At 50.7% G+C, this 57,671-nt stretch carries 52 protein-coding genes and 2 tRNA genes (1 of these 54 running past the window's edge); 10 read left to right on the plus strand and 44 right to left on the minus strand.

Annotated features, from left to right (window positions below; genetic code table 11):
• Positions 1-157: 157 nt before the first annotated feature.
• From BZG82_RS06890 to BZG82_RS06900, 3 genes are all read right to left on the minus strand, one after another.
• Complete coding sequence (locus BZG82_RS06890) at positions 158-1,399, minus strand: hypothetical protein (protein ID WP_108742966.1); 1,242 nt, start codon at positions 1,397-1,399, stop codon at positions 158-160.
• A complete protein-coding gene (locus BZG82_RS06895) occupies positions 1,396-2,019 on the minus strand; it encodes a hypothetical protein (RefSeq protein WP_077765467.1) in 624 nt (207 codons plus the stop codon). Before BZG82_RS06895 ends, BZG82_RS06890 begins: the two co-directional genes overlap by 4 nt.
• Positions 2,020-2,240: 221 nt before the next feature.
• Complete coding sequence (locus BZG82_RS06900; RefSeq protein ID WP_077765486.1) at positions 2,241-3,137, minus strand: LysR family transcriptional regulator; 897 nt, start codon at positions 3,135-3,137, stop codon at positions 2,241-2,243.
• A 102-nt stretch (positions 3,138-3,239) separates the two neighbouring features.
• Here BZG82_RS06900 and metE point away from each other — a divergent pair, with 102 nt between their 5' ends.
• Positions 3,240-5,510: a 5-methyltetrahydropteroyltriglutamate--homocysteine S-methyltransferase gene (metE, locus tag BZG82_RS06905; RefSeq protein ID WP_077765468.1), complete on the plus strand. Its 2,271-nt coding sequence runs from the start codon at positions 3,240-3,242 to the stop codon at positions 5,508-5,510.
• Positions 5,511-5,632: 122 nt separating this feature from the next.
• Here metE and rpsO read toward each other — a convergent pair whose 3' ends face one another.
• The 9 genes from rpsO to secG form a co-directional block, all read right to left on the minus strand.
• The gene (gene rpsO, locus BZG82_RS06910) at positions 5,633-5,902 is read right to left on the minus strand and encodes a 30S ribosomal protein S15 (RefSeq protein WP_069589916.1); all 270 of its coding nucleotides are present in this window, start codon (positions 5,900-5,902) and stop codon (positions 5,633-5,635) included.
• 254 nt (positions 5,903-6,156) lie between these two features.
• A complete protein-coding gene (gene truB, locus BZG82_RS06915; protein ID WP_077765469.1) occupies positions 6,157-7,134 on the minus strand; it encodes a tRNA pseudouridine(55) synthase TruB in 978 nt (325 codons plus the stop codon).
• A 3-nt stretch (positions 7,135-7,137) separates the two neighbouring features.
• Entirely contained in the window at positions 7,138-7,530 is a 393-nt protein-coding gene (rbfA, locus tag BZG82_RS06920; RefSeq protein ID WP_069589913.1) for a 30S ribosome-binding factor RbfA, read from the minus strand.
• Between the two features lie 87 nt (positions 7,531-7,617).
• Positions 7,618-10,335, minus strand: coding sequence for a translation initiation factor IF-2 (gene infB / locus BZG82_RS06925; RefSeq protein ID WP_077480629.1), 2,718 nt, complete (start codon positions 10,333-10,335; stop codon positions 7,618-7,620).
• 21 nt (positions 10,336-10,356) lie between these two features.
• On the minus strand, positions 10,357-11,844 hold the full coding sequence (gene nusA / locus BZG82_RS06930; RefSeq protein ID WP_069589911.1) for a transcription termination factor NusA: 1,488 nt from the start codon (positions 11,842-11,844) through the stop codon (positions 10,357-10,359).
• A 15-nt stretch (positions 11,845-11,859) separates the two neighbouring features.
• Positions 11,860-12,321 (minus strand): ribosome maturation factor RimP, encoded by a 462-nt coding sequence (gene rimP / locus BZG82_RS06935; RefSeq protein WP_077765470.1) that lies wholly within the window; start codon positions 12,319-12,321, stop codon positions 11,860-11,862.
• Between the two features lie 420 nt (positions 12,322-12,741).
• Positions 12,742-12,818 (minus strand) — tRNA-Met (locus tag BZG82_RS06940).
• A gap of 65 nt (positions 12,819-12,883) precedes the next feature.
• Positions 12,884-12,970 (minus strand) — tRNA-Leu (locus tag BZG82_RS06945).
• Between the two features lie 7 nt (positions 12,971-12,977).
• Positions 12,978-13,316, minus strand: a complete 339-nt coding sequence (secG, locus tag BZG82_RS06950) for a preprotein translocase subunit SecG (protein ID WP_069589908.1) — start codon at positions 13,314-13,316, stop codon at positions 12,978-12,980.
• A gap of 10 nt (positions 13,317-13,326) precedes the next feature.
• Here secG and BZG82_RS16380 point away from each other — a divergent pair, with 10 nt between their 5' ends.
• Positions 13,327-13,497, plus strand: a complete 171-nt coding sequence (locus BZG82_RS16380; RefSeq protein WP_158074958.1) for a hypothetical protein — start codon at positions 13,327-13,329, stop codon at positions 13,495-13,497.
• On the opposite strand, the gene glmM is transcribed toward BZG82_RS16380, so the two are convergent.
• From glmM to rlmE, 4 genes are all read right to left on the minus strand, one after another.
• The gene (gene glmM, locus BZG82_RS06955) at positions 13,494-14,831 is read right to left on the minus strand and encodes a phosphoglucosamine mutase (RefSeq protein ID WP_077765471.1); all 1,338 of its coding nucleotides are present in this window, start codon (positions 14,829-14,831) and stop codon (positions 13,494-13,496) included. The two genes, BZG82_RS16380 and glmM, sit on opposite strands and share 4 nt — an antisense overlap.
• A gap of 5 nt (positions 14,832-14,836) precedes the next feature.
• Complete coding sequence (folP, locus tag BZG82_RS06960) at positions 14,837-15,679, minus strand: dihydropteroate synthase (protein ID WP_077765472.1); 843 nt, start codon at positions 15,677-15,679, stop codon at positions 14,837-14,839.
• Positions 15,680-15,740: 61 nt separating this feature from the next.
• Positions 15,741-17,675 (minus strand): ATP-dependent zinc metalloprotease FtsH, encoded by a 1,935-nt coding sequence (gene ftsH / locus BZG82_RS06965; RefSeq protein WP_077480637.1) that lies wholly within the window; start codon positions 17,673-17,675, stop codon positions 15,741-15,743.
• Positions 17,676-17,726: 51 nt separating this feature from the next.
• Positions 17,727-18,356 carry a 23S rRNA (uridine(2552)-2'-O)-methyltransferase RlmE gene (rlmE, locus tag BZG82_RS06970; protein WP_069589901.1) on the minus strand — a complete coding sequence of 210 codons (630 nt, stop codon included), beginning with the start codon at positions 18,354-18,356 and terminating at the stop codon, positions 17,727-17,729.
• Positions 18,357-18,562: 206 nt separating this feature from the next.
• Between rlmE and yhbY the strand changes: the two genes are divergently transcribed.
• The gene (gene yhbY / locus BZG82_RS06975; RefSeq protein WP_069589899.1) at positions 18,563-18,859 is read left to right on the plus strand and encodes a ribosome assembly RNA-binding protein YhbY; all 297 of its coding nucleotides are present in this window, start codon (positions 18,563-18,565) and stop codon (positions 18,857-18,859) included.
• A gap of 106 nt (positions 18,860-18,965) precedes the next feature.
• Here yhbY and greA read toward each other — a convergent pair whose 3' ends face one another.
• Entirely contained in the window at positions 18,966-19,439 is a 474-nt protein-coding gene (greA, locus tag BZG82_RS06980; RefSeq protein ID WP_069589897.1) for a transcription elongation factor GreA, read from the minus strand.
• A gap of 276 nt (positions 19,440-19,715) precedes the next feature.
• On the opposite strand from greA, the gene dacB reads away from it, so the two are divergent.
• The gene (gene dacB, locus BZG82_RS06985) at positions 19,716-21,143 is read left to right on the plus strand and encodes a D-alanyl-D-alanine carboxypeptidase/D-alanyl-D-alanine endopeptidase (RefSeq protein ID WP_198928538.1); all 1,428 of its coding nucleotides are present in this window, start codon (positions 19,716-19,718) and stop codon (positions 21,141-21,143) included.
• Positions 21,144-21,208: 65 nt separating this feature from the next.
• Here the strand turns inward: dacB and carB are convergent, their stop codons facing one another.
• The 9 genes from carB to murJ form a co-directional block, all read right to left on the minus strand.
• A complete protein-coding gene (gene carB / locus BZG82_RS06990) occupies positions 21,209-24,433 on the minus strand; it encodes a carbamoyl-phosphate synthase large subunit (protein ID WP_077765473.1) in 3,225 nt (1,074 codons plus the stop codon).
• A 15-nt stretch (positions 24,434-24,448) separates the two neighbouring features.
• Positions 24,449-25,588, minus strand: coding sequence for a glutamine-hydrolyzing carbamoyl-phosphate synthase small subunit (gene carA / locus BZG82_RS06995; RefSeq protein WP_077675103.1), 1,140 nt, complete (start codon positions 25,586-25,588; stop codon positions 24,449-24,451).
• 466 nt (positions 25,589-26,054) lie between these two features.
• Positions 26,055-26,858: a 4-hydroxy-tetrahydrodipicolinate reductase gene (gene dapB, locus BZG82_RS07000; protein WP_077480561.1), complete on the minus strand. Its 804-nt coding sequence runs from the start codon at positions 26,856-26,858 to the stop codon at positions 26,055-26,057.
• Between the two features lie 159 nt (positions 26,859-27,017).
• Complete coding sequence (gene ispH / locus BZG82_RS07005; RefSeq protein WP_069586573.1) at positions 27,018-27,962, minus strand: 4-hydroxy-3-methylbut-2-enyl diphosphate reductase; 945 nt, start codon at positions 27,960-27,962, stop codon at positions 27,018-27,020.
• Positions 27,963-27,971: 9 nt separating this feature from the next.
• A complete protein-coding gene (fkpB, locus tag BZG82_RS07010; protein ID WP_069586572.1) occupies positions 27,972-28,403 on the minus strand; it encodes an FKBP-type peptidyl-prolyl cis-trans isomerase in 432 nt (143 codons plus the stop codon).
• Positions 28,404-28,452: 49 nt separating this feature from the next.
• Entirely contained in the window at positions 28,453-28,956 is a 504-nt protein-coding gene (gene lspA, locus BZG82_RS07015; protein WP_069586571.1) for a signal peptidase II, read from the minus strand.
• Entirely contained in the window at positions 28,956-31,781 is a 2,826-nt protein-coding gene (ileS, locus tag BZG82_RS07020; protein WP_077765474.1) for an isoleucine--tRNA ligase, read from the minus strand. Before ileS ends, lspA begins: the two co-directional genes overlap by 1 nt.
• 30 nt (positions 31,782-31,811) lie before the next feature.
• Positions 31,812-32,753, minus strand: coding sequence for a bifunctional riboflavin kinase/FAD synthetase (gene ribF, locus BZG82_RS07025; protein ID WP_069586569.1), 942 nt, complete (start codon positions 32,751-32,753; stop codon positions 31,812-31,814).
• Between the two features lie 90 nt (positions 32,754-32,843).
• A complete protein-coding gene (murJ, locus tag BZG82_RS07030) occupies positions 32,844-34,415 on the minus strand; it encodes a murein biosynthesis integral membrane protein MurJ (protein WP_077663252.1) in 1,572 nt (523 codons plus the stop codon).
• A 287-nt stretch (positions 34,416-34,702) separates the two neighbouring features.
• Between murJ and rpsT the strand changes: the two genes are divergently transcribed.
• Positions 34,703-34,963 (plus strand): 30S ribosomal protein S20, encoded by a 261-nt coding sequence (rpsT, locus tag BZG82_RS07035; protein WP_069586567.1) that lies wholly within the window; start codon positions 34,703-34,705, stop codon positions 34,961-34,963.
• A 78-nt stretch (positions 34,964-35,041) separates the two neighbouring features.
• On the opposite strand, the gene BZG82_RS07040 is transcribed toward rpsT, so the two are convergent.
• From BZG82_RS07040 to nhaA, 4 genes are all read right to left on the minus strand, one after another.
• Positions 35,042-35,338, minus strand: coding sequence for an ArsR/SmtB family transcription factor (locus BZG82_RS07040; protein WP_077663253.1), 297 nt, complete (start codon positions 35,336-35,338; stop codon positions 35,042-35,044).
• A 65-nt stretch (positions 35,339-35,403) separates the two neighbouring features.
• Complete coding sequence (gene nhaR, locus BZG82_RS07045) at positions 35,404-36,297, minus strand: transcriptional activator NhaR (RefSeq protein ID WP_077765475.1); 894 nt, start codon at positions 36,295-36,297, stop codon at positions 35,404-35,406.
• Between the two features lie 72 nt (positions 36,298-36,369).
• Complete coding sequence (locus BZG82_RS07050) at positions 36,370-36,645, minus strand: hypothetical protein (protein ID WP_077480571.1); 276 nt, start codon at positions 36,643-36,645, stop codon at positions 36,370-36,372.
• Positions 36,614-37,813, minus strand: coding sequence for a Na+/H+ antiporter NhaA (gene nhaA / locus BZG82_RS07055; protein WP_077765476.1), 1,200 nt, complete (start codon positions 37,811-37,813; stop codon positions 36,614-36,616). Before nhaA ends, BZG82_RS07050 begins: the two co-directional genes overlap by 32 nt.
• Positions 37,814-38,233: 420 nt before the next feature.
• Between nhaA and BZG82_RS07060 the strand changes: the two genes are divergently transcribed.
• Positions 38,234-39,382 (plus strand): Na/Pi symporter, encoded by a 1,149-nt coding sequence (locus BZG82_RS07060; RefSeq protein ID WP_077765477.1) that lies wholly within the window; start codon positions 38,234-38,236, stop codon positions 39,380-39,382.
• Between the two features lie 150 nt (positions 39,383-39,532).
• On the opposite strand, the gene BZG82_RS07065 is transcribed toward BZG82_RS07060, so the two are convergent.
• The 5 genes from BZG82_RS07065 to rppH form a co-directional block, all read right to left on the minus strand.
• The gene (locus tag BZG82_RS07065; protein ID WP_077480577.1) at positions 39,533-40,372 is read right to left on the minus strand and encodes a thymidylate synthase; all 840 of its coding nucleotides are present in this window, start codon (positions 40,370-40,372) and stop codon (positions 39,533-39,535) included.
• A gap of 85 nt (positions 40,373-40,457) precedes the next feature.
• Complete coding sequence (lgt, locus tag BZG82_RS07070) at positions 40,458-41,261, minus strand: prolipoprotein diacylglyceryl transferase (RefSeq protein ID WP_077675110.1); 804 nt, start codon at positions 41,259-41,261, stop codon at positions 40,458-40,460.
• A 12-nt stretch (positions 41,262-41,273) separates the two neighbouring features.
• Positions 41,274-42,080, minus strand: a complete 807-nt coding sequence (locus tag BZG82_RS07075) for a sulfite exporter TauE/SafE family protein (protein WP_108742967.1) — start codon at positions 42,078-42,080, stop codon at positions 41,274-41,276.
• Positions 42,080-44,341, minus strand: coding sequence for a phosphoenolpyruvate--protein phosphotransferase (gene ptsP / locus BZG82_RS07080; protein WP_077765479.1), 2,262 nt, complete (start codon positions 44,339-44,341; stop codon positions 42,080-42,082). The genes BZG82_RS07075 and ptsP overlap by 1 nt, the downstream gene beginning before the upstream one ends.
• A gap of 18 nt (positions 44,342-44,359) precedes the next feature.
• Complete coding sequence (gene rppH / locus BZG82_RS07085) at positions 44,360-44,872, minus strand: RNA pyrophosphohydrolase (protein WP_069586557.1); 513 nt, start codon at positions 44,870-44,872, stop codon at positions 44,360-44,362.
• 630 nt (positions 44,873-45,502) lie between these two features.
• Between rppH and mutH the strand changes: the two genes are divergently transcribed.
• Positions 45,503-46,168 carry a DNA mismatch repair endonuclease MutH gene (mutH, locus tag BZG82_RS07090; RefSeq protein ID WP_077765480.1) on the plus strand — a complete coding sequence of 222 codons (666 nt, stop codon included), beginning with the start codon at positions 45,503-45,505 and terminating at the stop codon, positions 46,166-46,168.
• A gap of 9 nt (positions 46,169-46,177) precedes the next feature.
• Here the strand turns inward: mutH and BZG82_RS07095 are convergent, their stop codons facing one another.
• Positions 46,178-46,480: a DUF6482 family protein gene (locus BZG82_RS07095; protein ID WP_077456307.1), complete on the minus strand. Its 303-nt coding sequence runs from the start codon at positions 46,478-46,480 to the stop codon at positions 46,178-46,180.
• A gap of 138 nt (positions 46,481-46,618) precedes the next feature.
• On the opposite strand from BZG82_RS07095, the gene BZG82_RS07100 reads away from it, so the two are divergent.
• Positions 46,619-47,653: an NADP(H)-dependent aldo-keto reductase gene (locus BZG82_RS07100; protein ID WP_077479859.1), complete on the plus strand. Its 1,035-nt coding sequence runs from the start codon at positions 46,619-46,621 to the stop codon at positions 47,651-47,653.
• An 87-nt stretch (positions 47,654-47,740) separates the two neighbouring features.
• On the opposite strand, the gene BZG82_RS07105 is transcribed toward BZG82_RS07100, so the two are convergent.
• Positions 47,741-47,971 carry a hypothetical protein gene (locus BZG82_RS07105; RefSeq protein WP_077765481.1) on the minus strand — a complete coding sequence of 77 codons (231 nt, stop codon included), beginning with the start codon at positions 47,969-47,971 and terminating at the stop codon, positions 47,741-47,743.
• Between the two features lie 434 nt (positions 47,972-48,405).
• A complete protein-coding gene (locus BZG82_RS07110; protein ID WP_077479857.1) occupies positions 48,406-49,302 on the minus strand; it encodes a LysR family transcriptional regulator in 897 nt (298 codons plus the stop codon).
• Between the two features lie 177 nt (positions 49,303-49,479).
• Here BZG82_RS07110 and BZG82_RS07115 point away from each other — a divergent pair, with 177 nt between their 5' ends.
• Positions 49,480-49,908, plus strand: coding sequence for a PACE efflux transporter (locus BZG82_RS07115; RefSeq protein WP_077663262.1), 429 nt, complete (start codon positions 49,480-49,482; stop codon positions 49,906-49,908).
• A gap of 37 nt (positions 49,909-49,945) precedes the next feature.
• Here BZG82_RS07115 and BZG82_RS07120 read toward each other — a convergent pair whose 3' ends face one another.
• The 5 genes from BZG82_RS07120 to xerD form a co-directional block, all read right to left on the minus strand.
• Positions 49,946-51,283, minus strand: coding sequence for a sigma-54-dependent transcriptional regulator (locus BZG82_RS07120; RefSeq protein ID WP_077479855.1), 1,338 nt, complete (start codon positions 51,281-51,283; stop codon positions 49,946-49,948).
• A 230-nt stretch (positions 51,284-51,513) separates the two neighbouring features.
• Positions 51,514-53,022 (minus strand): lysine--tRNA ligase, encoded by a 1,509-nt coding sequence (gene lysS / locus BZG82_RS07125; protein ID WP_069586549.1) that lies wholly within the window; start codon positions 53,020-53,022, stop codon positions 51,514-51,516.
• Between the two features lie 26 nt (positions 53,023-53,048).
• A protein-coding gene (prfB, locus tag BZG82_RS07130; protein ID WP_101494789.1) for a peptide chain release factor 2 occupies positions 53,049-54,147 on the minus strand; the annotation gives its coding sequence in 2 pieces (ribosomal slippage) (positions 53,049-54,071 and positions 54,073-54,147; 1,098 coding nt in all).
• Between the two features lie 91 nt (positions 54,148-54,238).
• Entirely contained in the window at positions 54,239-55,969 is a 1,731-nt protein-coding gene (gene recJ / locus BZG82_RS07135; protein WP_077765482.1) for a single-stranded-DNA-specific exonuclease RecJ, read from the minus strand.
• A 15-nt stretch (positions 55,970-55,984) separates the two neighbouring features.
• Entirely contained in the window at positions 55,985-56,833 is an 849-nt protein-coding gene (xerD, locus tag BZG82_RS07140; protein ID WP_232112119.1) for a site-specific tyrosine recombinase XerD, read from the minus strand.
• Positions 56,834-57,025: 192 nt separating this feature from the next.
• On the opposite strand from xerD, the gene fldB reads away from it, so the two are divergent.
• Complete coding sequence (gene fldB / locus BZG82_RS07145) at positions 57,026-57,553, plus strand: flavodoxin FldB (protein WP_069586546.1); 528 nt, start codon at positions 57,026-57,028, stop codon at positions 57,551-57,553.
• A gap of 62 nt (positions 57,554-57,615) precedes the next feature.
• Here the strand turns inward: fldB and brnQ are convergent, their stop codons facing one another.
• A protein-coding gene (brnQ, locus tag BZG82_RS07150; protein ID WP_077765483.1) for a branched-chain amino acid transport system II carrier protein crosses the window boundary here: on the minus strand, positions 57,616-57,671 show its final stretch. The gene runs 1,249 nt beyond the window's last position; only the last 56 of its 1,305 coding nucleotides appear in the window; its start codon lies beyond the right edge, outside the window; its stop codon occupies positions 57,616-57,618.

Raw genomic sequence — 57,671 nt, forward strand, 5'->3', positions numbered from 1 at the left:
GCCATCCGCATTCAAGGTAACGTCTAACGTCACTGTCGCGTCGTTATCTGCATCGCTATCGCTGATGACCACTTGCGCTGGGCCTGAGCTCACGCCCTCGCCGAAGTTCACCGTGATGGTCGCGGTTTCGTCGCCCGTGATTTCATCATCACCGTCGTCAGCTGTGGCCATCCGCATTCAAGGTAACGTCTAACGTCACTGTCGCGTCGTTATCTGCATCGCTATCGCTGATGACCACTTGCGCTGAGCCTGAGCTCACGCCCTCGCCGAAGTTCACCGTGATGGTCGCGGTTTCGTCGCCCGTGATTTCATCATCACCGTCGTCAGCTGTGCTGTCGGTGATGAGCACGCTTGGTGCCGTGATGGTATCGCCATCATCGTCGCCGTCTTCGCCGTACTCGGTGTCTTTCGCAACCGTGTCGTCTGCGGTCTCTACGTTGCCATCTTGGTCAGTGAACGTCGCGTTCGCCGTTACGGTGCCATTCGACAGGCCGCTGACGTCCACACCTGTGATAGTGTAGTTGCCGCCTGCATCTGCCTCGATCGTGCTGCCGTCATACGTCAGCGTGCCATCCGCATTCAAGGTAAAGTCTAACGTCACTGTCGCGTCGTTATCTGCATCGCTATCGCTGATGACCACTTGCGCTGAGCCTGAGCTCACGCCCTCGCCGAAGTTCACCGTGATGGTCGCGGTTTCGTCGCCCGTGATTTCATCATCATTGTCGTCAGCTGTGCTGTCCGTGATGCTCACACTTGCCGGCGTGATGCCATCGCCATCATCGTCGCCGTCTTCGCCGTACTCGGTGTCCAGCGTAACTACATCCGTCACGCTGCCCTGGTTTCCGGCTTCATCGGTCACCGTCATGGTCACCGTCAGCTCGCCATCGGCCAGGCTGCTCACGTCTTGGCCTATGACGGTCACGTTGCCATCACCATCCACGCTGATGTCGTTCGCATCCACGGTGATGTCGGCCGTGTTGGCGTCGCCGTCGCTGATCACGATGCTGTCTATCGCCGCACCGTCTTCCACCGTGCCGCTGAAGGTCACGGAGGTTTGTTCGCTCTCGTTGATCAGGTCATCGGCATCGTCGAACGCGATGCTGTTGCTGCTATCGCCACCTTCGCCTGGGGCCGCCGTATCCACCGTATGCTCTGATGAGCCAGTGCTTTCTACCGTATTGCCCACGTCATCTGTCGAGCTCACGATCACCTCGAACTCGGTGTCCGCGGCCAGATCGGCACCCGCCACATCCACTGTCCAGTTGCCACTGCCATCCACGGTGGTGGTGTACTCGGTACCATTGATGGTCATGGTCACCACATCGCCTTCGCTGATGTCGCCACCTTTCGCCGTACCGGTCACCGCGATGGTTTGTCCGCTTTCGGCTTTGTTAATCACGTCATCGGCTGTGTGGCGTTGGTGCCCGTTAGATCGATAGATACACGGATACCACCGCCAATTTCTTGGCTGCTAATTACACCATCATTATTTGCATCGTTGAGGATGGTTACACCTGGCGCGTTGGGCGCCGTCGTATCTACCAAGCGCCCAAAGCCATCTTCTTGGTTAGTGCTAATCGCGCCTACGTTATTAGCAATCGAGTCTGAGTCAAATCCAGAGCTTGCGATGGTCTCGCTTCCATCACGCGCAATGTTCACATAGCTCCACGAGCCACTTCCGGTCGCGTCTTGCCCCGCAGCCGTCGCCTGATCTTCTTGAATGGTGATCTCGCCTTCACCGTCAAGGATTTGCTGCTGAATGTCTGCGATTTCGTCTTGGACGTCTTGTGGTAATGCGTCAAAAAGAGAGTCCGACGATTCACTCTGCGGTTCAATCATAAGCCGTGTCCCGTCACTCAAGGTGATAACAGTGTCACTGCTATCCGGCAAGCCAAGCTGGGTTCCCGACGGGAGCGTAGCCCCTTCGCTGAGTGTGGTCAGTTCACCATTGACTAAAACACGGCCACTGCCTTGAATTGTGTCGATTGTAACGTTGCGAGAGAGCGAGATTGATTTCATAGTACAAGACTCTTTAACCGAGAAAAGTGTGAGACGCATTCAAAATATCTATTACCTCAGATTATCTAAGCATATAGACATAGATAAAAGCGATTTTAACCAGAAATGTGCGACCCATACGGCTCAAAAATGAGACAAATAGGCAAGGGAGAACATGTCTTATGAGATCGAGCGAATGTGTTGCTAGATCAGTATGATAATCGACCTTGTATAAAGCTTACTTACTCGCAATGTTCTAGCGATATATCACGCGCCTTGACGATAAAATCATCAATGTAATCATCCCGTTTTTCTTCTCGCATCCCAAGATGAATGGCCTTGTGAATGCCTTGTTCGCCCATGCGAAGAATATGTAGGTTTAAACGCTGTTGATATTCTAAAGCCAGCCATTTGGGCAAAGCCGCAATCCCTCGCCCTGCGGCAACCATTTGCAGCATGATATCTGTGGTTTCAATCGTTTTGTGTTTGCGTGGGGCACAGTGCGCCGGCGCCAAGAACTGGGTAAAGACATCTAAACGCGATTGATCGACTGGGTAGGTGATCAGGACGTCTTGCGTCACTTGATGGGGCTCAACGTAGTCAAACGCTGCCAGAGCACTTTGGCGATGAGTAACCAGCACGAGTTCATAATCGAATACGGATACGTACTCTATACCTGGCTTGAGCAAAGGATCGGGCGTGACGAGTACATCAATCTCATGGCCAAATAATGCGCCCAAACCACCAAATTGGAACTTTTGCTTAACGTCAACATCCACATCCGGCCATTGATGCAAGAAAGGCTCAACCACCTTAAGCAACCACTGATAACAAGGATGACACTCCATACCAATGCGCAGTGTGCCACGCTGGCCTTGTGCAAATTGTTTAAGTTGCTGTTCAGCGTGTTCGAACTGAGGAAGCATACGCTCAGACAGTGTAAGCAAGTACTCACCTGCTTGCGTAAAATGAAGCTGTCGCCCCGACTTTTGCCACAAACGAATCCCGAGCTGGCTTTCCAGTTTTTTCATTGCGTGGCTGATCGCGGATTGAGTGAGGTATAGCCTCTCTGCGGCTGCGGTAAGCGACCCTTGCTCTTTGATGGCACGCAGAATATGAAGGTGGTGACGTTCTAACATGTCTTTTCCATGACCAAAATTCATTGATTGATGAAATAATGCCATTTTAGTTCATAACGAGAAAGCCCTATGCTGATTTCAATCGAAAAGGAGGACGTATAGATGGCTAAAACTCATAATCTCGGCTTTCCACGTATCGGCGCACAGCGTGAACTTAAATTTGCACTCGAGCGTTACTGGCGTGGCGAATCATCACAACAAGACTTAACCGATCTTGCGAAAGATCTGCGCCGCAGTCACTGGCAACAACAAAGTGAACTCGACATCGCTCCCGTTGGCGACTTTTCATTTTATGATCATGTACTCGACACCAGCTTTTTAGTCGGCAATGTGCCTGAACGTGTTGCCTCGCACCAAGACAACGACCTTGACAACTACTTCCGCGTCGCTCGCGGTCGCTCAGCAAACGATAGTGCTTGCCAGTGCGTGCACGCCGGTGAGATGACTAAGTGGTTTGACACTAACTATCACTACATCGTGCCAGAATTTACCGCGCAAACAACGTTTAGTCTTCATGCTGAAAATCTATTGACGCAAATAGAAGAAGCCAAACAAGCTGGTGTTCAGGCCAAACCGGTTTTAGTCGGTCCCGTCACGTATCTGTGGCTAGGTAAGGAAAAAGATGCCTCTAACAAGCTAGATCTGCTCGATAAGCTCTTACCCGTATATCAAACCTTACTGAACAAACTGGCAGAGAAAGGCATTGAGTGGATCCAAATCGATGAGCCGATCTTGGTCACGGAGCTCACGCCTGAATGGCAGACGGCGCTAAAAACCGCGTATCGTGCATTAAGCCAAACGAAGGTCAAGTTATTGCTGGCGAGCTACTTCGGCGAGCAAGCTGAAAATCGTCCATTAGCGCAATCGTTGCCCGTTGACGGCTGGCACTTGGATGCTATTCGTGGCCGAGGGGATGTGGATGCATACCGTGAATCGCTTAGCGATCAACACGTTCTGTCTCTGGGTGTGATTAATGGTCGTAATGTTTGGAAAACTAACCTTGATGCTACGTTAGAGTGGCTCGAACCGATTCATCAATCTTTGGGGGATCGCCTCTGGCTCGCACCCTCTTGCTCTTTGCTGCACGTGCCGGTCGATTTGGCGAGCGAACAAAAGCTCGATCCTGAGGTAAAAAACTGGCTTGCCTTTGCCCATCAAAAACTCGAGGAGCTGGATGTACTCGCTCGCGCCCTTAATCACGGCCGTCAGACCGTTCAGTCAGCGCTGGACAATAATCGTGAAGCAATCGAAAGCCGTCAGCAATCACCGCGCGTACACAACCCTAAGGTGCAAGCCGCATTGGCAGCAATCACACCGCAGTTAGGAACACGGCAACGTCCATTTGCCGAACGTATTCGCGTGCAACACGAGCAGCTTAAACTGCCGCGCTTCCCGACCACCACCATAGGGTCATTTCCACAAACCAGTGCCATTCGCCAAACACGCTTGCAATACAAGAGGGGCGACATTGATGCCGCCACTTATCAAGACATTATGCGCAAAGAGATCGCCCATGCGGTGGAAAAGCAAGAAGCGTTAGGGCTCGATGTCTTGGTTCACGGTGAAGCTGAACGTAACGATATGGTGGAGTACTTTGGCGAACAGCTGGATGGGTATGTGTTCAGTCAGTTTGGCTGGGTACAATCGTATGGTTCTCGCTGTGTGAAGCCGCCGATTTTATTTGGGGATATTGAGCGCCCGAAAGCAATGACAGTGGAGTGGACCCAGTACGCTCAGTCTCTGACTGATAAGCCGCTGAAAGGCATGCTCACTGGACCGGTCACCATTCTTAATTGGTCATTTGTGCGTGATGATCAGCCACGATCTCAGACCTGTAACCAACTGGCACTGGCGATCCGCCAAGAGGTGCAAGATCTTGAGAAAGCCGGCACTAAAATCATTCAAATAGATGAAGCGGCACTCCGTGAAGGGTTACCTCTGCGCCGCAGTGAGTGGCAACACTACCTCGATTGGGCCATCAACGCGTTTAAAATTGCCGCCAATGGCGTGAGTGACGAGACGCAAATCCATACACATATGTGTTATTCCGAGTTTAACGATATCATCGCATCGATTGCTGACATGGACGCCGACGTGATCACCATTGAAACCTCACGCTCGGATATGGAACTGTTGGATGCATTTGATCATTTTGACTATCCCAATGATATTGGTCCTGGTGTGTATGACATTCACTCGCCAAACATTCCCAGTCAGGCACAAATCATTGCGTTAATGAAAAAGGCTGCCGCCCGTATTCCGGAAGAAAGGTTGTGGGTAAACCCAGATTGCGGCCTAAAAACCCGCCAATGGGATGAGGTGATCCCGGCATTAGAAAATATGGTTGCAGCGGCGAAAGTACTTCGTCAGTGATACTGCGTCAGTAGCGCGAAGACCAAAACATCGTCAAACAAAAAACGCGCCACGGATAACTCCGATGGCGCGTTTTTTATCGCAAAAGAAAAGGGAGCCTGAGCTCCCTTTTCTCCAGAATCTTAGCGACGGATGCCTAGACGCTTGATAACGTCCAAGTAACGGTCAACATTGTTCTTTTTCAGGTAGTCCAACAGCTTACGACGACGTGAAACCATGCGTAGCAGGCCACGACGGCTGTGGTGGTCACCTTTGTGCTCAGCGAAGTGCGATTGCAGATCGTTGATAGATGCAGTCAACAGGGCGATTTGAACTTCTGGTGAACCAGTGTCGTTCTCAGTTTTACCAAAATCAGCAACGATTTTAGCTTTTGCTTCTGCAGTCAGAGACATAATGCTCTCCTAATAAGAGTGTGTGATTATCATGCACTAGCCAATCTCTGATTCAGCCAGTGCCCGAAGGCGCGAATTCTACCCGTTTTAGCTGGGTATCGCAATGTTATTGCCGACTATCACGCCAGTTTCTTACCGTCGCTACCTTAGCGATTGAAATACGGTACGTTTATTCGCAGCATAATACTCGCGCTGTTTCGTGCCAGCTGTACTTGGCAAGCGCGCGTTTTAGCTGAGCGTGCCGCCAACGTGATCTAGGCGTTGTCACTGCGCGCGGTTTGCGGCTCAGGTTGACGGCTCGCGACCAAACGGCGCGGCGCAACCAGACCATCAGCATCAATCTCACCCACACCGATAAACTGACGCTCGTCGCCAGCCGTTAAACGCACATACCCTTCGGTCGGAGCGTTAGGCACTTGCACCGCTTGACCTTGTAGCGCATAACTTGCCACGACGGGCAGTAGGTTAATCTCGCGCAGATCTTGTACCGCCGTATCAAGTGACAATAGCAAAGGATCGAGCAGTTGTTTTGGCTGGATCTCTTGCTCGCGCGCTTGGTTAAGCAGACTTTCAAGCTGCTCTAAGGTCACCATGTTACGCGCAGGATAGCCTGACACACCAATACGACGCAGCGCCGTGACATGTGCACCACAGCCAAGCATTTCACCTAAATCGTCAACGATGGTGCGGATGTAGGTGCCTTTTGAGCAATGCACTTCCATCTCGATTTCATGACCTTCAAAGCGCAGCAGTTCAATCTGATAGACCTTAATGGTACGCGCTTCACGTGGTACTTCGATGCCTTGGCGCGCGTATTCATACAAAGGTTTCCCTTGGTATTTCAACGCCGAAAACATCGATGGGATCTGCTGGGTTTCCCCGCGGAATTTTGCAATACAACGCTCAAGCAAACCTAGGTTTACTTTGACGTCACGGGTTTCTACCACTTCACCATCTGCATCTGAAGTATTGGTACGCTCACCCAGCTTGGCGACCACTCGATAACGTTTATCGGAGTCGAGCAGAAACTGAGAGAACTTGGTTGCCTCACCCAAACAGATCGGCAGCATCCCAGTTGCAAGTGGATCCAGTGCTCCCGTGTGGCCTGCTTTCTCCGCAAAGAAGATACGTTTTACTTTTTGTAAAGCATCATTGGACGTCATGCCGGTTGGTTTATCGAGTAGGATAATCCCATCCACCGGACGACCTCGACGACGTTGACGACGCGCCATCAGTTACTCCTCACCTTTTTCATCATCACCGCGACGTTCATCGTCATCGCGTACTGCCTTGCTGACCAAGTTCGAGATACGCATCCCTTCAGTCAGTGACTCGTCAAACACGAAGGTCAGCTCAGGGGTCACACGCAAACGAATCGCTTTGCCAACCAATGAACGGATGTAGCCACTGGCTTCGTTCAGCGCCTTTAGGCTCTCGGTAGGCGCTTGCTCATCGACGGTTAAAAAGGTCACGAAGACTTTGGCATACGCCAGATCACGTGAAATTTGCACATCGGATACGGTGACCATTCCGATGCGAGGGTCTTTGATTTCGCGTTGTAGGATCAGTGCAATCTCTTTTTGCAGCTGATGCGCAACGCGATCAGTACGGCTAAAATCTTTACCCATAATCTTTTCTCTCAACAAAATGGGGGTAAGCGCATGCGCCTCCCCCCACGGTGTATCCAAACAACCTCGTTGTATTGTCGCGTTCAATTAGTCAATTGAACGTTGAATCTCAACGGTTTCATAAACTTCGATTTGGTCACCAACGCGAACATCATTGTAGTTCTTCACGCCAATACCACATTCGTAGCCTTTCTTCACTTCGTTCACATCATCTTTGAAGCGGCGTAGTGATTCCAACTCACCTTCGTAGATAACCACGTTTTCACGTAGGACACGAATTGGGTTGTTACGCTTAATCACACCTTCAGATACCTGACAACCAGCAATGGCGCCCAGTTTTGGTGATTTGAAGACATCACGCACTTCTGCCAAACCGATGATTTCTTGTTTGAATTCAGGCGCAAGCATACCGCTCATCGCTTGTTTCACTTCATCAATCATGGTGTAGATGACAGAGTAGTAACGCAGATCCAAGCTTTCCGCTTCAATGGTCTTACGCGCAGCGGCATCCGCACGCACGTTAAAGCCACAGATAATGGCGTTAGACGCGGCCGCAAGTACTGCGTCAGTTTCAGTGATACCACCAACACCAGAACCCACAACTTTCACTTTTACTTCGTCAGTTGAGAGCTTAACCAGTGCATCGTTGATCGCTTCCACTGAGCCTTGTACGTCAGCCTTAAGCACGATGTTCAGCTCAGCCACTTCACCTTCTTCCATGTTCGAGAACATGTTTTCCAGTTTGGCTTTTTGCTGACGCGCCAGCTTCACGTCACGGAACTTGCCTTGACGATAGAGCGCCACTTCACGCGCTTTCTTCTCGTCACGCACAACTGTGGCTTCATCACCCGCAGCAGGCACGCCAGATAGGCCTAAAATTTCCACAGGAATCGAAGGTCCCGCTTCTTCTACTTCTTGGCCATTTTCATCACGCATCGCACGGACACGGCCATATTCCAGACCACACAGAACGATATCGCCTTTTTTGAGCGTACCTTCTTGAACCAATACGGTAGCAACTGGACCACGGCCTTTGTCGAGGCGAGATTCAACCACAACGCCACGCGCCATACCATCTTTAACCGCTTTCAGCTCAAGGACTTCTGATTGCAGCAAGATAGCTTCTAGAAGCGCATCGATGTTTTGGCCTTGTTTCGCAGACACGTGAACAAACATGTTCTCACCACCCCAGTCTTCTGGGATCACGTCATGCTGTGCCAGTTCGTTCTTCACGTTGTCAGGGTTAGCACCCTCTTTATCCATCTTGTTCACCGCCACGATAAGAGGCACACCGGCCGCTTTTGCGTGTTGGATCGCTTCGATGGTTTGTGGCATTACGCCGTCGTCGGCAGCAACCACCAAGACAACGATATCCGTTGCACCGGCACCACGTGCACGCATCGCGGTAAACGCGGCGTGTCCTGGGGTATCCAGGAATGTGATCATGCCATTGTCGGTTTGTACGTGGTACGCACCAATGTGCTGGGTAATACCGCCCGCTTCGCCCGTGGCAACGTGTGCCTTACGGATGTAGTCAAGCAGCGAGGTTTTACCATGGTCAACGTGACCCATGATGGTAACGACTGGCGCACGTGGCGCAACGGGTGCATTGTTGTCACGATCAGACAGTACCGCTTCTTCCAGCTCGTTTTCTTTACGCAAGATAACCTTGTGACCCATTTCCTCTGCAACAAGCTGTGCAGTCTCTTGGTCAATCACTTGGTTAATGGTCGCCATCGCGCCCATTTTCATCATGGTTTTAACGACTTCAGCGCCTTTTACCGCCATTTTGTTGGCCAACTCGGCAACGGTGATGGTTTCACCGATTTCAACTTCACGGTTTACTTTTTGCGCTGGCTTTTTAAAACCGTGTTGCATCGAGGTTGGCTTAGCCATGCGGCCTTTGCCTTTCCCACCTTTGCCACGACGGCCACGAGGTGATTTATCCTCAGCTTGAGTCGCTTTTTTCTTTTTCTTACGACGCGGTGCAGCACTTTCTTCGCGACGATCCGCTTCGTCTTCCGCTTCGCGGGCATACTGAGAGGTAACTGTATGGTGATCAGCTGCCTCCATGGTGGTTAGCGCTTGATCTTGTTCAGACCAGCGTTCTTGGTTTGCTTCTGCCATTTTGCGTGCCTCTTCTAACTGCCGCTGACTTTCTTCTTCAGCTTTACGCTTGGCTTCCTCTTCCTGGCGACGCTTAAGTTCATCAGCTTCTTTCTTCGCTTGCGCATCGGCAGCACGAGCCGCAGCAGTCTCCGCTGCGTCCTCTTCGGACTGCTCGTTTTGTGGTTGCGCTTGCGGTTTGGCTTCACGCTTAGCTTTCTCTTCGGCTTCGCGTTTGGCTTTCTCTTCAGCTTCGCGTTTGGCTTTTTCTTCAGCTTCACGCTTGGCTTTCGCTTCTGCTTCACGCTTCGCTTGCTCTTCAGCTTCTTGGCGCGCTTTCTCTTCGGCTTCACGTTTGGCACGTTCTTCCGCTTCTTGCGCAACCTTTTGCTCTTCAAGCTCGCTACGTTTCACATAGGTGCGTTTCTTACGCACCTCAACTTGGACATCTTTGTTCTTTCCGCCAGCTCCTGAGACGCTCAGCGTGCTGCGTTTTTTGCGCTGTAGCGTCAGACGCGTCGGAGCATTGCCGTTGTCGCCGTGCTCACGTTTGAGATGCGCCAACAAGGCTTGTTTTTCATCTTGGCTTACCTGATCGTCAGCTGACTTTTGCATACCAGCTTCTTTAAACTGCTTCAGCAGACGATCGACTGGCGTATCAATTTCCTTCGCCAGTGTATGTACTGTAACCTCTGACATTCTGCTCCTCCTTTGCCGTCTTTACGCTTCGTCGCTGAACCAGCAAATATTACGTGCTGCCATAATGAGCTCGCCCGCACTTACTTCGTCCAATCCTTCAATGTCCAACAGATCATCGGTGCCTTGGTCGGCAAGATCTTCCAGCGTTTTCACGCCTTTCGCCGCCAATTTAAAGGCCATTTCGCGAGAAAGACCTTCCAGCGCCAACAGATCGTCAGCAGGCTCAGCGCCTTCCAGCGACTCTTCTTGTGCCAGTGCGATGGTGGTCAACGCTTCTTTGGCACGTGAGCGCAAAATGTCGACAGTGTCTTCATCTAGGCCATCAATTTCGAGCATTTCGCTCGTTGGAACGTAGGCCACTTCTTCTAGAGTGGTGAAACCTTCGTCAACCAAGGTCGCGGCAAAGTCTTCATCGATGTCGAGGTGTTTAACAAACAGCTCCAATGAGGCTTGTGCTTCTTCTTGGTGTTTTTTCTGAAGGTCTTCAACCGTCATGACGTTCAGTTCCCAACCGGTCAGTTGTGACGCTAAACGTACGTTTTGACCATTGCGGCCGATCGCCTGTGCTAGGTTATCTGCCTCAACAGCAATATCCATGGTGTGGGTGTCTTCATCGACGATGATAGAGGCCACATCGGCTGGTGCCATTGCATTGATCACAAATTGCGCTGGGTTATCGTCCCAAAGCACGATGTCAATACGCTCACCGCCTAACTCACCCGAAACGGCTTGGACGCGCGCACCACGCATACCGACACAAGCGCCGACAGGGTCAATGCGTTTGTCGTTGGTCTTCACCGCAATTTTCGCACGTGAGCCTGGATCGCGTGCTGCACCCATCAGCTCAATCATTTCTTCGCCAATTTCCGGCACTTCAATGCGGAACAGTTCGATCAGCATCTCTGGCTTTGAGCGCGTCATGAAGAGCTGGAAACCACGCGCTTCTGGGCGCACAGCATACAGCAAGCCACGGACGCGGTCGCCTGGACGGAAGTTTTCACGCGGTAGTTGATCGTCACGCTGAATCACGGCTTCTGCGTTATTACCCAGATCCACGATGATTACATCACGATTCACTTTTTTCACTACACCGGTAACCAGTTCACCTTCGTTATCCATGAACTGTTCAACCACTTGTGCACGCTCAGCTTCACGTACTTTTTGTACAATCACCTGCTTCGCGGTTTGGGTGGTAATACGGTCAAAAGTGACAGACTCGATTTCGTCTTCGATGTAACCACCAAGTTCAATCGTTTCGTCTTCGTATTGCGCCGCTTCCAATGTTATTTCACGGGTTGGCAATGTGACTTCGTCAACCACGAGCCAACGACGGAAGGTATCGAATTCACCGGTTTTGCGATCAATGGCGATACGTACATCAATGTCGGCTTCGTACTTCTTTTTGGTTGCCGTTGCCAGTGCGGTTTCCAGTGCCTCAAAAATACGCTCACGCGGAACGGCTTTTTCGTTTGAGACCGCTTCGACAACAGCCAAGATTTCTTTATTCATCTACTAATGCCTCATTTACTTTKAAAATGAAGGAACCAGGTTTGCTTTGGCGATATTACTCAAGGCAAACGCCTCATCTTGGCCGTCAACGCGAACCGTGATGGTGTCGCCATCGACAGAAAGGATTTCTCCTTTCCACTTACGGCGGTTTTGCATAGCCATTTTCAGCACGATGTTCACTTCATGCCCGATGAATTGCTGATAATGATCAGCGGTGAACAGTGGGCGATCCACGCCTGGCGATGACACTTCCAGGTTGTACGCCACTGTGATTGGGTCTTCCACATCCAACACTGCGCTAACCTGACGGCTTACATCGGCGCAATCGTCGACAGTAATGCCATTTTCATGGTCAATAAAAATACGCAATGTTGAGTGTTGGCCAGCCCGAACGAACTCTAGTCCAACTAACTCATAGTCCAACGCCTCAACCGGCGCGGTCAAAAGTTCAGTCAGTTGTTTCTCTAATCCTGTCATTCCAAACCCCAGAAATAAAAAAAGGGCTTAAAAGCCCAGTTACTATCCGAATGGTCGTTTTCAGATAACAAAAAACCCCGATAATCGGGGTTTAATGTAACTGGACCCTGATGCTATACCAGTGACGCATGTCTTTGGTATAGCCGTTATCGCTGGTCTCGGAAATATTTCAGCAATAACGAGAGAGTAACTCTCCGTGCCGATAAAAATGGTTTTTATTGGCACTGCCCCGAGGGCAAAACGGCCAGCCGTTGGCTAGCCGAGTTAGCGTAACTTTGTAAAAGAACGCTAACGCGTCTTTCAGTTTAGCAGTTGAGTAAACAGCTAACTAAATGTGGTTGCGGAAGATGGATTTTATCGCGAAGTGCAGCTTCGACAACCTTCTGCTGTGCAGCAGCCTAACCTTCCAAAACCTAAATTTGGTTGCGGGAGCCGGATTTGAACCGACGACCTTCGGGTTATGAGCCCGACGAGCTACCAGACTGCTCCATCCCGCGTCCGAGTGGCAATGATTATATCGCCTTTTCTTTCAAAGGTGCAAGTGATTGCACTTTGAGAACCTTGGTGCCGAGAGCGGGACTTGAACCCGCACGCCCATACAGGCACTACCCCCTCAAGATAGCGTGTCTACCAATTCCACCACCTCGGCAAATTTTTTACTGAGGGATCTCGCTGTTATCAACAGGGATTTCATTCTCAGTTTGTGTCGCTTGCTGTTCTACAGCAGGCTGACTTAAATCTTCAAAACCGCTTTGCGCTTTTGGCTTATGGGCTGTCATGTTACCTAGCACCAAGCTCAGGGCAAAAAATGCAATTGCAAAACCGGTTGTCATTCGGGTTAAAAAGTTTCCAGAGCCGCCAGAGCCAAATACTGTGTTTGATGCTCCAGCCCCGAACGAGGCTCCCATATCTGCGCCTTTACCTTGCTGAACCAGAACCAGGCCAATTACACCGATTGCGGCCAACAGATAAATCACAAGTAGAATTTCGTACATGGTTCCACCTATGCTCCAGGTTGTTGAGCCGGCAGTGTTACTTCTCAGCCAGCGCAGCCCCCTTCGTTGGGAGCGGGTGAATACTAGCGAAAGCCTGATGCCGAAACAAGAGAAAAATGCAAAAAACCCTGATTTCGGCACTGTTTGCGCATTCTATAACCACCCGCTGATGAATTATTAACAGTTTGCTTTGACTGCCTCTGCAATTTCAAGCGCATAAGCCTTTACGGTTTCCGCATCAGGCCCTTCAACCATGATACGGATAAGTGGCTCAGTACCTGATTTGCGCAGCAGTACGCGCCCTTTTTCACCCAGCTTTTCTTCCACGTTGGCTTTCGCGGCGAGCACGGCTTCGCTTTGTAGTGGGTCAACATCACCTTTAAAACGGACATTTTCCAGCACTTGCGGCAGAAGCGTCATACCGTCGGTCAGTGTTTTTAAATCCATGCCGGTCGCTGCAACACTGGCTAGCACTTGTAATGCAGCCACAATGCCGTCTCCGGTAGTCACTTTATCCAGCACAATCACATGGCCGGAATTCTCTGCCCCGATACGCCAACCTTTCTCTTGCAGCATTTCCATCACATAGCGATCACCGACTTTGGCGCGCGCAAAAGGAATACCCAATGATTTAAGCGCCAGTTCCATGCCCATGTTGGTCATCAGGGTACCAACGACACCACCTTTAAGTTCACCGCGACGCAGGCTCTCACGCGCAATGATATAGGCGATTTGATCACCATCGACCTTGTTACCAAGATGATCCACCATGATCACGCGATCGCCGTCCCCGTCAAACGCAACGCCAAGATCCGCTTTTTCTTCCAGAACACGCTGCTGCAACGCACGCACGTCTGTCGCACCAACTTTGTCGTTAATGTTGGTGCCGTTGGGGGCACAACCAATCGTCGTTACCTCTGCCCCCAGCTCTCGGAAGACTGAAGGAGCAATATGGTAGGTTGCACCATGCGCGCAATCGAGCACAATCTTGAGGCCGCTCAGGCTTAGTGCGCTGGGGAAGGTGCCTTTACAGAATTCGATGTAGCGCCCCGCGGCATCATTAATGCGGCTCGCTTTACCCAGCTCGGCGGACTCCACACAGCTCAACGGCTTTTCAAGCTCGGCTTCGATAGCCAGCTCAACCGCATCGGGTAGCTTGGTGCCTTCCGACGAGAAAAATTTAATTCCATTATCGTAGTGCGGATTATGAGAAGCCGAGATCACAATGCCCGCTTCAGCGCGGAAGGTTTGAGTCAGATACGCGATCGCAGGGGTTGGCATCGGACCGGTAAATGCGGCCTCAAGACCAGCGGCAGATAAACCTGACTCGAGGGCCGATTCGAGCATATAGCCTGAAATACGGGTGTCTTTACCAATCAGTACCTTACGAGTACCTTGTTGCGACAAGACACGCCCAGCAGCCCAACCAAGCTTGAGCATAAACTCAGGGGTAATCGGGAATTCACCTACCTTGCCACGTACCCCATCGGTACCGAAATATTTACGTTCTGCCATTGTTTTTATTCTCCTAGTGCGCCTGCACGCTTTGTCATGGCGACCACACGCAGCGCGTCCGCCGTTTCTTTCACATCATGAACGCGAATAATGTGCGCACCTTTCTGCGCTGCCAAGGTCGCGCATGCAATGCTACCACCTAAAATGTCGTGTGGTGTCTTATCGACTAGCTTATAGATCATTGATTTACGCGACATGCCCGCTAACACCGGCAAGCCAAAATCATGGAAGCTGTCTAACTCGGCAAGCAATTGATAATTGTGGGCCAAGCTTTTACCAAACCCATAGCCAGGGTCAAGGATAATCTGCTGTCTTGAAATGCCGGCAGCTTCACACGCTTGGATTCGCTCGGTTAAAAACGCTTTTACGTCACGGGTAACATTGTCATACGCTGGCGCAGCTTGCATGGTACGCGGCTGCCCTTGCATGTGCATAATACACACAGGGACTTGTCGTTCAGCCGCCACCTCGAGTGCGCCAGGCTCTTGCAAGGCGCGTACATCATTAATCAAGTCCGCCCCCGCCTCTATCGCGGCACGCATCACAGCCGCTTTGCTGGTATCAATAGAAATCCAACAGTCCGATTGGGCACGAATGGCTTTTATGACAGGTACAACCCGATCGATTTCTTCTTGTTCTGCCACGTCAGCAGCGCCGGGACGGGTCGATTCACCACCGATATCGAGAATCGTGGCGCCATCAGCAAGCATTTGCATGGCATGTTCAATCGCTTTGTTCGATTGCTGATATTGCCCCCCATCAGAGAAAGAATCTGGGGTGACATTGAGAATGCCCATTACAACAGGGCTATCCAGGGAGAGTTGTTTATTTTTGTGTGTTATTTCCATGAGATGTCCCAACAAGGATCAAAAAAACCCCGATAAAATCGGGGTTTTATATCGCGTGGGCTTAGGCTTCAGATTGGTTTTCTGAGTCTAGCGGTTTTTGCTTTTTATCATCAGACGCTTCAGAGGAAGCCTCTGGTTTTTTCGGTGTGTCATCCGAAGATGAGCCACCACTGCCACCTTCCCAACCAGCTGGCTCGCGAACATCGCGACGTGCCATCAGGTCATCAATTTGGGCAGCATCAATGGTCTCGTACTTCATCAGTGCATCTTTCATCGCGTGCATGATATCCATGTTTTCTTCTAGGATCTCTTTCGCACGGTGATAGTTACGGTCGATGATGTCACGGATCTCGCTATCAATCAGGCGCGCAGTGTCATCAGACACATGCTTGGTCTGCGTCACAGAGCGACCAAGGAAGACTTCACCTTCATCTTCAGCATAAAGCAGTGGGCCTAACTTCTCGGAGAAACCCCATTGCGTCACCATCTTACGGGCGATATCGGTCGCGCGCTCAATATCGTTTGATGCCCCGGTCGACACTTTGTCTTTGCCATAAATAAGCTCTTCGGCCAAGCGACCACCATAAAGGCTCGAAATCATCGACTCGAGGTGCTGACGAGACATGCTGACTCTGTCTTGCTCTGGCAAGTACATGGTGACACCTAGCGCACGGCCACGCGGGATAATCGACACTTTGTACACAGGATCGTGCTCCGGCACTAAACGACCGACAATCGCGTGTCCTGCTTCGTGGTACGCAGTCGACTCTTTGGTTTCTTCCGACATCACCATCGAGCGGCGCTCAGCACCCATCATGATTTTGTCCTTGGCAAGCTCAAACTCGACCATCGACACCACGCGCTTGTTACCACGCGCGGAGAACAACGCAGCTTCGTTCACCAAGTTGGCAAGGTCGGCCCCCGAGAACCCGGGTGTACCCCGCGCAATCAAAGACGCATCGACGTCGTTACCCAACGGCACTTTGCGCATGTGTACTTTCAGAATATGTTCACGACCACGGACGTCAGGCAGGCTGACCACCACTTGACGGTCAAAACGGCCAGGACGCAATAACGCGGGGTCCAGAACGTCTGGGCGGTTAGTCGCGGCAATCACAATCACGCCTTCGTTGCCCTCAAAACCATCCATTTCAACCAGCATTTGGTTCAAAGTTTGCTCACGTTCATCGTGTCCGCCCCCAAGGCCCGCACCACGTTGGCGGCCCACCGCATCAATCTCATCGATAAAGATGATACACGGCGACGCTTTCTTGGCTTGTTCGAACATGTCACGTACGCGTGAGGCACCCACACCCACGAACATTTCTACAAAGTCAGAGCCCGAGATGGTAAAGAAAGGCACTTTCGCTTCACCGGCAATCGCTTTTGCCAGCAAGGTTTTACCGGTACCCGGAGGACCAACCATGAGTACGCCGGTTGGGATCTTACCCCCTAACTTCTGGAAGCGGCTAGGGTCGCGCAAGTAATCCACCAGCTCTTTGACGTCTTCTTTAGCTTCATCACAGCCAGCCACGTCACTGAAGGTGGTTTTAACTTGCTCTTCACTCATCATTTTGGCTTTGGATTTACCAAATGACATGGCGCCTTTGCCGCCGCCACCTTGCATTTGGCGCATGAAGAAAATCCATACCCCAATCAGCAGCAACATGGGGAACCATGAGATGAAGATCGAGGCCAGCATGCTTGGCTCTTCAGGTGGCGTGCCTTTTACGCGCACGTTTTTGTTGAGCAAGTCGTCCAGCAACTTAGGATCGTTATACACAGGCATGAAAGTGACATAGCGTGAGCCGTCACGTCGGGTAATGGTCAGCTCACGATCATCAAACGTTACTTCCTGTATTTGATCGTTACCGATTTCACGTACGAAGGTGGTGTAGTCGACTTGACGACCGGCGCTGTCGCCTGGTCCAAAGCTTTGGAACACAGACATCAAGACAACGGCGATAACCAGCCACAAAATCAAGTTTTTTGCCATGTCACTCAAGGTGTTAGCCTCGCATAACTGAGATAGATAAATGTAAGGGTACTACAGTTTATAACCTGTAGCCACAATGTAGACCTCACGTGAGCGCGCACGTGACGAGTCAGGTTTCCGAATTTTGACCGCTTTAAACATTTTACGCACTTCGGCCAAATACTGATCAAAGCCTTCGCCTTGAAATACTTTTACAATAAAGGCGCCATCAGGCCCCAATACTTCACGACACATTTCGAGCGCAAGCTCGACGAGGTACATCGCACGAGGTTGGTCCGCCGCCTGATTACCACTCATGTTCGGTGCCATATCGGACATTACCACATCAACCATGTCCGGTTGGATACGATCTAACAGTGCATCAAGGACGGATTGTTCGCGAAAGTCCCCTTGTAAGAAACTGACACCGGGCAGCGAGTCCATCGGTAGAATGTCACACGCAATGACTTGGCCCTCGTCGCCGACTTGCGTCGCCGCGTATTGCGACCATCCGCCCGGCGCGGCCCCCAAATCAACCACTGTCATGCCCGGTTTTAGAATACGGTCTTTTTGCTGAATTTCTTCAAGTTTAAAGATAGCGCGTGAGCGATACCCTTTTTTTTGTGCTTCGTTGACGTATTTATCGTCAAAATGTTCTTTTAGCCAGCGTCCGGAGCTAGCAGAGTGCTTTTTTTTACTCATGGTTTTCCTAAAAGTGGCTCTCGCTTTGGGTCGCATTCAGCGGGAATTCAACGCGTTGTTCCTGCTTTCTCACCTTTCTGGCCATGTCGGCAATCGCGCTCAACCGCCAGCAACACGATGAGCACCATTTATACTGTTTCAGTTTGTGGTGAGATGGCGTTAGAATGGCATGTTTTCAACCCCTAGCAAATAGAAATCGAGCCAACATGAAACTCAGCACCAAACAAAAACAGTATCTCAAAGGACTGGCTCATCAGCTCAAGCCCGTTGTATTGATGGGCGCAAATGGCTTAACCGAAGCCGTGGTCGCTGAAATTGAGCTTGCTCTTGACCACCATGAGCTGATTAAGGTGAAAGTGGCCTCTGAAGACCGCGAGACCAAGAACCTGATTGTTGACGCCATTATTCGTGAAACTGGCGCAGAAAAAGTACAGGTTATTGGTAAAACCTTGGTGATCTATCGCCAAAGCGAAGAGCGTAAAATCGAGCTGCCGCGCAAATAACCGAATGGTTCGCGGTAACTTGCCGCATACCTTAACAAAAAGGCCGCATTGCGGCCTTTTTACTGTGTCAAAGTCAGAGAATGTTTACACTCTGTAACACTTTCTCTTAAAGATACTCGACTTTATCGATTTCGAATTCTTTTAACCCACCCGGTGTCGTGATGCTGACTTCGTCACCTTCATCTTTACCAATCAAACCACGGGCAATGGGGGAATTCACTGAGATCAAGTTCGCTTTGATATCCGCCTCATCGTCACCAACGATGCGATACGTCACTTCCTCATCCGTGTTCACGTCAATCAGTGTCACGGTCGCCCCAAAAATCACTTTGCCGTTTTGTGGCATCTTGGTGACATCAATCACTTGTGCCACCGAGAGTTTATATTCGATGTCACGGATTTGCGCTTCGCAGATGCCCTGCTCCTCACGAGCGGCATGGTACTCTGCGTTTTCTTTTAGATCGCCCAGTTCACGCGCCTCAGCAATAGCGTTGGAGATCTCAGGGCGACGCTTGATCAACTTATCCAGCTCTTCACGCAGCAGTTTCTCACCGCGTACGGTCATTGGCACTTTATCCATAAATGACATTACCTCTTTCAATCCGCAGCATAGGGATTTTGGCAAAACAAAGCCACGCCCAAACCAAAGATTCGGGCGCGGCGTAATTCAACTCTTTCATCAGATTGTAAACAAGAATCCGCGCAAAATCACCTTTGATCCAAGCAAAGCGTGAGGCCTATACGGCACCCAACGGTACAAAAGCACGTACAGCCGCAGCCGGCGTGCGTTTGACGCTTGTCTTCAATGCTATACAAGGTAGGATGAGCAAAGACAGAACTGACCGAGCCCGCATTCATGACAGGTTTTATTCGACAAACGATTGTACTGGTTGGCGTTTTATTGATCAGCGCCCTTTCGCCCGCCCTTTCGCAATCACTGCGCGTTGACCAGCTCACTCCAGTCCTCCCCCAAGGTAGCCAACTGGCATTGTGGGTGAGTGATGTCAAAACCAATCATCCTCAAGTTGCCTTGCAAGCGGATGCATTACTGCCGCCAGCCAGCACGCAAAAGCTGGTAACCGGTCTCGCCGCTCGCTTATATCTGCCAGAGACCTTTCGTTTTTCTACTCGGTTAGTCCAAGCAGGTGATGATATTGCACTGGTGTTTAGCGGTGATCCGCTGCTCACACGCAAAGACTTGCGCCAACTACTTCGCCAGCTGCCCGCACGAGGGCTAACCACGATTAATAACGTCTTTTTAGATGGTCATATCTTTAGCGGTAAATCACGCGCCGTTGGCTGGCCGTGGGATATTCTCGCTGTATGTTATAGCGCTCCCTCGACGTCCATTGCGCTCAATCACAATTGTGTGCAAGGCGCGATATACAGTACACCAGACGCCGAGCATACCCGTGTCCATGTTCCTAGCCATCAACCGATCACAGTGACGACTGAAGCTCGAGCGGTCAGTGAAGAGCAAAAAGACGCGGTACACTGTGACTTAGACCTTACCGCAACCCCCCGCAATCATTATCGTTTTTCTGGCTGTTTAGCGCATCGAGAGCGACCGCTGCCGCTCAATTTTGCCTTACAAAACCCGCCCGCTTATGTGAAAGCGATAATTGCAGATGAATTAGCCCGGCTCGGCGTCAAAGTAACAGGCAATATTGTACAGGCGCGCACTCCAAGCCAAGCCCGAGAGCTGGCGCGTCACGACTCCGTCAACTTGGAAGCCTTGCTGACCCGCATGATAAAAGACTCGGATAACTTAATTGCGGATAACCTGCTGAAAACAGTCGGCCAGCGGTATTTTCAGCAACCGGGATCGTACCGAAATGGCGTGGCGGCGGTGAAGGCGATCCTCGCCGAGAAAGGGCTGGATCTTACCCATGCCATCATGGTTGATGGCTCAGGGCTATCGCGGAATAATCGTTTCAGTGCACGGCAGCTTTCTGAAGTGGTGCACTATATTCTCACCCACCCAGAATTAGGCCTCAAAGCGATGCTGCCCATCGCAGGGATTGATGGCACCTTAAAATACCGCCAGAGTGTGCGTCGCGCGCCCATCAAAGGGCGGTTATTTGCGAAAAGCGGTTCACTTTATGGCAGTCATAATTTGGCAGGGTTTATTGAAACTGACGACAATCAGCAGCAAATTGTGGTACAGCTGGTTAGCCACTACCACCCTGATGACGAGGCCTTGCCAGATAACGTGCCAGCCCCCATCACTCAGTTCGAGCGAGAGCTTTATCAGGCGCTAATTCATCGCCGTCTGCTGCCTTAAACGCGCCTTTAGCAAAAAAAACGCCCACCGGATGGTGGGCGCTGTCTGTAAGAACACGTCGTCGTTTACTTATTCAATACGCGCGCATGAAGCGCTTGCACCGAATTGACTTTGCTCATGTCTGCCGCCGTCAATGCCATACAAGTGGCAAAGGCAGCATTGAGTGTGGTGGTATAGTTCACCTTGGCAGCGAGTGCGCCACGACGTAGCACTTTCGAGTCTTCAATCGCTTGGCGTCCTTCGGTGGTATTCACAATGTAGCTGTACTCACCGTTCTTGATCCGGTCAAGAATATGAGGACGTCCTTCGTGAACCTTGTTAACCAATCGAGGATTGATACCCGCTTCGCCCAAAATCACGGCGGTACCGTGAGTGGCATCCAGCTCAAACCCTAATTTCAGCAGCTTAGCGGCCAAGTCGACCACACGTTGCTTGTCATTGTTACGCACCGATAGCAGTGCGCGTCCCCCTTCGCTGTAGGCTTTCCCGCACGCTAAATCCGCTTTAGCGAACGCTTCAGCAAAGGTGTCGCCAACTCCCATCACTTCACCGGTTGAACGCATTTCAGGGCCCAACAATGGGTCAACTCCGGGGAACTTGTTGAAGGGTAACACCACTTCTTTGACTGAGTAGTAAGGCGGGATCACCTCTTGGGTAAAGCCTTGCTCAGTCAATGATTGGCCCGCCATCACACGCGCTGCAATTTTGGCGAGTGGCACACCGGTTGCTTTCGACACAAACGGCACCGTTCGTGCGGCACGCGGGTTCACTTCAATCAGGTAGATCTCATCGTCTTTAACCGCAAACTGCGTATTCATGAGACCACTGACCCCCAGCTCCAACGCTAACTTACGCACTTGCTCGCGCATCCGGTCTTGAATGTCATCGCTGAGGGTGTAAGCCGGCAGTGAGCAGGCCGAGTCACCGGAGTGCACACCCGCTTGCTCGATGTGTTCCATGATGCCACCAATCACCACGGTTTCACCATCACACACCGCATCAATATCCACTTCCGTGGCATCGTCGAGGAAATGGTCGAGCAATACTGGGGATTCGTGCGACACACTTACGGCTTCGTTAAAGTAACGACGCAGATCGGTCTCGTCGTAGACAATTTCCATCGCTCGTCCGCCTAGAACATAGGAAGGACGTACCACCAGTGGATAGCCAATGTCTTTAGCCTTTTCAACCGCTTGCTCTAACGCGGTCACCGTTGCATTCGCCGGCTGCTTGAGCCCTAGGCGCTGCACGGCATCTTGGAAACGCTCACGGTCTTCCGCGCGGTCAATCGCATCTGGGCTAGTACCAATAATCGGTACCCCAGCCGCTTCAAGGTCACGTGCCAATTTCAGCGGCGTTTGCCCCCCGTATTGCACAATCACGCCTTCCGGTTTCTCAACACGTACAATCGCCAGCACATCTTCAAGCGTCACAGGTTCAAAGTAGAGACGGTCGGACGTATCGTAGTCGGTCGAGACGGTTTCAGGGTTACAGTTAACCATGATGGTTTCATAACCATCTTCACGCAGCGCCAGTGACGCGTGCACGCAACAGTAATCGAATTCAATACCTTGACCGATGCGGTTCGGACCACCGCCCAATACCATGATCTTTTTCTTGTCGGTTGGCTGCGACTCACACTCCTCATCATAGCTGGAGTACATGTAGGCAGTATCTGACGCAAACTCCGCGGCGCAGGTATCTACGCGCTTGTACACAGGATGAATGTTGAATTTATCGCGCAACTTGCGGACTTCAATTTCAGACACACCCAATAATTTGGCAAGACGCGCATCGGCAAACCCTTTGCGTTTTAGCTGGCGCAATGCGGTTTCATTAAGCCCCGCAAAGCCATGCTCGCGGACTTGTTGTTCCTGTTTGACGATGTCTTCAATTTGCACCAAGAACCAGCGGTCGATGTTAGTCAGATTAAAGACGCCATCAACTGACATGCCGGCTCGGAACGCATCCGCAATGTACCAAATACGCTCTGCACCTGGCTCTTTGAGCTCATGACGAATGCGAGTCAGAGCATCGTCGTCGTCCAGATTCACCATCTCATCAAAACCTGACGCGCCCACTTCCAAACCACGCAAGGCTTTTTGCAGTGACTCTTGCTGGTTACGGCCGATAGCCATTACCTCGCCCACTGACTTCATTTGCGTGGTCAAACGGTCATTCGCACCGGCAAATTTTTCAAAGTTAAAGCGCGGAATTTTGGTCACGACATAGTCGATGGTGGGTTCAAAAGAAGCCGGAGTCGCACCGCCTGTGATGTCGTTCATCAACTCATCAAGGGTAAAGCCGACAGCAAGCTTAGCCGCCACCTTGGCAATCGGGAAACCGGTGGCTTTTGATGCGAGCGCGGAAGAGCGTGACACACGTGGGTTCATCTCGATGATGACCATGCGTCCAGTTTTAGGATCAATACCAAACTGTACGTTCGAGCCGCCCGTCTCAACACCAATTTCACGCAGCACCGCCAGTGATGCATTTCGCATCAATTGATATTCTTTGTCGGTCAGCGTTTGCGCAGGTGCCACCGTAATGGAGTCGCCGGTGTGGACGCCCATGGCATCGAAGTTTTCAATCGAACAAACAATGATGCAGTTATCATTTTTATCCCGCACCACTTCCATTTCATACTCTTTCCAACCAATCAACGACTCATCAATCAGAAGCTCATTGGTGGGGGACAGGTCGAGACCGCGTTCACAAATTTCCTCGAACTCTTCTTTGTTATAAGCGATCCCGCCTCCGGTTCCTCCCATCGTAAAAGAGGGACGGATGATGCAAGGGAAACCGACTTCATCTAAAACCTTGTAGGCTTCATCCATGCTATGGGCAATCCCTGCACGAGGACACTCAAGGCCAATGCTGCGCATGGCTTCATCGAAACGGTGTCTGTCTTCGGCTTTATCAATTGCATCTGCTGTGGCGCCGATCATCTCCACACCGAATTCGGCGAGTACGCCGTGGCGCTCGAGATCTAGCGCACAGTTGAGTGCGGTTTGTCCACCCATGGTCGGCAAAATTGCATCAGGACGTTCTTTGTCGATGATGTGTTTCACAACCTGCCATTGAATCGGCTCAATGTAGGTCGCGTCGGCCATTTCTGGGTCGGTCATGATGGTGGCAGGGTTCGAGTTCACCAGAATGACACGATACCCTTCTTCACGCAGCGCTTTACACGCTTGCGCCCCTGAATAGTCGAACTCGCAGGCTTGGCCAATAATGATTGGGCCTGCGCCCAGGATAAGAATGCTTTTGATGTCTGTGCGTTTTGGCATGCTCAACGACTCCAATTAGGCGCGGTGTTGTTTGATGAGGTCGATAAAGTGATCGAAAAGGGGCGCAGCATCATGTGGCCCAGGGCTTGCTTCAGGGTGCCCTTGGAAGCTAAAGGCTGGCTTCTCGGTATGATGGATCCCTTGCAAACTGCCATCGAACAAGGACACATGCGTCGCACGTAATGTGTCAGGCAAGCTGTCATTGTCTGCGGCAAAGCCGTGGTTTTGGCTGGTGATCATCACCACCCCACGCTCTAAATCTTTCACCGGATGGTTAGCACCATGGTGGCCAAACTTCATTTTGACCGTTTTCGCGCCGCTCGCCAGTGCCAAGATTTGGTGCCCCAAGCAAATACCAAATAACGGCACGCCTTCCGCTAAGAAGGTTTGGGTGGCCGCAATCGCATAATCACACGGCGCCGGATCGCCAGGACCATTAGATAAGAAGACACCATCGGGATTCATCGCCAGCACTTCGTCTGCCGGGGTGGTTGCCGGTACCACAGTCAAACGGCAGCCGCGGTCAACCAACATGCGCAAGATGTTGCGCTTGGCTCCAAAGTCGTAAGCGACAACATGGTAAGGCAATTCACTGTCCGGCAATGCATCTGGTAGGCCCTGATGCAGCTGCCATGACCCTTGCGTCCAGCTGTAACGCTCCTGCGTCGTCACTTCTTTGGCAAGATCCATCCCTTTCAAGCCTGGGAAATCTTTCGCCTTGGCCAGCGCCAGCGCTTCATCAACGCTCTCTCCGGCCACAATACAGCCATTCTGCGCCCCTTTTTCACGTAACAAACGAGTGAGTTTACGGGTATCAATGTCGGCGATGCCAACAATGTTGTGTTGTTTGAGGTAATCAGAGAGGGATTGTTGATTGCGGAAATTGCTAGCTAACAGGGGAAGATCGCGAATGACGAGGCCTTGGGCGTGGACTTGGGAGGATTCTTCGTCTTCGGTGTTGGTGCCGGTGTTGCCAATATGGGGATAGGTAAGTGTTACGATCTGACGGGAATAAGAGGGGTCGGTTAATATTTCTTGATACCCCGTCATCGAGGTATTGAAAACCACTTCTCCCACCGCGGTGCCATCAGCGCCGATCGGGGTACCGTGGAACACTGTCCCATCTTCTAGGACTAAGAGCGCAGACTTGCTCAAGACAACCTCCAGTTATATAGAAATGCACTTTTTACGACTAACGTTGCATTCACGTATTCCATCTAAGATCAAAACTCACGTCAAGCTGAATTTTGACAAATTGCGCGCATTCTAGAGATGCAAGGTTTGGCTGTCAATAATGCGTGCTACTTTTTATTGTATTTACTAAGCACTCAAGAAAAACAGGCCACCTAAGCAAGATAAAGCACAATCTTGTCTTTATTTTTAAACCAAAGAGCTAGATAAATTGGCAGAGAAATAACTTTTTTACCCAAAACGAGAGAGAAACATAAAACTGGCGTGCGCAAACGTTTACTGCGCAACAAAGATCATAACTGGAAGAGTTATCGCGTCGAAATGCTGTCAACAAGGGGAAAACAAAGCAAAAATTACGACAATATGAAGTGCGTTGCATGAGAAAAAGAAAGGGGGATAAAAAAACATCGCGCCGAAGCGCGATGCATAATTATTTAAGATTAAGTACATCCTGCATGGTATAGAAACCTTGCTGGTGTTGATTGAGCCATACCGCGGCACGGACCGCTCCCTTGGCAAAGGTGGAACGACTTGACGCTTTGTGCGTGATTTCAACACGCTCGCCAATATCCGCAAACATGGCGGTATGCTCACCCACGATATCGCCAGCACGAATGGTGGCAAAGCCAATCTCATTTTTGCTACGCTCGCCGGTGATCCCTTCTCGGGCATACACAGCGACATCACTCAGCTGGTTTCCCATTGCCCCGGCAATCGCTTCTCCCATTCCCAGTGCTGTGCCCGATGGCGCATCCACTTTATGGCGATGATGGGCCTCAACAATCTCAATGTCGCATTCCTCACCCATCACTTTGGCGGCTTGTTCAAGCAGTTTAAATACAAGGTTGACGCCGACACTGTAATTGGGGGCCATCACCACTGCCGTCGCTTCTGAGGCATCTTGGATGGTTTGCTTTTGCGCGTCATCAAACCCAGTTGTTCCAATCACCAACTGCTTGCCTTTTTGTTGGCACAACGCCAAGTTCGCGAGTGTGGCCGCTGGTGCGGTAAAATCAATGATCACATCGAAGTCATCCGCCACCTTGGCCAGATCGTCCACCACTTGTACGCCGAGACGGCCCACACCGGCCAGTTCCCCTGCATCCGTCCCAATCAAGCTTGATTCAGGCCGCTCACTCGCCGCCCCCAATGTTGCGCCTGCGTATTGCGTAACCGCTTGAATAAGATTGCGTCCCATACGGCCGGCTGCACCAGCAATGGCAATACGTACCATGGTTCTCCCCTTTTTTACTTCACCAGCAGCGCTGGCCACCTATCCATTAACCCATCACTGTAGCGCGTTCGTTTCAGCTTGTATATTGCTGAGAGTGGCTCAGAAGAGAGCTAACAAAAAGGGAAGCCTTCGCTTCCCTTTAATTTTGTCGATGGGTGACTAGGTCACCTCACGAATTTGTAACTCTTTCGGCACTTCGAAGAACATGTTTTCTTCACGGCCACTCAGGTTTTCTACCTCGGTGGCGCCCAACGCCTTCACGCGGGCGATGATCAAATCAACCAATTCTTCTGGTGCCGAGGCGCCAGCGGTGATCCCAACCGTGTGCTTACCCTCGAACCACGCTGGATCAATGTCTTCCGCACAGTCGGTCAAATACGCCGGGGTTCCCAGTTTTTCCGATAACTCGCGGAGACGGTTTGAGTTCGAGCTATTCTTCGAGCCCACCACCACCATCACATCACAGCTTTGGGCAAGATCACGCACTGCATCTTGACGGTTTTGGGTCGCGTAGCAGATATCATCTTTGCGTGGGCCTTGAATGTTGGGGAAAACCTGACGCAAGGTATCAATCACATCAGCGGTTTCGTCCACTGACAGCGTGGTTTGACTCACATAATGCAAGTTATCTGGGTCGTTGACTTGAAGCGTGTGCACATCCGCTGGCGTTTCAACCAAGTACATACCGCCAGTTTCACTGGCATATTGACCCATAGTGCCTTCTACCTCGGGGTGTCCAGCATGGCCAATCAGCACTACTTCCATATTTTTACGACTGGCACGTGCCACTTCCATATGTACTTTGGTCACCAAGGGGCAGGTTGCATCAAATACTGTTAGTTGACGGGATTTGGCTTCATTGCGCACCGCTTGCGAGACACCGTGGGCCGAGAAGATCACAATGCTGTCATCAGGCACTTCGCTTAATTGTTCCACAAACACCGCGCCGCGTTGCTTTAGGCCTTCCACCACAAATCGGTTATGCACCACTTCATGGCGCACATAAATGGGAGGCTGATAAATTTCCAGAGCACGTTCAACGATGCTGATCGCGCGATCGACACCAGCACAAAAGCCTCGGGGATTCGCAAGTAGGATCTTCATGACTTTGCCTTATTGCACACTGATTATTTCTACGTCAAAAATCACGGTTTTCCCTGCCAACGGATGATTGAAATCGACCGTCACAGATTCGCCGCTGACCTCGGTCACGATACCGGGAATTTCTTGTCCTTGAGGACCGCTAAACGCAATGATGGCGCCCACTTCAGCAGGCGTATCTCCCCCAAACTGACGGCGGTCCATATAGTGGATATTATCCGGGTTTGGCTGGCCGAATGCATCTTCAGGTGCCAGCGTAAAGCTGCTTTGCTCCCCTTCATGCAGCCCTAACAGACAACGCTCAAAGTTCTCGGTCAAGCTGCCGTCTCCCATCACTAACTTAGCGGGTTTTCCGGCATTGTGGGTGCTGTCGGCGACCGAGCCATCTTCAAGCTTAATGGTAAAGTGCATCAATACTTCGCTGGATGCGCTAATCGCTTTCATGATCTGTCCTTATCGAAAGTCGTGTTGGGCTAATTACTACGAGCGACCCCTAGGTCGCCGATGACTGCTCATGACGAAAACTGTCTAGCACCACTAAAACGGCGCCGACACAAATGGCTGAGTCAGCGAGATTAAATGCCGGCCAATGTGAATTGCCAATGAAAAAGTCGAGAAAATCGATCACATAGCCATGAACGAGGCGATCAAATAAGTTGCCCAATGCGCCGCCGATGATCATGGCATAGGCGATATTGAGCATGCGCTTGCTCGCCGGTGTCACTCGCATCCAGTATGTGAGCAAGCCGCTCACGCCCAACGCGATAACGCTAAAAAGCCAACGCTGCCAACCGCCGGCATCGCTTAAAAAGCTAAATGCCGCACCATGATTATGGACGTAAGTAAGATTAAAAAACGGCAGCAATTCAATGCGGTTTGCGGGACCATAGCCCATGGTGTTCATCACCAGCCACTTACTGCCAATGTCTAAAACGAAAACCAGAGGCGCCAGCCAAAGCCAGCGCCATCCTGATTGCGAGAGTGAGTGAGAGGTCATCACGCAAATTGGCGAGTTTCGCCTTCTCCTGCAATGTTAGTCACACAGCGGCCACAAATTTCTTCGTGTCCTTCGATTGTGCCTACATCAGCAACATGGTGCCAACAGCGGTCACATTTTTTCGCTTCAGACGCCACAACGTCAACAGATAGCCCTTCGACATCCGTTTGCGTCGCAGAAGATGGCGCCTCACCAGCGATCACTGTCGCTTTCGAGGTCAGCAGCACAAAGCGCAATTCATCGCCCATCATTTGCAGCTTTTGCGCAAACTCCGCTGGCGCGTACAATGTGACTTCGGCTTCGAGTGAACCACCAATGACCTTGTCATTACGGGCCTGTTCGAGGGTTTTATTCACCGCGGCACGCACATCCAGCAGTTTTGCCCAGAATGCATTGTTGAGCACCGCATCGTCTTCTAAGCCAAACAAGCCGTCATACCAGACATCGGTGAACACAAACTTGCCGCGTTCGCCAGGCATTTCATTCCAGATCTCATCTGCCGTGAACGACATAATCGGTGCCATCCAACGTACCAGCGCTTCGACAATGTGGAACAGCGCGGTTTGGCAACTACGGTGCGCGTGGCTCCCCGCTTTCGCGGTGTACTGACGATCTTTGATGATATCCAGATAGAAAGAGCCCATCTCAATCGAGCAGAATTGCATCAAGCGTTGGGTGACTTGGTGGAAGTTGCAAGCTTCAAACGCTTCGGTGATCTCTTGTTGTGCTGCTAATGCACGCCCTACCGCCCAGCGGTCAACCGCCACCAGCTCATCGGCTGCGACACTGTCTTGCTTAGGATCAAAACCATGCAGGTTTGCCAGCAGGAAGCGTGCAGTATTACGAATACGGCGATACGCATCAGCGCTACGTTTTAGGATCTCATCCGATACCGTGATCTCACCGGTGTAGTCGGTTGAGGCCACCCACAGACGCAGGATGTCGGCGCCCAGTTTGTTCATCACATCTTGCGGCGAGACAGTATTCCCCAGTGATTTCGACATCTTGCGGCCTTTGCCGTCAACCGTGAAACCATGGGTCAGTACTTTGCGATACGGTGCTTTGCCTTTGATCGCCACCGAGGTCATCAACGAAGACTGGAACCAACCACGATGCTGATCTGACCCTTCGAGGTACATATCTGCTTCTTGGCCGTTAAACTCGTCGCGCTGGTTGACCACCGCGTAGTGCGTCGCACCGGAGTCAAACCAAACATCCAGCGTATCGAGGACTTTCTCATACTGTTCAGCGTCATCACCCAACAGTTCATTCAGATCCAGATCCCACCAGGCTTGAATTCCCGCTTTCTCAACCCGTGCGGCAACTTGTTCAATCAAGTTCAGCGTGTCTGGGTGAAGCTCTGCGGTTTCTTTGTGAACAAATAGCGCAATCGGCACGCCCCAGGTACGTTGACGTGAAATACACCAATCAGGGCGACCATCTACCATCGACTCGATACGGTTTTGGCCCCACTCAGGGATCCAATCAACGTTCTTGATCTCTTGCAACGCTTTATCACGCAGGCCGGCTTTCTCCATCGAGATAAACCACTGCGGTGTGGCGCGGAAAATGATTGGCGTTTTGTGACGCCAGCAGTGTGGGTAGCTGTGCTCATAAGCATGGTGATGCAGCAGTGCATCGTGCGCTTTCAGCGCTTCAATCACACTGTCATTGGCTTTAAAGACATGTTGGCCTGCAAATAGTGGAGTATCCGGTAAATAGACTCCGTTGCTACCCACTGGGTTTGCCACTTCAAGATCGTATTTTTGACCAACCACAAAGTCTTCTTGGCCGTGGCCAGGTGCGGTGTGTACCACACCCGTACCCGACTCTGTCGTGACGTGATCACCCAAGATCACGGGCACATCAAAATCGTAAAATGGGTGGTTTACGCGTTTAAGTTCAAGCGCGTCACCTTTACAGAAGCCGAGGTTGTGATAATGCTCAATACCCGCGCGATCCATCACCTCTTTGACCAGTTCGGCCGCGACGATAAGGCGCTTAGGTTGCTCGCCTTCAACTTGTACTAACACATATTCAAGGTCAGCGGCCACCGCTACCGCACGGTTAGCAGGCAAGGTCCAAGGCGTCGTGGTCCAGATCACCACACCCACTTCGCCTTCACCTTGATGATCACCGGCGAGGTTAAAGGCACTGATCAGTGCTTGTTCGTCAACCGCACGAAAGATCACATCAATCGATGGCGAGGTTTTATCTTGATATTCCACCTCAGCTTCTGCCAAGGCCGAGCCACAGTCCGTACACCAGTGCACCGGCTTAAAGCCTTTGTGCAAGTGTCCATTGGCGGCAATTTTACCCAACGCGCGGATGATGCTGGCTTCGGTATTGAAGTCCATGGTCAGGTAAGGTTTGTCCCACTCACCTAAAACACCAAGACGTTTAAAGTCCGCCTTCTGACCTTCCACTTGTTTGCCTGCGTATTCACGGCACTTTTCACGGAACTCAGCGGTTGAGACTTTTTGACCGGGTTTACCGACTTTTTTCTCTACCATCAGCTCAATCGGCAAGCCGTGGCAATCCCAGCCAGGTACATACGGTGCGTCGTAGTCCGCTAGCGTTTTTGATTTAATAATAATGTCTTTGAGAATTTTATTAACTGAGTGACCAATATGAATGTTGCCGTTCGCGTACGGAGGACCGTCGTGCAAAATAAATGTTTTTTTGCCTTTCTTCGCWTGACGGATAGCACCGTACAGATCTTCATCGTACCAACGCTTGAGCATATCAGGCTCGCGCTTAGCAAGATTACCTCGCATCGGAAACGCAGTTTCCGGCAGGTTTAAGGTATCTTTATAGTCACTCATTGATTATTGATTCCGTATGGAGGTTACACTCTAGACATTATTCACATCAGCCAGCCACGCACGCGCAGCTGATGCATCTCGTTGAATTTGCATTTTTAGTGCGTCAATAGACGCGAATTTGGTTTCATCGCGAAGTTTATGCAAAAGATAAACTTCCAGCTGTTTGCCATATAAGTCGATTGATTGATCAAATAGATGGACTTCGAGCTGCTGGCGTACACCGTCGACCGTCGGCCTTACACCAACGTTGGCCACGCCGGGTAACCGCTGTCCGGTCACGGCGCCTTCCACTTGTACGGCATACACACCTGAAACCGGGGAAACGCGGCGTTTTAGCAATACATTGGCGGTCGGGAAGCCAATCGTGCGTCCTAACTTACGCCCATGCGCGACACGCCCACAGATGCTGTAAGGTCGCCCCAACATGTCACCCGCCTCGGCAAGATGACCTGCGGCTAACGCATCGCGAATGGCTGTGCTGCTCACTCGGCGGTCACTGACGCAAAAACTTTCGGTACTGACCACATCAAAGTGATGTTCCTGGCCTGCTCGTGCGAGGCGCGCAAAATCACCGCTTCGCTTCAAACCAAAGCGAAAGTCATCGCCGACTACCAGAAACTTAACACCCAATTGTTCGACCAACAAGCGGTCAACAAAGTGATCAGCACTCATGGCCGCAAATGCAGGGGTGAAATTTACACACAGCAGGCGGTCAACGCCCAGCTTCGCTAACTGGGTATATTTATCTCGCAATCTCGACAGGCGCGCCGGCGCTTTTTCACCTTTAAACAGCTCTAACGGCTGCGGTTCAAACAGCATCACAGTCGCAGGTAGGTTCAGCGCTCGGGCCTTTTCCACCACTTGGCGCAACACCGCCTGATGTCCCAAATGGACACCATCAAAGTTACCGATGGTCAGGACACAACCTCGGTGGCGCGCTCGTATGTTATGGATACCTCGGATTAATTCCATCGCCTGCTGACTATTTGAACTATTGAAACTGGCGGATTATATACTAGTCAGGGCCGGCAATCAGCCCTGGATTCACATCCGACCCTTGAATTACCCGCGATGACGAATATCACCCAGTCGCACACCGCATAACAGTGCGGTGCATAAATACACCACACTGCCACCGAGAATAAGTCCAACCAATACCATGCTGCGCATCGACAGTGACATCTCGACCCAGCCATTTAATGTCGGCATCAGTGTCATTAACACCGCCACCATTGCTGCTACCGCAACCACTAAACGGCCGATATATAAAGCCGTCGCTCGAGACAAACGGTAAACACCAGCACGGTGTAGGCCTTGATAAAGCAAGCCCGCGTTGATCAGTGCCGATAACGCCGTGGCAATCGCAAGGCCAACATAACTGAACAAATAGGCAAAGATAGCGTTAAACACCATATTGCTTATCATGGCAATCACACCAAATTTCACCGGTGTTTTGGTGTCTTGTCGTGCGTAGTAACCGGGTGCGAGGACTTTGATCAGCATAAAGTTGACCAATCCACAGGCATAGGCCACCAGCGATAAACTGGCCGCCTGCACATCGTCGACACCGAACTCGCCTCGCATAAAGAGTACCATCAGCATCGGCTTTGCTAACAAAATCAACCCCACCATGGCAGGAATGCCCAGCAGCAACACCATGCGCACCCCCCAATCCATGGTCGCAGCAAATTGGGTGGGCGATTTATCGACATGGCGCTGAGAAAGCGCCGGCAGGATCACAGTCGCAATGGCAATGCCAAATAAGCCCAACGGAAACTCGAGTAAACGATCGGAGTAATAAAGCCAACTGATGGAGCCTGTCATCAAAAAGCTGGCAATGAAGGTATCAAACAATAGGTTAATCTGGCTCACCGAGACCCCAAAAAGAGCCGGGATCATCAGTTTGCGGATCTTTACCACCCCAGGATGGTGCCAACCCCACTTGGGTTTTACCAGCATGCCCTCTTGCGATAAGAAAGGAAGCTGAAACAGCAACTGAACCAATCCACCGATAAAGACCCCGACCGCCAAACCGATTTCAGGTTGTGCAAGATAGGGCGACAGCCAAATCGCCGCGGCAATAATCGCAACATTGAGGAATACAGGGGTAAAGCTCGAAACGGCAAACTTATTAAGCGTATTCAGGATGGCGCCCGATAGCGCCACGAAAGTAATAAACCACAAGTACGGGAAGGTGATTTTCAGCATCAAGCTCGCTAACTCGAACTTGGCCCCGTCAGGGCGACCATCCAACCAGTCGACAAACCAACCAGTCCCAAATAACGCCGCCAACACAGGCGAGCCAATGACACCGAGCAGGGTGACAATCGTCACTAACCCACCCAAGGTACCGACAACATTGGCAACCAGCTCGCGAGATTGCGTCCGATGATTATCGTCTTTATCCAGCGCCTGATATTCAGTCAATACGGGGACAAAGGCCTGTGAAAACGCGCCTTCTGCGAATAAACGACGCAAAAAGTTAGGGATTTTATTGGCGAAGAAAAACACATCGGCGGCAGCCCCTGCCCCCATCAAGTTGGCAATCACCACATCCCGCACCAGCCCCAACACGCGGGACACCAGTGTCATGGTGCTAACGATTAGCCCAGAGCGTAATAGTCGCTTACTCACGGTTACCTCTTGAAAACACGTGCCTCTATTGTGTGCCACCCCATGCGTGTTGATGCTCGCTCACTCATGCAGGCCAAGCGATAATGACACGCGAAACGGAAATAAAGGTGACGTAGAGCCTGAAATGCTGATAGAATCAGCCGCCATATTAACCGTGATAACCCCGCAGCGCCAACACTACCTTGGGGCGGCGGATATTTGCACAAATGAATTGACAATAGAGGCAAAAAGAGGCATAGTCCTCCGCCTTGAAATGTCACCGAACAAAAGATTTGGGAGTTAGACCCTTGGCGAATATCAAATCTGCTAAGAAGCGTGCGATCCAATCTGAGAAGCGTCGCCAGCACAACGCAAGCCGTCGCTCTATGATGCGCACTTACATGAAGAAAACTGCTGCTGCTATCGCTGCAGGCGACAAAGAAGCGGCAACTGCTGCTTTTGCGCAAGTACAGCCTATTCTTGATCGTTCAGCCACCAAAGGCCTGATCCACAAGAACAAAGCAGCACGTTACAAAGCAAGCTTCGCAGCACAAATCAAAGCGCTGTAATAGCTTTTTGCTTTGCATCATGCATAAAAAAACCGGCCTCGGCCGGTTTTTTTATTGCGTGTTGATTGATGTGCTTTATCAATCACCGCAATACAGATCGTGTAATAGCTGGATCACCGCTTTCACTTCTTCACTTTTCAGTGAGTAATAGACCGTTTGCGCCTCTTTTCGCGTATTCACCAAACCGTCTTTACGTAACCAAGCAAGATGCTGGGATAAGGCCGACTGGCTCAAAGGCACCCGTTCAACCAACTGCCCAACCGAAAGTTCGCCTTGCAGTAAATAGCACAGAATAAACAGACGCTTTTCGTTTGCCATGGCTTTCAGCAAGCTTACCGCTTTCGGCCCGTTTTGTTGCATTTGGGCTAAATCCATTTGACTACCACTTCAATTGTTACCACCTTGCTCGAGTCTAGCACGATCTCACCACAAGCCTGTAACTAAACGAATAAGTGGCTGTAATCAGCTTCGCAAATCCGTTTGACGGCGGGGTGCTGAATCATTCGCTCAGCAAAAATCACATAGTACTCTTCCTTGACCGTCTCCAGGTTTGCAATCGGTGCAACACTACCGACACCACTGATTTCATTGGCATAGCTGCTGGGAGCGATAAACAATGCCTGATGGTTGATCCCAAACGCTTTCATTAACGCGGAGTCATCAAACTCCCCCAAAATATTGGGAACAATACCTTGTTGATCAAACCACTGCATCAGTTTGCGACCCATCGCTGTCGCGCGGCTTGGGATCAACAATTTCTGGCTCGCAAGCAGTGTGGCGAGCGGTATATCAGCCAATATATCTGGGTGAGAGGCAAACAAGCTCATACTGCACTCGCCCAGTTTGACGCTGAATAACCCCGCTTGCTGCGTCGAATCAACCGGACAGTCCGACAAAATCATATCCAATTTGTGCTGGGAAAGTTGCTCTAACAACATTTCATGTGTCGATTCAAAACAGCGCAAATGAATCGCGTTATCGTCAGGTACTGCGTGGAGTAAAACCTGACTGACTAACCGCTTGGATAATGCATCGGCGACACCAACGTCAAATAGGATATTCTCTTGCTGACTGTAATTAACGATATCGAGCATTTCGTAGCTCAAACCAAACATACGATCCGCATATTGAAACACCAACTGCCCCAACTCTGTGGGCTCAACATGCCGGCCGTTTCGCTTAGTCAGCTTCCCATTAAGTCGTTGCTCGAGTGCTCGGATTTGTCCAGTGACCGTTTGAGGGGTTAAGCAAAGCTTATCGGCACCTTTGGTAATCGAGCCTTGCTTGCAAACCATCCAAAAATAGTAAAGGTGGTTGTAATTAAGATGCGCCATGACTTGCCATAAAAAAACGCCAAGCCAGCAGCTTACGCTGCCAACTTGGCGCCTTCAAGCGAAATGAATGGGTTAGTTTTTCATATCGTCTTTATCCAGTGGCTTTCTCACGCGCTCACCGGCGCGATGCTCTAACGCTCGCTCTGAGAAACTTGAGCTTTCCGCGTCGCGCGTAGACTCTACATCAGCGGACACCGCCGCTTTGCCGTCCTCGACGCCTGCAAGGTAGGCCTCGCATACTTGGCTGTTGTCGTTATTGCCTTGGCAATATGTCTCGTAATTCGCCGCAAGCGCCGTTCCCGAGACACCCAACAGACTAGTAATCAACGCTAACTCCATTTTCTTCATCTTCGTCTCCTTCTTCAAAGGCGCTGGCTGGCGGCAACATAAAATGCAGAACCAAGTAGCCAATCACTGCCGACAAGGTTGATCCTATCAAGATCCCGAGTCGAGAGAATGTGACGAACTCACCATTCACACCGACGAAGGCCAGTGACGAGATGAAAATCGACATGGTAAAACCAATACCACACAGCAAGGACACCCCAAAGATTTGCGGGAATGTCACTCTTGCCGGCATTTTCGCAATACCAAGTTTTACGGCTGCCCAACTGAAGGTAAAGATACCGAGAGGTTTACCAATCAGCAGACCTAACGCAATACCGAGAGGTAGCATTTCGGTCAAGCTTGATAGCGAGACGCCATCGAGCGAGACGCCGGCATTAGCAAACGCAAATATCGGCAGAATCAGATACGATACATAAGGATGCAGTGCATGTTCGAGCTTTTTCAGTGGTGACGGTGCATCCTCTGTTTTGCCTTTCAACGGAATCGCAAAACCTAATACCACACCCGCGAGTGTCGCATGCACGCCTGACTGTAAGACACTGAACCAAAGCACCAAACCAACCACAATATAGGCCGCAATATTGGTGACATTGCGCATGTTCATCCCAACCAGTACCAAAGTTGCGACAAAGGCACTGGCGAGCGCCATCATGGAAAGGTCGCTGCTGTAAAACAGAGCAATAATCACGATAACGCCTAAGTCATCGATTATCGCCAGTGCTAATAAGAACACTTTGAGAGCTAAGGGAACACGGTTACCTAACAGCGCTAATACACCTAAGGCAAAGGCAATATCCGTGGCTGCTGGAATCGCCCAACCGGACACAGCAAGCGGGTCACCCCAGTTAAACGCTAGATAAACCAGCGCGGGTGCCAACATACCGCCCACTGCCGCAATTGCAGGGAAGGTGGCTTTATCTTTGGTGTTTAACGCCCCTTCAATTAATTCCCGTTTAACTTCTAAACCAATCAGCAGGAAAAAAATCACCATCAGGCCGTCGTTGATCCAGTGACCCACGGACAGACCTGCTATATAGGTATGAAGCGTGCTGTCATACAAAGGCTGTAAACCCGAGTTCGCCACGAACATCGCTAGCACAGCCGCAATAATCAGCACAATACCTCCTGCAGATTCCATTTTTAGAAACTGACGAATGACATCAGTCATTTAAGCACTCCATACAAAAAAAGTGGATTTCCGTAGTCTAGACAGCCAGACCCGTTTTCTAAAAATCGTTTGTTCTGATAGTAAACATCGGAAAAACCGATGTAAAATCTAACTTACTATTGATTTATTCGCAGTCTAAACATTTGTCAACGAATTTTACCGTCCACCATTTAGCATAGTGGCAATCGCTTTGTTGTTGTTACATTTTTTATATCGGTTTTTTCTACTTGGGTGACACGGCCTAAATTTTAATTATAATCATAGACATAACCCTAGCTAACCCTACCAACCCATCGACCCAGATCGGATTTTATGAACACTGCAGTATTTGTGTCATATTTCTGAAATATTCCCTTCTTACTATCGCCGCTGATTTTGCTTTGACACAAAACCGACATCGAATTGTCACGGAGATAACTTATGACTCCCCATGCTACAGCGGTAGAGGCAACCCAAAGCTCCTCGAACTGGTTCCGTTGGACCAAGCTCGCCGTCATGCTTTATGTACTACTGGTGGCGGTTGCCATGGTAGGGAGCGGCTTTAAATTAGCCGTGGGCGATGAGGCCAAGACCTTATTCGAATTTGCTTCTCACCCCGTAGCTGGCTTGATGATAGGGATTGCCGCCACGGCGCTGATCCAATCGTCAAGTACGGTTACTTCTATTATCGTTGGTCTGGTTGCAGGCGGCTTGCCGGTTGAAACAGCGATTCCAATGGTAATGGGCGCAAACGTGGGCACCACAGTCACCAATACCTTGGTGAGCTTGGGCCATGCGCGTTGCAAAGAAGAGTTCCGTCGTGCATTCAGTTGCGCCACGGTGCATGATTTCTTCAACTTATTCGCCGTGGCTATCTTCTTGCCGCTCGAAATGATGTTCGGCTTGCTGAACAAGTTGTCACAATGGTTGGTTTCGCCACTGTCACAAACCGGTGACATGAGCATCAAAGGCCTGAATTTCGTTAAGCCGCTGACCAAACCTGCTGTGAACATGGTGCAGTCTCCTTTAGAGTCAGTTCTACCCGGCAACCTAGGCGGCTTGCTGATGATCGGTTTAGGTATCTTTGCCATCGTATGTGCCATCACTGTGATGGGTAAGGTGATGAAGAAGCTAATGGTCGGTCGTGCCAAAGATATGCTGAAAAACGCGATTGGTCGTGGTCCATTGCATGGCATCTTCTCAGGCTCAGTGGTTACCGTACTGGTACAATCTTCATCCACCACTACAAGCTTGATGGTTCCGCTAGTTGGTACCGGCGTGTTAAAAATTCGCGATGTTTATCCCTTCACCCTGGGTGCAAACATTGGTACCTGCATTACTGCCTTGCTTGCAGCGACTGCTGTTACCGGTGAATTCGCGGTGTTCGCGCTGCAAATTGCGCTCGTGCACCTTTGCTTTAATATTCTCGCTACGGCGCTCATTTTCGGTATCCCGGTATTGCGTGAGTTGCCGCTAAAAGGCGCAGAATGGCTCGGTCACTTGGCCGCGAAATCGAAGATGGCGGTCCTGGCCTACACCACATTGGTGTTCGTGGTGGTACCCGGCGGGATTGTGCTGTTGTCACAATAATGCCCACCCGACGCTTATCGAATCAAAGCCATCGCTCCTCGCGGTGGCTTTTTTGTTATGAGCCACAACCGCCACGTAGAGACCGCGCTTTAGGCATAAAAAAACGCAGCGGCTTGGCTGCGTTTTTACTGATGAATGCGTCCTACGTCATTAAATGGCAATCGGCGCTTTAATGGTGGGGTGCGGGTCGTAACCTTCAATCTCAAAATCTTCAATCTTGTAGTCGAAGATGGAGGCAGGTTTGCGCTTAATCGTCAGTGTTGGCAATCCTCGCGGCTCGCGCTTTAACTGCTCATACACAATCTCATCGGTCAGATGATTGTGGTAAAGGTGCACGTCGCCAAACGTATGGACAAAATCGCCCACTGCCAAATCACATTGCTGTGCAATCATATGCGTTAGCAACGCGTAACTGGCAATATTGAACGGTACTCCTAAAAAGTAATCGGCACTGCGCTGATAAAGCTGGCATGAGAGCTTGCCATCGGCCACGTAGAACTGAAAAAGACAGTGGCAAGGGGCAAGGGCCATCTTACCCTGCTCCGCGTTCTCAGAGGGGCTAACAGACTCGTCGGGTAAGTCTGCGGGGTTCCACGCCGTAATGATATGACGGCGCGAATGTGGTTTGGTTTTGATTTGCTCCACCAGCTGCGCAATTTGGTCAACCGTCGAACCATCAGGACACGCCCATGAGCGCCACTGGGCGCCATAAACCGGTCCTAGATCGCCTTGCTCTGTCGCCCATTCATCCCAAATACGTACTTTGTTGTCTTGTAAGTATTGGATGTTAGTCTCGCCGTTAAGAAACCACAGTAATTCGTGGATAATGGCGCGGGTATAAAGCTTTTTGGTCGTGAGCAGCGGAAAACCTTCAGCAAGGTCGAACCGTAATTGGCGTCCAAACACTGAACGTGTACCTACACCCGTGCGGTCGCCTCTATCCGTACCATTGTCAAGAATATCCTGCATCAAAGCTAGATACTGCTTCATAGTGTTTCCTATCGTTGGACAAACAAAAGGCACCGCCCGCGGYGCCTTGGTGTGGTCAATAGTATATCTGATTACTCGACGTTGATCATCGAGCTGCAACAGAGCCTCGTCGGTACGCCCAGACAATCATAAGCGCCCCTACAACGACCATCGGTAATGATAATAACTGCCCCATGCTGAACAAGTCACCAAACAAGCCAAGATGCGCATCCGGCTCACGGAAGTATTCAACGATAAAGCGGAACGTGCCATACCCGACTAAGAATAATCCCGATACCGCCCCCATAGGACGCGAGCGGCGAATAAACAGATTGAGGATCACAAACAACGCCACCCCTTCGAGTGCAAACTCATAAAGCTGGGAGGGATGACGCGGCCAAGGACCGCCGGTGGGGAAAATCATCGCCCAAGGCACATCGGTAACACGTCCCCAAAGTTCACCGTTAATAAAATTGCCTAATCGCCCCGCGCCTAAACCGAAAGGAACGAGCGGCGCAATAAAATCAGCCACGGTGAAAAAATGACGTTGGGTTTTACGCGCATACCATGCCATGGCCACGATGACACCAAGTAAGCCGCCATGGAAGGACATGCCGCCAGTCCACACTTTAAACAAGAATAAGGGGTCGGCAACAAACGCATCAAATTGATAAAACAATACATAACCGATGCGACCGCCCAGTACGACACCAAGAAAACCTGCGAACAGTAAATCACTGACTTCCTCTTTGCTCCAACCACTGTTCGGTTTCGTAGCACGGTGATTGGCAAGCCATAGGGCAAACACAAAACCAACTAAATACATCAGTCCGTACCAGCGAATGGCAATCGGGCCAAGCTCGACTAATATCGGGTCTATCGACGGAAAGGTAATGTAACCTTCTGCCATGGATTCCATCCTTTACTTCAACAACATGCTTGCGCCGACAATAACAAGAAAGCCAGCAAAAATACGTTTTATTTGCCGCGTCGGAAGCCTTACCGCGAGCGTGGCGCCAACACGTGTCATCAACACCGAAGTCGACACCACACCCAGCAAGGCGGGCAAATACAAATATCCGACACTGAGTGCCGGTAAGGGTTCCGTCTGTCTCCAGCCCAACCAAACAAAACTTACCATCCCTGCCAATCCAAGTACGGCGCCGCCAAGTGCAGAGCTGCCAATCGCTTTGTGCATCGTGACACCACGCCAATGCAAGTAAGGGACGGTAAAGGAACCGCCGCCAATGCCAGCCAAGCTTGATAGCGTACCTATCAAGGTACCCGCCAGAGATATTCGCCACGGGGGCGGTAAAGGGCGGAGGGTGACTTGGGGACGGCTGAGCAACATTTGCATCGCCATGGTCAGCACGATGACGCCAAAGATACGTGGCAGCCAGTCGGGGGGAAGTTTATCCGCCAATGAGGCACCTAATACGCCGCCTAGCATCATCCCGGGAACCAGGGCTCTAACCGCACGTATATCCACATTGCCCATACGAAAATGGCGCCACGCTGAGGCACTGGAGGTTAAGACAATGGTGGCCAACGATGTCGCCAGCGCCATCGGCATGACGATATCAGCAGACAGACCAAATAATGGCAGCAAAAAGCTTAACGCCGGCACCACTACCAAGCCACCGCCAATGCCAAGGAGTCCGGAGAGTGTGCCAACTAACGCCCCCAATAGCATACAAATAAACGCTAACAACAAGGTTGCGGTGGTGATCATCGCATCCGTCCAATTTGGACCAGCGCATCCAAGCCTTGTTCGGCTAAAAAGCCTTCCATCTGAGTACGAACCTGTCCGGGTTCACTCAAACTCAGCATCTGCTTGGTTTGCTTTTGTAAGCGTGGTAAGGAAAGACGACTGAGTAAGTACTTAATCTTCGCCACATTACGCGTATTCATACTCAATTGGCGATATCCCAGTCCTACTAATAATGCTGCGCCCACCGGATCGCCCGCGAGTTCACCACATACGCTCACCGGCAATTGATGGCGAGCACTGGTGGTCGCAATCAAACTAAGCGCATGAAGTACGGAAGGATGGAGTGCATCAAAGATGTTGGCGACGCGGGCATTGTTGCGATCCACGGCCAACAAATACTGCGTTAAATCGTTGGTGCCAACTGAGAGAAAATCGACTTCTTGCGCGATCCCATCGAGCTGATACAGCACGGAGGGCACTTCAACCATAATGCCAAGTAGCGGCTTCGCCAGAATTTCTCCCGCCAGTTTTGCCTCATGGCGTACTTCCTCAAACGCGCGAGCAATTAACGTTTTCGCTTCCAGCAGTTCATTCACACCGGAGATCATCGGCAACAAGAGTTTCAAATTATCCAACCCCAGACTGGCACGCAGCATCGCACGCACTTGGATCAGAAAAATATCGGGATGATCTAAGGTAAAACGAATGCCGCGCCAGCCAAGAAACGGGTTATCTTCATCGACACTCAAATAGGGTAATGGCTTATCCCCGCCAATATCCAAGGTGCGCATCACCACAGGTTTATCTGGGTAGCTGGCTAAAATCGCACGGTATTGTTTGACTTGTTCGTCCTCGGAAGGAAAACGGCGCTGCATTAAAAAAGGCACTTCGGTCCGAAACAAACCCACACCATCGACACCTTGGTTGATGGCGATGCTACTGTCGGCGCTCAAGCCAGCGTTCAAATGGATCTGGATACGGGTGCCATCTTGGCTTTGTCCGGGCGAGGCCAGCGCCGTATCTAAGGTCGATTGCAAACTGACTTCCGCTTGAACCAGCTGCTGATACTCCTTCAGCAAAGGAGCGGCAGGCTCAATCATCAACAGCCCTTTGTGACCATCCAAGATCACCGATTTATTGTGGAGTCTTGGCGCAGAAAAGCTCACTCCCATCACCGCCGGTATGCCAAGTGCCCTTGCCAATATGGCCGCATGGGAATTCGCCGCGCCCTCTTCGGCTACGACCCCCGCGAGCAGCGCGCGTGGAATAGAAGCCAGCATGCCAGCCGTCAGTTCACGGGCGAGCAAGACGATAGGCGACGAGATAGGTTGATGATTGCTCGAGGCTTCAGAAAGAAAATAGAGTAAACGCTGACCGAGCTCCTTCACGTCAGCAGCCCGTGCCTTAAGATAGGGATCATCCATGGCCGCAAAACGGGATGAAAAGGTTTCCACCGTTTGTCGGACCGACCACGCGGCTTCGTCGCCCTGTTGGATACGTAGGGTCATATCCTCGCGCAGCATAGGATCGTTGAGCAAATGGACAAACAAATCAAAGATCGCCAGCGCCTCTTTTTGTAGCTCCTTATCAAAGCGTTTTCTAAGGCGACGAAACTCCACTGACGCATCATCTAATGCGGCATCTAAACGATCGAGCTCTTTTTGAACATGCAAACAGCTAGCCGGTGCAATGTCCTCTAACCGTGGCTGAGAATCGTCACACCATGCATGCGCAATCCCTACCCCGGGTGATGCAGGAACCCCTTCCAACAACACGGGTGACTGTGACGCATTCAGCCATCCACCTTGTGCATTGGCATGGGCAAACACCACTGCCAGTTGCGCGGCAAGGGTGACAAGAAACGACTCTTCACTTTCGTCAAATTGACGCGGCTGGTGTTGCTGAACCACAAGTACGCCCAGTACCGTTTTGCGATAAATAATGGGCGTACCTAGAAAAGACTGGAAGGCATCTTCCCCTGTAGCCGGGAAAGGTTTAAACGCGGGATGCTCGCGCGCATGGGCCAGATTGATCGGCTCTGCGCGCTCGCCAACTAATCCTACCAAGCCTTCACCAAAAGACAGTGAAACTTGCGCGGCAGGATCCAAGCCTTGGGTGGCCATCAGATCAAAGCTGGCTTGCTCGGGATTGGCAAGATACACAGAGCAACACTCGGTATGCATCGCAACACAGGTTTGCTGCACTAGGGTTTGCAGCGCCTGATGAAGATCCGCCGATGCGGCTACGCTCTGAACAATATTTCTAAGCTGTGTCAGCACCGGCTTCCTCCTTAAACGTTACCCTCGCTTGTTCCGACGTCGAGGCTTACGCTCCTTAAAAGGCATTGCTAACGGCGCAAACTCTTTCATTGCGCGGCGGTATACTTCGCGTTTGAAAGACACAACCTGACGTACCGGATACCAATAACTGACCCAACGCCAGCCATCAAATTCCGGGGTTCCCCCGCGGGACACATTCACTTTCGACTCATCGCATTCCAGCTTCAACAAAAACCATTTTTGTTTTTGCCCAATACAGACTGGCTTGGAGTCCCAACGTACCAAACGTTTCGGGAGCTTATACCGTAGCCAATGACGGCTAGTACCCAAGATGCGGACATCTTTTTTGGTCAGCCCCACTTCTTCGTAAAGCTCACGGAACATGGCTTGTTCGGGACTTTCCCCATCATCAATCCCGCCTTGCGGGAACTGCCATGAATGCTGACCATATCGACGAGCCCAGAGAACCTGACCGTGGCCGTTACATATTACTATCCCCACATTGGGACGATAGCCATCGCCATCAATCACTGGACGACCTCAATGATAAATCTCTACTGAGTCTGATTTTTTCACAAAAAGCCGCTAAGGGTAAACAAACATTGTGGATTAACCCGTGTTTTTGCGCACTCGTCGTCATCTGAGGATAACTTAGGGCCTAACAGGAAGTTATAAACATAGCAATGAGAGTTTGCGCACATTTATTCACGCTTTCTGTGGATAGATTTGTGAAGAAGCAACGAAAAAGTCTAAAACGTCATCAACTCAAGATCATAAAATCTGATTTATAATTAAACAAAAAACAAAATAAACCTTTAAAATCATATTTTTGGCAAGATAAAAACCAGAAAAGATCCTTGTGTCGATCTTTCGATCATCCTTTGCACACAGATCGCTCAAAGATCCATCAGTTAGTAAATTATCCACATCGTTAGCGCAAAAATCCAACAATATCGTGGATTACACACTTAACACTGGCAAAAAGGGTACTGTATATATGATCATGGTCGCGAATCTTATACGCAACACTTATCTTTCTGTGGATAACTAAATCGCCGCCAGATAGATCTTCACTATGAGGATCCTTGCGCCTTGCTCGACGCTTAACGATAATGCAGGCATCTTGTGCCAAACATTATCCGTTGCCGAAAAGCTATCCGTATGCAGTCACCACAGTCCGAATCAGAACTCATGCAGCGTGCCGCTGATTTAGCCGGTTTCACGCTAGGGGAAATCAGCCAAGAGCATGGGATCGTCTGTCCGGCCGATCTGAGCCGAGAAAAAGGCTGGGTAGGCATGTTGCTAGAAACCTGCTTGGGCGCGACGGCAGGAAGTAAACCCGAGCAAGACTTTGCTCATTTAGGGATTGAGCTAAAAACGATCCCCGTAAACGCGCATGGCAAACCACTCGAAACCACCTTTGTATGTGTTGCGCCTTTGACGGGTATTAGTGGTGTACAGTGGGAGCACAGCCATGTTCGACACAAACTCTCCCGTGTCCTTTGGGTTCCCGTTGAAGGAGAACGCACCATCCCACTCGCAGAGCGACGCATTGGCACTCCCCTGCTTTGGTCACCCAGTCGAGAAGAAGACGCGCAGCTGCGTGCCGATTGGGAAGAGCTGATGGATTTGATTGCCTTAGGACGGGTGAATGATATTACCGCGCGTCACGGCCAGTATTTACAGCTGCGCCCTAAAGCCGCTAACAGCCATGCACTTACCGATGCGTTTGGGGCAAAGGGCGAACCGATCAAAACCCTACCGCGTGGCTTTTATCTGCGCACCCAGTTCACCCATCATATTCTAAGCCGATTTTTCGTCATCTGACCGAACGGCTTAAAAGCGTATCGGCATATCCTCTTTGCAGGGCGGTTGATCACCGGTGGCAAACTCGTCGTAGGGGTCGAACAAGCGCAACACACCTTGTTCAATCCCCAGCGCCTTTAAGCGGTCTCCCACTTGACCCACATTATCAAACTGCATCACTTCACCAGTAGCATCGTCACGCAAAGGTTCGAGGTGGTGTTTCACCTCCACTTCAACGGAATATTTCGCACCACCGGCGTGGGCCATCACATAACACTGGGGGCAAGAGCGCGGGTCGGCGCGCATCCATGCCTTAAGTTGTCCATAGTTCATGATGCTCTCCTCATTATGATCTTTATCAGTTAAGAGCAGGATCTGAGAAACTGTCAAGCAAGGCACACAATGCTTTTGCTTAGCAATAAAATTCTCTACTATGGAATGCCATAGGTCGATTGCAGACAAGGAGACAGGATGCAATACCACCGCCTGCCCCATTCCACCTTAGATGTCAGTAAAGTGTGCTTGGGCACCATGACCTTCGGTGAGCAAAACACCGAAGCCGATGCTCATGCGCAATTGGATTTTGCCTTCGAGCGCGGCGTTAATTTTATCGATACCGCCGAAATGTATCCGGTTCCGCCCAGCCAAGCCACGCAAGGCCGAACTGAGGCGTATATAGGTAGCTGGTTAGAAAAGTCGGGGAAACGTGATCGTGTGATTTTAGCGACTAAGGTCGCAGGCCCACGCAATGTTCCTTACATCCGTGAGGATATGTCCCTCAATCGTCGTCATATTCATCAAGCGGTTGAAGACAGCTTATCGCGCTTAAAAACTGATTACATCGATTTGTATCAGGTGCACTGGCCACAGCGTCACAATAACTGTTTTGGCAAATTGAACTATCCGTATCAAGACGAGCACTCCGGCGTCACCTTGCTAGATACCCTGGATGCGTTAAATGATCTGGTGAAAGCCGGTAAAATTCGCTACGTCGGGGTGTCCAATGAAACGCCTTGGGGCGTGATGAGCTATTTGCACTTAGCCGAGAAACACAGCCTGACGCGGATTGTATCGATCCAAAATCCCTATAATTTACTTAACCGTAGCTTTGAAGTCGGCCTGTCTGAAATCAGTCATCACGAAGGCGTCGAGCTACTTGCCTACTCCCCCCTTGCCTTCGGGGCACTCAGCGGGAAGTATTTGGGCGGCGCGCGTCCCTCTGGTGCGCGTTGTACCTTACATCAGCGTTTTTCCCGCTATTTTACTGAGGCGGGACAAAAAGCGACGCAGGAATACGTTGAGTTAGCCCGAGCGCACGGCTTAGATCCGGCGCAAATGGCGCTCGCCTTTGTCAACTCTCGCCCTTTCGTTGCCTCCAATATTATTGGCGCAACCACCCTAAAACAGCTAGAAAGCAATATCGACAGCCTCGATATTACCCTCAGTGAAGACGTCCTCGCGGGGATTGACGATATCGCTACTCGCTATCCAAACCCATGCCCTTAAACCAGAAACGGCAGCCTTATAGGCTGCCGCGGAGAGGATGATTAGATAGGGCGGCGTTTGCACGCAAACGCCGCTTTCTGGGACCCATTACAGCCACCGCCATCGTCGTCGCCATGTCACAAGATAGCGTTTTGCCGCGAAATGTGTACTCACAGGCAACCCATCTTGAAAGTCGGCGGTGATACCAATATCACGCTGCAAACGACGGTTCAATGCAACATTGGCAATTCGATAGCGGTTCGCGTTGGTACGACGCCGACGAAGTGTATCGATACGAACAACAACTTGCGCTAATGGGTATAAAGATAGTTGAGTCATGTTGGCTCTCCTTGTTGGTTAAAGGAGGCCACAGGCACAATACGTAGAGGTACTGAAATCTGGCCGCATTATGCCCGCGGCCAGTTACAATTGGTCGCAGAGTCAGATGTATAAGCGGGTATCTCGTGCGCAATGATTGGCACGACCCATCGCTGAGGCAAAGATGACACCCTGTTTTTGGCTCGGTATGTATGTCATGTTGCCTCCTAAATACACATGAATCTGCGTGACTTGAGGGTTTATTGTTCAATATCACGTCATTATATTCAATAACTTATTCGAATATTGTGCAAATTTAACGCAATACTCTGCTGTCGTTTTTAGCAACCTTGTATTTGCACTGCTCTGGTTAACAAAGCTGTGACATAAATAGATAATTATTCTGTTCCTATCTCAGCATCAGCTGTCGCTTTCATCCCCTTCGAGCCTTAAACTCATTGAACGGGCGATAAGTTGACCTTTGAGGCAATAAGCTGTTGGCGCAACGCTTGTAGGGCTATCCCCATAGCCTGCTGAGGCAACCAAACCAAATCGACAAAAAGTTCCCAGCTATCTTGTGCAAGATCGGAAGGCAAAATCACTAACTCACCTTGTTGAACTGCCGTTTCCACCAATGAGAAGGGTAGCTCCGCCCAACCAATCCCCGCCTCAACCAAACGCAATGCCACACTCAAGTTTTCTGTTCGCCATGCGCTGTCTGCATATTGCCAACGCGGCGCCGCGTGCCTATCTCGTCCGGCCACCACAATTTGGCGATGCTTCACAATTTCAGGCCAATCAAAGTGCGTTAACCGCGCGAGTGGATGTTGAGCACTGCAAACCGCGCACATGCGCATCATCTCAAGGTTATAAAATTCAAAGGCGGTCGGCAGCTGTTGCTCCTGCACCAGCAGCCCTAATTGCGCGCGCCCTTGCTCAAGTAAGCTAATCACATCCACATAAGCGGCGGTGAGAATTTCAATTTCGACCTGTGGAAACTGCTGTTCAAACGCCGCCAGACGCGCAGCAATACTGGGCGAGATCGCGGCAGACTCTGCAGCAATGGTGAGGCGGGTTTCGACACCGGTTGCAAACGCATCTGCGCTGGCTTGAAGACGCTGCATTTCGGTTAAAATTCGTTTCGCTTTACCCAGCAGTGCCTCACCTTGCTCTGTCAGCACCGGGTAGCGCCCTTGACGGTCGAATAACGTCACCGCCCAATCAATCTCGAGATTCGCGACCGCGGTGCTGACCACAGATTGTGCTTTACCCAGCTTTCTCGCCGCCGCAGAAAATGAGCCAGTCTGTGCTGTCGTCACAAACGCGGCTAATTGATCCAATGAAAACGCCATCAAGCTCTCCCGAGAATTATCATCTATCTATTTATACGATAGTTAATAACTTAGATACATCGATTTTATCTATACAATAGCTCAGAAGCTCGATAGTGGACGAAACGGTGTCTTCTCCCTAGCGTCGCCACTATCGATCGCGAATAACGTAAATTGATTGGGTTGTGTGAGGTTGTAATGCGAACAAAAGCCGACCGCTGGCGCCATGCCATTGGCTTTGAATTAATAGGCCTAATTCTAGTGGTATTCGGGCTCAATTTGATATTGGGGGCTGATATCGGCCACTTGGGGGTGATGGGCGTGCTGTTTTCTGTGATCGCGACGGGTTGGAACTATGTGTATAACATCCTGTTTGATAGAGCCATGCTCGCGATGCGAGGCAGTGTCCTCAAAACCCTACCAATCCGAATCCTGCACGCCGTGCTGTTTGAAGCTGGGCTTTTGGTGGTCACCATTCCGTTTATTATGTGGTGGCTCTCGATGACCCTTTGGCAAGCCGTGGTGATGGATTTAGGTATGGTTGTGTTCTACTTGTTTTACGCCTTTGTTTATAACTGGGTCTATGATCAAATCTTTCCGATCCCTTCCCATTCGCCCCAAGCGTAATGGTCAGGCTGCACGGAAGCAGCCCAACCCAATCTCTTTATTGACGAAATGTGCGAGGGGTGGGGATCAAGTTATGTTTGTTGAGCAAGCGATACATGGTAGCTCGCGACACGCCCAACTCTCTCGCCGCTGCCGACACCTGCCCTTTGTTCGACTCGAGTACCGCAATCAATGCATCGCGCTCTGACTCTTCGCGTATTTTGCGCAGACTTTGTTTGTAGTCCCCTTGGCGAGGTAAATCGAGATGTTCCGCTTCGATGACCAAGTGATCGGCAAGAAGCACGGCCCGTTTGACTTGATTGATCAACTCCCGCACGTTCCCCGGCCATGAATAGGCGCTTAATACACTCTTGGCTTCATCTGAAAACGTTCGCGCTTGGGTATTATATTGACGGGCAAACTTGAGCAGAAAATAGTCGGCTAAGTCGATGACATCAGCTTGTCTATCTTTCAACGACGGCATGTTAATACGCAACACATTCAGCCGATAATACAGATCTTCGCGGAACAATCCTTCAGCGACCCGTTTCTCTAAATCCATATGGGTTGAGGCGATAACACGCACATCCAAATCACGATTGTATTTGTCATGACTGATGTCGAGCATCCCCTCTTGCAATAAATGCAATAAATGGCTTTGTAAGTGCAGCGGTAAGTCACCGATTTCATCAAAAAATAAGGTGCCTTGATGGCATTGGCGTATTTTTCCGGGCGTCTCGTCATCACCCAATAATTCTTGCTGCATTTGCTCGTCGGCCAATGCCGAGCATTTAATCGACTCAAACGGGCCTTTGGCGCGGGTAGATGCATTATGAATAGCCAGTGCGACCAGCTCTTTACCTGTCCCACTCTCACCGGCCACCAATACAGACACATCGGTTGGCGCGACACGTCGCACCTGATCGCGCAGCTTTTTCATTGCAGGGCTTTTGCCTTCCAAGCCCATATCACTGTGATCGCCCAAATGGGGCCACACCTGACGCTCCAAACGCAGCATACCCAATTGGTGACCAATGGTGCTCATCAACTGTGAGTTCGGCACTGGCGAGGTGAAGTAATCAATGCAAAAGCTGACAATAAACTGGCAGATTGCTTCATTCCCCAATTGCTCTTCGCGCACCAAGGCCAACCAACGCACTTGCTTGTTACGGTTAACCATAGACGCGACGCCATTGAGGCTAAAATCATCGTGGCTTAAGTCAACAATACCAATACAGGGGCCAATGTCTTGCAACAAAGATTGCGCTGCGCGCAAGTCGTAACAACGATGACACCGCCAGCCTGCTTGTTCCAGGGTTGCTATCCAAGGCTCATACGGGCCCCCGACGACCACCAATGAGCTCAAGTTTGTTTCACTCCCTGTGTGTAATCCCATAACCTCTGCCTTACATCCAGTCTGTGATACTGCGGAAGAACCAAAGCCCCATTATAAGGAGGCTCAGTCCTGATTCTGTCTCAATAAAGAGACATTGAGTAGGTCAGAATACGTATAATTTTAGTCACTCGTCGCAAAAAGCAGAATAAAATAAAGCTTTTAGCGCGGGCATGATGCCGCTGATAGAAAAAAAGCGGCTCGAAAGCCGCTTTTTGATCAAACCTGACGATTTAGCCGTTTTGTTGTGGGCGCATCGCTGGGAATAGAATAACGTCACGGATGGTATGCGTGTTGGTAAACAGCATTACCAAGCGATCAATACCAATCCCTTGTCCTGCCGTTGGCGGCAAACCATGCTCAAGCGCGTTGATGTAGTCTGCATCATAATACATGGCTTCATCGTCGCCCGCGTCTTTCGCTTCCACTTGGGCTTTAAAGCGCGCGTCTTGATCTTCCGCGTCATTCAGCTCCGAGAAACCGTTCGCCACTTCACGACCACCGACAAAGAACTCAAAGCGATCGGTTACAAACGGGTTGTCATCGTTGCGACGTGCTAGTGGTGAAATATCTGCCGGATACTCAGTGATAAAGGTTGGCTGAATCAACTGAGGCTCGGCGGTTTCACCAAAGATTTCTTCCATCAGCTGACCGGCAGTCCAGAATGACTCCACACTGATTTTCAGTGATTTGGCAATCGCCGCGAGATGATCACGGTCTTGCGCATTCTCGTAGGTCAATGCTTGGATCTCAGCATGATCGGGGTTGTATTGCTTAATCGCATCCAGCATGGTCATGCGTGGGTATGGACCGGCAAAGTTAATTTCATGCTCGCCGTATGGCATCACAGATTGCCCCAGAACCTCGAGAGCAACACGCGATAGCATGTCTTCGGTCAAGTCCATCAGATCATTGTAATCCGCGTACGCCATATAGAATTCCATCATGGTGAATTCTGGGTTATGACGAGGCGACAAGCCTTCGTTACGGAAGTTGCGGTTAATCTCGAACACACGCTCAAAACCACCCACGACCAAACGCTTAAGATAAAGCTCTGGCGCCACACGCAAGTACATATCAATATCTAGCGCATTGTGGTGAGTGATAAATGGACGTGCAGTCGCGCCCCCAGGGATGACATGCATCATCGGGGTTTCTACTTCCATAAAGTGTTTTTCTACCATGTAGTTACGGATGGCAGTCACTACACTGGAACGGATTTGGAACGCCTGACGCGATTCTTCGTTGACGATCAAGTCGACATAGCGCTGACGATAGCGCAGCTCTTGATCCGCCAAGCCATGGAATTTTTCAGGCAATGGACGCAAAGCCTTGGTCAGCAACTGGTAGCGTTCCATATTGACATACAGATCGCCTTTGCCGGATTTGTGCAGCGCACCGTGTACACCGATGATGTCACCGATATCTAAGCCGTGGTATTCGGCTTTCAGTGCCTTTTGAACGTCTTTAGAGGCATAGGCTTGAATACGGCCCGAGACGTCTTGTACCACCAAGAAAGGACCACGCTTTGCCATGATACGGCCTGCGATGGTCACTTTATGATCGAGCGCTTCTAGCTCAGCTTTTTCTTTTTCGCCAAATTCAGCTTGTAGGTCCGCAGCAAGGTGCTCGCGACGGAAATCATTCGGATGACCGTTCGCCTTGCAGTTTTCACGGATGTGATTCAGTTTGGCGCGACGCTCGGCTATCAGCTTATTTTCGTCTTGTAACTGGTCAGTCATAGAAAACCCTTTACTCAAAGTCGTGATTACAGGCCAGATTTGAGGCTGGCTTCAATAAATTTATCCAAATCGCCGTCAAGTACGGCCTGTGTATTGCGGTTTTCAACCCCGGTGCGCAAGTCCTTGATGCGTGAGTCATCCAGCACGTAGGAACGGATCTGGCTTCCCCAGCCGATATCTGACTTCGCGTCTTCGTTGGCTTGTTTTTCCGCGTTTTGCTTTTGCAACTCAAGCTCAAACAGTTTGGCGCGAAGCTGCTTCATCGCTTGGTCTTTGTTTTTATGCTGCGAACGGTCGTTCTGGCACTGCACCACCGTATTGGTCGGCACGTGGGTAATACGAACCGCAGATTCTGTGGTGTTAACGTGCTGACCACCTGCGCCAGACGCGCGATACACATCAATACGCAGATCGGCAGGATTGATGTCGATGGCAATATCATCATCAATTTCAGGGTATACGAACGCAGACGCAAACGAGGTATGGCGGCGACCACCCGAATCAAATGGTGACTTACGAACCAAACGATGCACCCCGGTTTCGGTACGTAACCAACCGTAGGCGTATTCACCTGTAATCCGCACGGTGGCAGACTTTAAGCCGGCGACTTCACCTTCAGATACTTCAATGACTTCTGCTTTAAAGCCTTTCGCATCGGCCCAACGCAAGTACATGCGTAACATCATGTTGGTCCAATCTTGCGCTTCTGTGCCGCCGGAACCGGCTTGCAGATCGATATAGCAATCTGACGCATCGTGTTCACCGGCGAACATACGGCGAAATTCCAGCTTCTCAAGTTTGGCTTCTAAGTCGGCAAGCTCTGGCTCGACTTCATCAAAGGTTTCTTGATCGTCTTCTTCAACGGCGAGCATCAAAAGCTCGTTAACATCCTCACCACCTTGGGTGAGTTGGTCAATGGTTTCAACCACAGCTTCCAACGAGGCACGCTCTTTGCCCAGTGCTTGTGCGCGCTCAGGTTCGTTCCAGACGTCTGGCTGTTCTAATTCGGCATTAACTTCTTCTAGACGCTCTTTCTTGGCATCGTAGTCAAAGATACCCCCGAAGAACATCGGTGCGTTCAGCGATGTCCGCGAGGCGGTTTTTGATTGGATTGATCTCAAACATGGTCAAGCATCTTCATTTGCGGAAATTTAACCGCCGAATTTTAGCGAATTGTGGGGTCAATAAACAGGGCATGACGGAAAAAGCCGCACAATTAAGCACTCTCCAGATGAGAAACAATCAATTGCGCACTGCGATTACCACGAAACTCGTTAATATCCAGCCGGTAGACTAACCGCATCTGCTTCACACTCGGGTCCGGCCAACGGCGCACATCGATATTAAACGCAATTGCATCAATCATGGCACCACCGTCTGGATGCTCCACCATTAATTTCAGATGCTTACTGCCAACCAGCTTTTGCTGTAACACCTTAAACGTGCCATCAAATTGCGGCTCCGGAAATCCTTGTCCCCAAGGTCCCCCCGCTTGGATAAGCTCCGCGGTTTCGATGCTCAAGTCACGACTCGACAGTTCCCCATCACTGAGTAGTACGCCTTTGAGATCATCCTCGCTGACTGCCTCACGGACTTGCGTATCAAACAGACGGGCAAAACGCTCAAATTCACTCTCATCGATAGTCAGCCCTGCCGCCATGGCATGCCCGCCAAACTTTTTGATCAAGCCGGGATGCTGAGTATCGATCCGATCCAGCGTATCGCGCATGTGCAATCCTGGAATCGAACGCGCCGAGCCTTTAATGGTGCCATCGCCCCCATCGGCAAAAGCGATCACGGGACGATGAAACTGCTCTTTCAGACGCGAGGCTAAAATACCAATCACGCCTTGATGCCAATCTCGTTGAAAGAGTGCGAGGCCAACGGGTAAGTCTTGTTCGCTTTTTTCTGCAATCAAGCGTTCACACCATGCCACCGCTTCTTGCTTCATCCCAGCTTCAATTTCTTTGCGGGTTTGGTTAAGTGCGTCCAACTCAGAGGCCATGCGTCGCGCGGCGTGGATATTGTTGCTCAGTAATAGCTCCACCCCAAACGACATATCATCCAGTCGCCCCGCCGCGTTGATCCTTGGGCCTAAAGCAAATCCAAAGTCGCTGGCCACCAAGGTCGCCATGTTTCGGTTAGCGACTTCGATCAGTGCCTGAATACCGGGGCAACATCGCCCTGCACGAATGCGCTGTAAGCCTTGGTGCACCAAGATACGGTTGTTGGCATCCAATGCCACCACGTCAGCTACGGTTCCCAATGCAACCAAATCAAGCAGTTCCGCCAAGTTCGGTATCGCAATGCCTTGTTGCTCAAACCAACCTTGTTCACGCAAATGGGCCCGCAATGCCAACATCAAATAAAATGCCACCCCAACACCGGCAAGGGCTTTGGACGGAAAGCCACAGTCATTTAGATTAGGGTTTACCATCGCATCTGCGTCAGGCAGCTGCTCTCCGGGTAGGTGGTGATCGGTCACCACCACTTGCATGCCTAGCGCTTTGGCATGCGCGACTCCGGCCAACGATGACACACCATTATCAACGGTCATGATGAGATCAGCATCACGCTCGGCCGCTTGATCGACGACGTCAGGACTCAGTCCATAACCATCGTCAAAACGGTTTGGCACTAAATAATCGACCCGCGTTGCGCCCATCATGCGAAGCGCCTTCACCGAGAGCGCCGACGAGGTCGCGCCATCAGCGTCAAAGTCTCCCACAATCAGAATCGACTTGTGGGTTGCGATCGCCTCCGATAGCAGTGCGACAGCGCCTTCGATACCGGTTAACGCTTGGTATTGATGTAAGCCTGCCACACTGCGGTTTAACTCACTGTCTTTGCGCAATCCTCGGTTGGCATACAAGCGTTGTAGCAAAGGGGGAATATCATCACTAAAGGCCGGCGTGACCGTCGGCATTCGTCGTTTTATCTCTATCATAATCACCAATCAGGGTTAGCCGCGTGGATGATGAGTTTGATGCAGCTGTTTCAAGCGTTCAGTCGCAACATGGGTATAGATTTGGGTCGTCGAGAGGTCGCTATGGCCAAGTAACATTTGTACCACACGCAAATCAGCACCGTGATTGAGCAAATGGGTGGCAAACGCGTGGCGTAACACATGCGGGGAGAGCGCGTCGCTATCAATCCCTGCCAGCTGAGCGTAATACTTAATACGATGCCAAAACGTTTGGCGTGTCATCTGTCGCGCCCGTTTGCTGGGGAAAAAAACATCGGTACTGGTTTCGCCAAGCAGCACAGGCCGGCTGTGTGCCAAATAATGCTCCAACCAATCTACCGCAGTTTCTCCCATCGGCACCAAGCGCTCCTTGTCGCCTTTACCGACCACACGGACCACACCTTGCCGTAAACTCACATTTTCAGTAGTCAAGCCCACCAGCTCAGTGACACGCAACCCCGTGGCGTAAAGCAACTCAAGCATGGCTTTATCGCGCAGCTCCAGCGGATCGTCGGTATTGGGCGCATCGAGTAATGCGTCAATTTGCTCTTCACTGAGATCTTTCGGCAAGCGTTTCGGTTGTTTAGGGCTAATTAAGGTGGCACTCGGATCATCCGGACGCAGCTTTTGACGGTATAGATACTGGAACAAACGACGCAGTGCCGACACCATACGGGCTCGGCTGCTGGGCTGATAGGCTTGCTCGTGCAACCAGTACTGATAATCCTGCAAGTCCTGTTTACTCACCGACAGCAATGCACGACTATCAAGCCAGTGGCAGAGCTTAAGCAAGTCATTCCGATAAGAGCCGAGGGTGTTTTCCGATAGCCCCCGCTCCATCCACATGGCATCGAGGAACTGCTCGATTAATTCAACATTCTTGTTCACATTCAGCCTGCTTATTGGGGAAAACTCGAATAATAACGGCGCCACACGCGACTTAGCGCGGGTCATTATACAAAATGTCGGCGCCGCTTGCTGGATCAAATTACCCACCAGCAGGTAAACTGCAGGTAATCAAACCAAATGAGTCAAACTATGAGAATCGGTCTGTTTTATGGCTCAACCACCTGTTATACCGAAATGGCAGCGGAAAAAATCCGTGACTTTATCGGCGACGATTTGGTTGAGTTGCACAACGTCAAAGAAACGCCGCTGGCCAAAATGGCAGAGTATGACTTGCTACTTCTCGGCATTTCAACTTGGGACTTCGGTGAGCTGCAAGAAGATTGGGAAGCCGTTTGGCAAGACATTGATAGTCTGCAACTGCAAGGCAAAGTAATTGCATTATTTGGCCTTGGCGACCAAGAAGGCTATGCCGAATGGTATCTTGATGCCATGGGCATGCTCCACCAGCAGCTGCAAGGCAGTGGTGCGCAATTTATTGGCTATTGGCCCACCGAAGGCTACCGCTTTGATGCGTCTAAAGCTGTGACAGACGACGGAAAACAGTTTGTTGGCTTGGCCCTAGACGAAGACAGTGAGTACGACCTAAGCGACGAACGGATTCACACCTGGTGCGAGCAAGTTTTGGTTGAATACCAAGCGTTACTCGAACAGGCCTGATACCTCGCCTGTTGATAGAAAAAAACCGCGCCTGAGCGCGGTTTTTTTATTGGGTAAGATCGTTACGCTTGCGCGAACTTGTCCGAACTTGTCCCAAGCCATTTCGCCACAATCATGG

The sequence above is a fragment of the Salinivibrio sp. PR5 genome (assembly GCF_001996085.1).
Classification (GTDB): Bacteria; Pseudomonadota; Gammaproteobacteria; order Enterobacterales; family Vibrionaceae; genus Salinivibrio; species Salinivibrio proteolyticus.

What these genes read in the sequence shown, in the direction of transcription:
- dapB (WP_077480561.1), bottom strand. Translation starts at nt 26,858, where the DNA reads ATGGTACGTATTGCCATTGCTGGTGCAGCCGGCCGTATGGGACGCAAT.
- BZG82_RS07095 (WP_077456307.1), bottom strand. Translation starts at nt 46,480, where the DNA reads ATGAACTATGGACAACTTAAGGCATGGATGCGCGCCGACCCGCGCTCT.
- lysS (WP_069586549.1), bottom strand. Translation starts at nt 53,022, where the DNA reads ATGACTGACCAGTTACAAGACGAAAATAAGCTGATAGCCGAGCGTCGC.
- metE (WP_077765468.1), top strand. Translation starts at nt 3,240, where the DNA reads ATGGCTAAAACTCATAATCTCGGCTTTCCACGTATCGGCGCACAGCGT.
- BZG82_RS06895 (WP_077765467.1), bottom strand. Translation starts at nt 2,019, where the DNA reads ATGAAATCAATCTCGCTCTCTCGCAACGTTACAATCGACACAATTCAA.
- nhaR (WP_077765475.1), bottom strand. Translation starts at nt 36,297, where the DNA reads ATGGCGCATCTTAATTACAACCACCTTTACTATTTTTGGATGGTTTGC.
- BZG82_RS07120 (WP_077479855.1), bottom strand. Translation starts at nt 51,283, where the DNA reads ATGGGATTACACACAGGGAGTGAAACAAACTTGAGCTCATTGGTGGTC.
- rpsO (WP_069589916.1), bottom strand. Translation starts at nt 5,902, where the DNA reads ATGTCTCTGACTGCAGAAGCAAAAGCTAAAATCGTTGCTGATTTTGGT.
- BZG82_RS06900 (WP_077765486.1), bottom strand. Translation starts at nt 3,137, where the DNA reads ATGTTAGAACGTCACCACCTTCATATTCTGCGTGCCATCAAAGAGCAA.
- secG (WP_069589908.1), bottom strand. Translation starts at nt 13,316, where the DNA reads ATGTACGAAATTCTACTTGTGATTTATCTGTTGGCCGCAATCGGTGTA.
- xerD (WP_232112119.1), bottom strand. Translation starts at nt 56,833, where the DNA reads ATGTGGATGGAGCGGGGGCTATCGGAAAACACCCTCGGCTCTTATCGG.
- nhaA (WP_077765476.1), bottom strand. Translation starts at nt 37,813, where the DNA reads ATGACTGATGTCATTCGTCAGTTTCTAAAAATGGAATCTGCAGGAGGT.
- ribF (WP_069586569.1), bottom strand. Translation starts at nt 32,753, where the DNA reads ATGGAATTAATCCGAGGTATCCATAACATACGAGCGCGCCACCGAGGT.
- BZG82_RS07110 (WP_077479857.1), bottom strand. Translation starts at nt 49,302, where the DNA reads ATGGCGTTTTCATTGGATCAATTAGCCGCGTTTGTGACGACAGCACAG.
- truB (WP_077765469.1), bottom strand. Translation starts at nt 7,134, where the DNA reads ATGGCGCGTCGTCAACGTCGTCGAGGTCGTCCGGTGGATGGGATTATC.
- rlmE (WP_069589901.1), bottom strand. Translation starts at nt 18,356, where the DNA reads ATGAGTAAAAAAAAGCACTCTGCTAGCTCCGGACGCTGGCTAAAAGAA.
- fkpB (WP_069586572.1), bottom strand. Translation starts at nt 28,403, where the DNA reads ATGAAAGCGATTAGCGCATCCAGCGAAGTATTGATGCACTTTACCATT.
- glmM (WP_077765471.1), bottom strand. Translation starts at nt 14,831, where the DNA reads ATGGCAGAACGTAAATATTTCGGTACCGATGGGGTACGTGGCAAGGTA.
- infB (WP_077480629.1), bottom strand. Translation starts at nt 10,335, where the DNA reads ATGTCAGAGGTTACAGTACATACACTGGCGAAGGAAATTGATACGCCA.
- mutH (WP_077765480.1), top strand. Translation starts at nt 45,503, where the DNA reads ATGCAGTCACCACAGTCCGAATCAGAACTCATGCAGCGTGCCGCTGAT.
- BZG82_RS07060 (WP_077765477.1), top strand. Translation starts at nt 38,234, where the DNA reads ATGACTCCCCATGCTACAGCGGTAGAGGCAACCCAAAGCTCCTCGAAC.
- dacB (WP_198928538.1), top strand. Translation starts at nt 19,716, where the DNA reads ATGACAGGTTTTATTCGACAAACGATTGTACTGGTTGGCGTTTTATTG.
- BZG82_RS07115 (WP_077663262.1), top strand. Translation starts at nt 49,480, where the DNA reads ATGCGAACAAAAGCCGACCGCTGGCGCCATGCCATTGGCTTTGAATTA.
- lspA (WP_069586571.1), bottom strand. Translation starts at nt 28,956, where the DNA reads ATGACCTCTCACTCACTCTCGCAATCAGGATGGCGCTGGCTTTGGCTG.
- fldB (WP_069586546.1), top strand. Translation starts at nt 57,026, where the DNA reads ATGAGAATCGGTCTGTTTTATGGCTCAACCACCTGTTATACCGAAATG.
- ispH (WP_069586573.1), bottom strand. Translation starts at nt 27,962, where the DNA reads ATGAAGATCCTACTTGCGAATCCCCGAGGCTTTTGTGCTGGTGTCGAT.
- BZG82_RS16380 (WP_158074958.1), top strand. Translation starts at nt 13,327, where the DNA reads ATGCTCCAGGTTGTTGAGCCGGCAGTGTTACTTCTCAGCCAGCGCAGC.
- BZG82_RS07100 (WP_077479859.1), top strand. Translation starts at nt 46,619, where the DNA reads ATGCAATACCACCGCCTGCCCCATTCCACCTTAGATGTCAGTAAAGTG.
- folP (WP_077765472.1), bottom strand. Translation starts at nt 15,679, where the DNA reads ATGGAAATAACACACAAAAATAAACAACTCTCCCTGGATAGCCCTGTT.
- ftsH (WP_077480637.1), bottom strand. Translation starts at nt 17,675, where the DNA reads ATGGCAAAAAACTTGATTTTGTGGCTGGTTATCGCCGTTGTCTTGATG.
- greA (WP_069589897.1), bottom strand. Translation starts at nt 19,439, where the DNA reads ATGGATAAAGTGCCAATGACCGTACGCGGTGAGAAACTGCTGCGTGAA.
- BZG82_RS07040 (WP_077663253.1), bottom strand. Translation starts at nt 35,338, where the DNA reads ATGGATTTAGCCCAAATGCAACAAAACGGGCCGAAAGCGGTAAGCTTG.
- lgt (WP_077675110.1), bottom strand. Translation starts at nt 41,261, where the DNA reads ATGGCAGAAGGTTACATTACCTTTCCGTCGATAGACCCGATATTAGTC.
- rbfA (WP_069589913.1), bottom strand. Translation starts at nt 7,530, where the DNA reads ATGGGTAAAGATTTTAGCCGTACTGATCGCGTTGCGCATCAGCTGCAA.
- BZG82_RS07050 (WP_077480571.1), bottom strand. Translation starts at nt 36,645, where the DNA reads ATGAAGAAAATGGAGTTAGCGTTGATTACTAGTCTGTTGGGTGTCTCG.
- BZG82_RS07105 (WP_077765481.1), bottom strand. Translation starts at nt 47,971, where the DNA reads ATGACTCAACTATCTTTATACCCATTAGCGCAAGTTGTTGTTCGTATC.
- recJ (WP_077765482.1), bottom strand. Translation starts at nt 55,969, where the DNA reads ATGATAGAGATAAAACGACGAATGCCGACGGTCACGCCGGCCTTTAGT.
- BZG82_RS07065 (WP_077480577.1), bottom strand. Translation starts at nt 40,372, where the DNA reads ATGAAGCAGTATCTAGCTTTGATGCAGGATATTCTTGACAATGGTACG.
- carB (WP_077765473.1), bottom strand. Translation starts at nt 24,433, where the DNA reads ATGCCAAAACGCACAGACATCAAAAGCATTCTTATCCTGGGCGCAGGC.
- nusA (WP_069589911.1), bottom strand. Translation starts at nt 11,844, where the DNA reads ATGAATAAAGAAATCTTGGCTGTTGTCGAAGCGGTCTCAAACGAAAAA.
- yhbY (WP_069589899.1), top strand. Translation starts at nt 18,563, where the DNA reads ATGAAACTCAGCACCAAACAAAAACAGTATCTCAAAGGACTGGCTCAT.